This window comes from Pseudomonas sp. RIT-PI-AD (assembly GCF_025642785.1).
Lineage (GTDB): Bacteria > Pseudomonadota > Gammaproteobacteria > Pseudomonadales > Pseudomonadaceae > Pseudomonas_T.
Map to the genome: position 1 here is coordinate 1 of NZ_JANZKU010000020.1, position 55,279 is coordinate 55,279.

The following is a 55,279-nucleotide window of genomic DNA, read 5'->3' on the forward strand; positions in this document are numbered from 1 at the left end:
GCTGGGCGGTGGTGTTGGCGGCGCGGGAGCGTCGCGGTCGCATGCGCTGAGCAGTACGAACGCCAGCGCGACTCCCAGGAAACGGATGCTGGACATGACGGCTAGACCATTGGGCATGATTCGACATGCTCGCCAGACGTGTGCTTTTTGGCAATCCCAGTCATGAATACCGGCTGGCGGCGCGACGGCGAACAGGTCCTGAATCCGTGGCGCCGTGGAGGCTTCCCTGCTCCGAGCGGCGACGGCTCAGTCACTAGACCGGTTTCCCGGGCGAGCGTTCGGCTTTTATCGACCGCGGGAGCCGTCGGCCGGGCCACGGCGCGTTGCCGGCGGAGCGGCTCAAGGCTCCAGAACCGTCACGCTGGCGGTCATGCCCGCGCTCAGCGGAAGGTCGTCGGGCAGCCGGTCGAGCTTGATGCGCACCGGGATCCGCTGGGCCAGGCGCACCCAGTTGAAGGTTGGCTCGACGTTCGCCAGCAGTTGCGTATCCGGGCTGGCGTTGCGGTCGGTGATGCCGCGGCTGATGCTTTCCACATGGCCGTCGAGGGCTTCGCTGCCGCTCATCAGCCAGACCTTCACCGCCGCGCCGACCCGGATGCGCGGCAGCTTGGTTTCTTCGAAGTACGCCAGGACATAGAAGGACGAGTCGTCCACCAGCGCCATCACCGACTGGCCGGCGCTGACGTAGTTGCCCTGGGCCAGGCGCAGGTTGGTGACCTGGCCGGCGCGCGGCGCACGGACCTGGCTGCGGGCCAGGTTCAGCTCGGCCACCTTCAGCTCGGCGAGTGCCTCGCGGTACTCGCTGCGGGCGATATCCGCGGTGATCTGTGCGTTTTCCTTCATTTCGGCGCTGATCGCCTGCGGACCCAGGCTGGCGCGCCGCGAGGCCTCGTGCTCGCGCAGGCGCAATTGCTGCTGGCGCGTTTCCGCCACGGCCTTGGCCCGATCCAGGGCGGCCTGGTAGCGTTCGGGGTCGACGTCCATCAGCAGTTCGCCGGCCTTGACCCTCTGGTTGTCCCGCACCTTCAGGCCGATCACCCAGCCCGACACGTCCGGGGCGATGGTCACCACGTCGGCGCGAACCCGGGCGTCGCGGGTCCAGGGCGACAGCATGTAGTGCTGCCATAGCCAATAGCCGGCGAGCAGTGCCAGCAAGGCCAGGGCCAGGGTGATGGCCACCCGTATCGTCGTGCGCATCTGAAACTCTCCTTACCAGGTGCCGAACGCCGCGGTGACTCCCGCCAGCGCACAGACGTAGAGGGCGAAATCGAACAGCGCTTCATGCCAGATCCAGCGCCCCAGCCCGCTCTTGTGCAGCGCGACCCGCAGCAGGCCGGTCAGCAGCAACGCCAGCAGCGCGTACAGCAGCAGCGGGCTGACGAACACCCCGCCCAAGGCCCATTCACGCAAGCCCATGGCCGGCCTCCTCGGGCGTCGCCGGCGCGGGAGCCGCGGGCGCAGCTTGCTGGACGCACCAGTGGCGCCAGGCGTTGCGCAGGTTCAACAGCGCGGCCTGGGCCAGGCGTTTGTCCACGCTGGGGGTGGCCGCGCGCAGCGCCGGCAACAGCGCGTCGACCGGCGCATCCAGGGCGGCCTGGTGGGCCGGCGCGGGGCCGATCAGGACGGTTTGCCGCAGTTGCTGGAGAAAGCGCTGCTCGGCGACGCCCAGCGGCACGTCGGCCACCGCCAGGCACGCGCGCAGGTGCAGGAGTTCGTCGCCCAGGTCGAGCCCGGCGATGCCGTCGTCCCAGCGACTGCGGGTCTGGCTGGGCAGCGCCGGGTAATGTCGCGCCAGTTGCACCAGCCGGTCCGCCATGCGCCCGCCGAACCAGTTCTCGGCGCCGGCCAGCGGCCTCGACGTCAGCCGGGCCAGGTCGCGCAGGGTCGCCTGCAACAGGCGCCGCCCGTGCCACCCCGGGTTACGCAAGGCGATCAGGCGGAACACCAGCACCGCGAAACCGACGCCGATGGGAATCGCCAGCGCCTGGTTGAGGAAGGCGGCCACGTCGTAACGCATGGCGTTCTGCGGCGCGCAGAGCACGATCAGGTGCAGGCAGAAGGAGGTGGAAGTCGCGCCGATGGCCGGCTTGGCCATGCCCAGGGCGCCGAAGAACAGCGGCACGCCGAGGCACATCGCCAGCAGCGGGAAGCCGCTCACCTCAGGCAGGAGAATCTGCCCGACGACGAACGCCAGCGGTATGGCGTACAGGATGCCGCGCAGGAAGCCCAGGCCGATCTTCACCGCGGTCTCGCGGTTGGCGAACAGGCTGCACACCACCGCGGCCAGCAGCATGGCGCCGCTGGCCGCGGTCCAGGCGGTGGCCAGCCAGAAGGCACCGAGGGCGAGGAACGCCAGGGCGCTGCGCAGGCCGTAGGCAAGCCCGGTCTGGATGTCCCGGTGCCAGGACAACGCCGCCGGCGCCTGCATCGGCGCCTCGCCGCGCTCCACCGCCAGCAGCGCCCCGCTGGCCGCCGCGGCCTGACGCAGCACCAGTGCCAGGCGTTCCAGGCAATATTGCTGGGACGCCGAGTGATCGGGAGCTTGGGCCTCGCCACGCAGGCGCTCGAAGGCCGCGTGCAGCGGCGCCTGCTCGGCGCTTTCGAGCAGGGCGCGCACGTCCTCCCGCCAGGGCGTCAAGGCTTCCGCTTCGGCTGCGCTCAGTTGGCGCCATTGCCGCGCCACGCCGCGCGCCAGACGCAGCAACCCGAGCAGGTCGCGGCTGAGCACGCGCAGGGCCACCGCTCGCTGGCGGCCGCGGTTGCCCTCGAACCAGGCGTGCTCGCGCTGGGCATCCACCGCGACGATCCGCCCGAGGGTTTCCAGCAGGCCCTTGCGCCCGGCGATCTCTCCACCCAGCGCGGCGCGCGCGGTCTGCACCCCGGCGCTCCAGGCGGCGCGCGCCTGCTGCGCCAGTTGCCGCTCGACCCTCTGCGGCCACAGCAGCGCGCTGAAGAAGGTGGCGCAGAGAATGCCCAGGGAGATTTCCGTACAGCGCGCCACCGCCTGGTCGAATACCGTCAGCGGATGGGGAATCGCCGGCAGGCCGATGATCGCCACGGTGTAACCCGCCAGGACGAACGCGTAGGACCAGGCGCTGCGCAACAGCGTGGAGGCCGCCGTGCACAGGCCCAGCCACAGGGCCAGGGCGAGCAGGAACAGCCAGGGTGCCTGGGCGAACAGCCCCATGAACAGCACCGACATGCAGGTGCCGGCCAGGGTACCGACCAGGCGCGCCAGGCCTTTCTGGATCACCATCCCGGACAACGGCTGGGCGACGATGAACGCCGTCATCATCGCCCACTGGGGCTGTTCCAGGCCGAACCGCATGGCGCACCACAACGCCAACAGCCCGCCCAACAGCGTCTTGACCGCGAACTGCAACGCCTGGGGAGTGGGCATCAGGAATGCCTGCAACGAATCACGCACCGCAGCGACCTGTTTCGAAAGTGGAGTCAATCGGTACATCCCTCCGGCGCCCCGGGGCTGACCTGCCCGGAAAACCGCGGGATGGAATCGACATCGGGTCTCGGCGAGGCCGGCATGACCGAAGGTCGGACCGGCGCTCGACCGCCGTTTTTCATGGACAGCGGGCGCAGGCTTCGGTGCGACCGGATGCGCGGCGAACGCGGCTACGCCGCGCCTGGGGAAGGCTGGCGGAAAGAAGGGAGGGCGGGAGCGGAGGTGTGCGACGGCGGCTGGGCCCGCGGAAACGCGGACGAAAAAAAGGGCGACCGAAGTCGCCCGAGTTGCCTTGCGTGCTCGTTACGGAAGTCTCAGCTGGGGTTGCGCTTGTGTGAGTCCTTCCAGATGAAAACCCCTACGCCTGCGCAGAAGGCGACCATCAGGGCGACGGTGACGACACCGGCGATCACGACTTCATCGATAAACATGGGGAGCCTCCTGCTTGGGCGTGTACGTTTCGATGGGCCTAAGGTAGCCACGAAAGCAGGGGCGAAAATTGACCTGGATCAATAGCGGCGGAGGCTGAGGGACGGGGTCGGCGGCAGACTGACCTGGATCAATGGATCGGTCTGCCGGGCTGGCGGATCAGCGTTTCTTGGGCTTCTTCGCTTTCTGTTTGCGCTTGCCCAGCGGCAGGGCCTGCTCGAACGCCTGGCGCATGTCGTCCAGGCGCTTGTCGTTGAGGTCGTGGATGCGCTTGCCGCGTTCGGCGTTGAAGTCGATCAGGTTGTCGTTGCTCATCGTCAGGCTCCGGGGACCTTCAGCAGACGGAAAGTCAGGTTCACGCGCGGCGCGCAAGACGCTCGGGTCTTCGCCACCTGGTGTTGCCAATGATGCTGCGTCGGCCCGCTCATGACCAGCAGCGAACCGTGGCTCAGCGCCAGCGAATGCTGGATGCGCGAGTGTCCCCGGCGACGCAGGTCGAAACGCCGCGTGCCGCCGAGGTTCAGCGAGGCGATCACCGGGTTGCGGCCGAGTATCGGTTCGGCGTCGCTGTGCCAGCCCATGGAGTCGCCGCCGTCGCGGTAGTAATTGAGCAGCACGCCGTTGAAGGCCTGCCCCACCTCGGCCTCGACCCGTGCGCGGATCTCCGCCAGCAAGGCGGTCCAGGGCAGGGGTTGGTGACGCAGCCCGGAGTAACCGTACTGGGCGTCGGCATCGCCGTACCAGGCCACCCGCCGCGGCACCGGGTACTCGCGGCCGTGCAGGTTCACCCGCGGTTGCTCCCAGGGGGTTTCCGCGAGCAACCGCGCCAGCCAGGCATCGGCCAGCGCGGTGTCGAGCCAATGGGGCAGCCAGGTCAGCTCGGCATCGGGCAGTTGCAGGGGGGAATCGTCGAACAGGTCCACGGGGCACCGGCGAGTCGGAGGGTGAACGGAGAAGGGATGGTGCGAAGCGGGCTAGACCTCGATATCGACCCAGAGCCCCTGGCGTGGCAGCTCTTCGCTGCCCTCCACCAGCACTTCCTCGGCCTGCTCCTCGGGCGTGTGGCCGCGCCGCTGACGGCGCTTCTGTTCCTCGCGCAGGCGATCCGCCACCTCCTGCGGATGGCGCTTGTCGAAGGCGATCGCGCTTTCCTCGGCGCTCTGCTCGATCGGCGCCACCGGCTGGATGTCGGGGCGCGGCCTGACCACGTCCTGCTGGGCGCTGACCAGAACCAGATTGGAAGGAATCGGCGGAAGCATGGCGTTCTCTCCTCTTGACCGAGCTGTCGGCCGCTGGCCGGCGGACTTGAGCGCATTCGTCCGAAACGGCCAACAGCCCGCCAGAATACCCGGGGCGGGCCGGATTATCACCGATATAAGGCGCCAACGCGTCGTCGCCCTGCGCCCGGCGTTCCGTTAACATAGCGGCCTTTTTCGAAACGACGGAGTGGGGCATGGCGCAGCAGTATCAACCGGGACAACGCTGGATCAGTGACAGCGAAGCGGAGCTCGGGCTCGGCACCATTCTGGCATCGGATGGCCGCTTGCTCACTGTGCTCTACCCGGCCACTGGCGACACCCGCCAGTACGCGTTGCGCAACGCCCCCCTGACTCGAGTGCGTTTCGCCCCCGGCGACCTGATCACCCACTTCGACGGCTGGAAGCTGACCGTCCGCGAAGTCGAGGACATCGATGGGCTGCTGGTCTACCACGGCCTCAACGAGCAGAACGAAGCCCGCACCCTGCCGGAAACCCAGCTGTCCAACTTCATCCAGTTCCGCCTCGCCAGCGACCGCCTGTTCGCCGGGCAGATCGACCCGCTGAACTGGTTCGCCCTGCGCTACCACACTCTCGAACACCAGAGCCGCCTGCTGCAATCGCCGCTCTGGGGCCTCGGCGGCACCCGCGTCCAGCCCATCGCCCACCAATTGCACATCGCCCGCGAAGTGGCCGATCGCATCGCCCCGCGGGTGCTGCTGGCGGACGAGGTGGGCCTGGGCAAGACCATCGAGGCCGGCCTGGTGATCCATCGCCAGTTGCTCGCCGGGCGCGCCAACCGCGTGCTGATCCTGGTCCCGGAAAACCTGCAGCACCAATGGCTGGTGGAAATGCGCCGGCGCTTCAACCTGCAGGTCGCCCTGTTCGATGCCGAGCGTTTCGCCGAAAGCGATGCCAGCAACCCCTTCGAGGATTGCCAGTTGGCTCTGGTGGCGCTGGAGTGGCTGAAACACGCGGACAAGGCCCAAGACGCGCTGTTCGCCGCCGGCTGGGACCTGCTGGTGGTCGACGAGGCCCACCACCTGGTCTGGCACCCGGAAAAGGCCAGCGCCGAGTACGCGCTGGTGGAACAGCTCGCCGAAGTCATCCCCGGCGTGTTGCTGCTCACCGCCACCCCGGAACAGCTCGGCCAGGACAGCCACTTCGCGCGCCTGCGCCTGCTCGACCCGGACCGTTTCCACGACCTGGAAGCCTTCCGCGCGGAGAGCGAGCATTACCGCCCGGTGGCCGAGGCGGTGCAGGAGCTGCTCGACCAGGGCCGCCTGTCGCCCGAGGCGCACCGCACCATCCACGATTTCCTCGGCGCCGAGGGCGAGGCCCTGCTCGCCGCGGTCAACGATGGCGACAGCGAGGCCGCCGCCCGCTTGATCCGCGAGCTGCTCGACCGCCACGGCACCGGCCGCGTGCTGTTCCGCAACACCCGAGCCGCGGTGCGCGGCTTCCCCCAGCGGGAACTGCACGCCTATCCCCTGGCCAACCCCGATCTCTACATGGAACTGCCGCTGGGCGAGCACGCCGACCTCTACCCCGAGGTGAGTTTCCAGGCCGCCCAGGACAACCCCGAGGACGAGCGCTGGTGGCGCTTCGACCCGCGCGTCGATTGGCTGATCGATACGCTGAAGACCCTGAAGCGGGTCAAGGTGCTGGTGATCTGCGCCCACGCGGAGACCGCCATGGACCTGGAGGACGCCCTGCGGGTGCGCTCCGGCATCCCGGCCACGGTGTTCCATGAAGGCATGAGCATCCTCGAACGCGACCGCGCCGCCGCCTATTTCGCCGACGAAGAGTTCGGCGCCCAGGTGCTGATCTGCTCGGAAATCGGCAGCGAAGGGCGCAACTTCCAGTTCTCCCACAACCTGGTGCTGTTCGACCTGCCGGCGCACCCGGACCTGCTGGAACAGCGCATCGGCCGCCTGGATCGGATCGGCCAGAAGCACACCATCCAGTTACACGTGCCCTACCTGGAGAACAGCGCCCAGGCGCGCCTGTTCCAGTGGTACCACCAGGCCCTGAACGCGTTCCTCGCCACCTGCCCCACCGGCAACGCCTTGCAGCAGCAGTTCGGCCCACGCCTGCTGCCGTTGTTGGAAGAAGGCGACGACGACACCTGGCAGGCGCTGCTCGACGAGGCCAAGGCCGAGCGCGAGCGCCTCGAGGGCGAACTGCACAGCGGCCGCGATCGCCTGCTGGAACTGAACTCCGGCGGCGCCGGCGAAGGCGAGCGCCTGGTGGAGGACATCGCCGAGCAGGACGACCAGTACGCCCTGCCGATCTACATGGAGGAGCTGTTCGACGCCTTCGGCATCGACAGCGAGGACCATTCGGAAAACGCCCTGGTGCTCAAGCCGGGCGAGAAGATGCTCGACGCCGGCTTTCCCCTGGGCGACGACGAGGGCGTGACGGTCACCTACGACCGTGAGCAGGCACTGACCCGCGAGGACATGCAGTTCCTCACCTGGGAACACCCGATGGTCCAGGGCGGCATGGATCTGGTGCTTTCCGGCTCCATGGGCAACACCGCCGTGGCGCTGATCAAGAACAAGGCGCTCAAGCCGGGCACCGTGTTGCTGGAACTGCTGTACGTCAGCGAGGTGGTCGCGCCGCGCGCCTTGCAACTGGGTCGCTACCTGCCGCCGGCGGCGCTGCGCTGCTTGCTGGACGCCAACGGCAACGACCTGGCCGCCAAGGTCGGCTTCGAGACCCTCAACGACCAGTTGGAGAGCGTGCCGCGCGCCAGCGCCAACAAGTTCGTCCAGGCCCAGCGCGACGCCCTGAGCAAGCAGATCACCGCCGCCGAGGCGAAGATCGCGCCGCGCCATGCCGAACGGGTCGGCGAGGCGCAACGCCGCCTGGGCGCCGAGCTGGACGAGGAGCTGGCGCGCCTCACCGCCCTGCAGGCGGTCAACCCCAGCGTACGCGACAGCGAACTGGAGGCCCTGCGCAAACAGCGCGAGGACGGCCTGGGCTTCCTCGACAAGGCCGCCCTGCGCCTGGAAGCCATTCGCGTACTGGTCGCCGGCTGAGTCCCTTCGATCGCCTTCCGCGGCGCAAGGCCGCGGAAGCTCGACGAACCTGACGACGAGGCGCCCGCCTCGCCGTCACGCGCCCGAAAGACACCCTGCCCATACCGACGAACCTTGCGATCGAAAACCGCGTGGCGCATCGCATCCGCCGGGATGTCGGCCCAGCCGAGAACCCTCCTGCGCACGATGCCAGAGCCGCCCTCGGATGGGCCCGGCCCTATCCGGGATCAGAACGCCGGGACTACATCGCCCATATCGGCCTGCATCGCACGCGCATCGTGGCTGAAACGACGCGCGGCCTGGAACAGCGCCAGGGTGGTGAGGAACAGCGCCACCGGGATCAGGTACATGGCGTTATGCAGGCCCACCGCCTTGAAGCTCTCATTCATCTCCAGCGCCCCCGCCGCCAGCATCGCCGTGTGGGAGAAGTGATCGGACAACAGCCCCACCACCACCGGCCCCAAGCCGCCGCCGAGCAGGTAGAGCCCGGCGAAGAACAGCGCCATGGCGGTGGCGCGCAGGCGCGGCTCGACCACGTCCTGAATCGAGGTGTAGACGCAGGTATAGAAGTTGTAGGAGAACAGCCAGCCGGCGCTGAACACGCCGACGAACAGGCTCACTTCGATGCGCCCGGCGAGCAGGGCGTAACCGGTGGCGAGGCAGGCGATCAGCATGCTGACCGCCCCGAGCAGCAGGCGCCCGCGCTCGTAGCGTTGGTGCAGCTTGTCCGCCAGCCAGCCGCCCAGGGTCAGCCCGACCAGGCCGGTCACCCCGCAGATCACCCCGGTGGCGATGGCCGCCTGCTCCAGCGGCAGCAGGAAATACCGCTGCAGCATCGGCACCATGAAGGAGTTGCTCGCGTAGGTGGCGAAGTTGAAGCACAGGCCGGCCAGGGTCAGCCACCAGAAGGTACGGATCGCCAGGAGCTTGCTCAGGGGCTTGTCCACCCGGCCGACCTTGACCCGCACGCTTTCCGCCGCGCCGCGCTGGGGGTCGCGGATGAAGAACATGAACAGCGCCAGCAGCAACCCCGGCACCGCCGCGATGAAGAAGGGCGCGCGCCAACTGTCGAACGCCCGCACCATGGCGCCGGTGGTGAAGAACGCCAGCAACAGCCCGAGGGGCAGGCCGAGCATGAAGATACCCATCGCCCGGGCGCGCTTGTGCGCCGGGAACAGGTCGCCGATCAGCGAGTTGGCGGCGGGAGCGTAGCTGGCCTCGCCGATGCCGATGCCCATGCGGATCAACAGGAAGCTCCAGAAATTCCAGGCGAAGCCGTTGATCGCTGTCAGCGCGCTCCAGGCCGCCAGGCCCCACCCCATGATGCGGCTGCGCACCCCGGTATCCGCCATGCGCCCCAGCGGCAGGCCGGCCAGGGCGTAGACCAGGGTGAAGGCGGTGCCGATCAGCCCGAGCTGAAGATCGCTGAGGTGCCATTCCAGGCGGATGGGTTCGATGATGATCGCCGGGATGGTGCGGTCGAAGAAGTTGAACAGGTTGGCGAGGAACAGCAGGAACAGGATGCGCCAGGCATTCGCTGCTTGCGGGGGATGCTGCGACATGGGCTCGGTCTCATTGTTGTTATTCGCCGCGGCACACCCTCGACCGAGGCTTCTGCGCTCAATCTAGAGACTGCCCGCGGGGCTGTCTGCGACCATTCGCGAGCTTGATGGCAGGCGATGGCGCGGCGAGCGGGCGGACGCCCCTCGCAGTCAGCGACGCCAGTCGGCCAGCCAGCCCAGGGTGTCCTCGGTGCGCCGGCCGGGCAGGTATTCGGCGCCGAGCCAACCCTCATAGCCGCTGTCGCGCAGCGCATGCAACAGCGCCGGGAAATCCAGCTCGCCGGAACCCGGCGCGCCGCGCCCGGGACAATCGGCGAACTGCACATGACCGATCCGGCCAGCCAGGCGGCGGATCGCGTCCTGCGGATCGAGACCTTGCCGGGCCACGTGATAGAGGTCCAACTGCGCCAGGCAATTGGGGTGGTCCACCCGGTCCAGCACGGTGGCGAGCTGCTCGGCGGTGTTGACCAGGAAACCCGGCATGTCCACCGAATTGATCGCCTCGCAGAGCACGGGAATGCCCAGGGGCGCAAAGGTCCGCGCCGCTTCGCGCAGGTTTTCCGTCAGGCAGGCCAGCGCTTCCTGAGCATCGCCGCCCGGTTCCAGGCGCCCGGCCAACAGGTTGACGCAGAGCGGCCGGGTCATCGCCGCGTAGGTCGCCGCCTCGTCCAGGGCCGCGGCGAATGCGGCGCGCTGCCGCGGGTTGGCGGCCAGACCGGGCCCGCCCGTCATGAAGTCGCCGGCCGGCAGATTGATCAGCACCAGGGGCAGGCCCGCCGCCTCCAGGGCTTCTTTCAGGCGAAGCGCCGGAAGCTCGTAAGGGAACTGGATTTCCACGCCGTCGAAGCCCGCGGCGCGGGCCGCCACGACGCGCTGCAGCAAAGGGCGCTCGCCGAACAGCAGCGACAGGTTGGCGGAAAGCTTCATGGCGGTGTCTCCCGGTATAACTCGATCAGGGTCGAGAGGTCGTTCTGCAGGTTGCCCTGGGCGCCGTGCAGGCGCATCAATTGTGCGGCGAGCCCGCTCACAGGCGTAGCGCTCCCCTGCTCACGGGCCAGGCGCACCGCGGTATCGAGGTCCTTGAGCAAGGTGCGCACGTGCCAGCCGACCGGGTCGAACCGGCTCTCGGCCATGCGCGGCGCGAGTATCTGCAAAGGTTTGGAATCCGCGAAGCCGCCCGCCAGCGCGGTCGCCAGGCGTGCGCCGTCCACCCCTGCGCGTTCGGCCAGGGCCAGCGTCTCGGCGATCACCAGCGCATTGCAGGCGACGATCATCTGGTTGCACACCTTGGCCACCTGGCCGCTGCCGACCGCGCCCATGTGGGTGAGGCGCTGGCCCAGGTGCGCGAGGATCGGCCGGACCCGCTCGATATCCTCTTCGCGGCCACCGGCCATGATCGCCAGGGTACCGGCCAGAGCGCCCGCGGTGCCTCCGGAAACCGGTGCGTCGACCCAGCGCATGCCGCAGCGCGCTTCCAGCTCGGCGGCCATCTCGCGGGTCGCCGCCGGCTCCAGGCTGGAGAAGTCCACCAGCAGTTGTCCGGGGCGGGCACGCTCGGCGATACCCGCCTCGCCGAACACCAGGCTACGGACGGCCTCGGTGTCCGCCAGGCACAGCATGAGCACGTCGGCCCGTTCGCACAGCGCGGCGGGCGTCGGCGCTACCTGCGCGCCCGCCGCCGACAGCTCGAGGCATTTTTCCGCCGAGCGATTCCACAGGTGCAGCGGAAAGCCGGCCGCCAGCAATCGACCGGCCATGGGCCGGCCCATCAGGCCAAGCCCGGCGAAGGCGAGCGAAGGTAAGGAAGGGGGCACGACGAGCTCCAGCGATCGACAGGAGGTCATCTTAGCGGCAGGTCGGCCCGCCCTGGCAAGCGCGGCCTACCGGGGCAAGCCGGGGGCAGAACCGGGAAGGGGTGCCCGCGGGCTGGGCCAGCCGTCGGTGACAGCCTAAAGCCCATCTTTCTGTAGATGGTCCAGGTTCACCGGTTCGCCAGGCTGCACGTTCAATTTCGCGCGGATGTCTTCGAACATCGAATCGAAATCCTTGTGGTCCCGCAGGATCGGCCCGAGATCGGGATGCAGGCCGTGCTTGCTGGCCAGGCGGGTGACCACGCTGGCGAAGTTGAAGGCGGTGTCGCGGTGCAGTTCGAACTCCTCCACGAAGGATTTGCCGTCTATCTGCCCGACCATGCGGAAATGCAGCATGGTGCCTTCCTGGGCGTCGTTGCGGACCTCGTAATGCAGGTCCAGGGAGTACTCGGACTTTTCATGCAGTCCGGGCAAGTTGGTGCGATGGAGATGACCGGGTTCGAACATCTGACAGTCCTCGGTTGAAAAACGTTGGGAGCAGTCTAGCGCGATGCCGCCGGCGGAACTTGCGCTGCGTCATTCGTATCGACCGCCGACCGTTCCTGGATCAATACCCAGGGCGCCACCACCACCGCCCACAGGGTCGGATCGCGCTGGAACAGATCCTGCGCCTGGCGCTCGTCGACCTTGAGCAAGCTCCCCTCCTCCAGCCACCGCGCCACCTCCGCCCGGTCGTCGGCGGCGACGGCGGTGGCGATCGCCAGCAAATCCCGCTGGCTGTCCACCCACAGCAAGGCGCCCCGGGCGAAGAAAGGCTGCAACTCCTGCCAGCGGATCGGAGCGGTCTCCCCGAGCAATTTAGCGTACAACAGTTCGGCTTGATCCGACATCGAAAGGCCCCGAGTGAAAGGGCGACCATCATAGCGTCGGCGCCGGTCCGGGCAAGACGCGGCGAAAAGGCACGGCGGCTTTGCTCGCCGAAGAACCGATTTAGAGCAGGCATGGAAGCAAAATTTCACGACGCCAAAGCGGGTGCCGTTTTTATATAAGTTTCTGTCAATTAAGCGACAAAGCGCCGGAATGCCATCCGACCATGGCTTTTCAAGCCGCGAAGCGCCGCTCTACACTGCACCGGTACAGTTGCCCGGGCGAAACCGGGGAGTCCACCCGTTCTTACCGCTCTGGCAGCTAAAAAAACTACAACAACGAAGCACTCATGAGTGGAGCACTATGAATAAGGCAACTAAGCAGATTTCCAAACTGTTTGCCGCCATGGCGATGGCCGGCGTCGCCAGCTATTCGTTGGCCGCCGACACCATCAAGATCGGCATGGCCGGCCCGGTGACCGGTGCGGTCGCCCAGTACGGCGATATGCAATTCATCGGCGCCAAGATGGCCATCGAGCAGATCAACAAGGCCGGCGGGGTGAACGGCGCGCAACTCGAAGGCGTGGTCTATGACGACGCATGTGATCCGAAACAAGCCGTCGCCGTGGCCAACAAGATCGTCAACGATGACGTCAAGTTCGTGATCGGCCACCTCTGCTCCAGCTCCACTCAGCCCGCTTCCGACATCTACGAAGACGAAGGCGTCCTGATGATCACCCCGGCTTCCACCAGCCCGGAAATCACCAGCCGCGGCTACAAGCTGATCTTCCGCACCATCGGCCTGGACAGCCTGCAAGGGCCGACCGCCGGCAACTACATCGCCGATCACGTCAAGCCGAAGAACGTCGCGGTGATCCACGACAAGCAGCAGTACGGCGAAGGCATCGCCAGCGCGGTCAAGCAGACCCTGGAAAGCAAGGGTGTCAAGGTCGGCCTGTTCGAGGGCATCAACGCCGGCGACAAGGATTATTCCTCGCTGATCGCCAAGCTCAAGCAAGCCAACGTCGATTTCATCTACTACGGCGGCTACCACCCGGAGCTCGGCCTGCTGCTGCGCCAGGCTTCCGAAAAAGGTTTGAAGGTTCCCTTCATGGGCCCGGAAGGCGTGGGTAACAAAGAGCTCTCCGCCATCGCCGGCCCCGCCGCCGAAGGCCTGCTGGTCACCCTGCCGAAATCCTTCGATCAGGATCCGAAGAACCAGGCGCTGGTCGAGGCGTTCAAGGCGAAGAGCGAAGACCCGAGCGGTCCCTTCGTGTTCCCGGCCTACTCCGCGGTCCAGGTGATCGCCGAAAGCATCAAGAAAGCCGGCAGCACCGATACCGCCAAGGTAGCCGACGCCCTGCGCGCCAACACCTTCGACACCCCCGCCGGCTCCCTCTCCTTCGACGAAAAAGGCGACCTGAAGGACTTCAACTTCGTGGTCTACCAATGGCATCAGGACGGCAGCAAAACCGAGGCCAAGTAACCCTCGCGCCGACACCGAAGCCCACTGCTCGCGCAGTGGGCTTCGTCTATCCGATGAGGCCGCAGCTCGACCGAGACGCTCGATGACTCAGACTTGAACGCGAACGGCGCATGCCCTTACCCGGGCGGCACCCGCCGCAGCGTTCGAGCCCCTTGCAGGGATGAAGGGAATATTGCTGTGCGTCGTAGGACACGACGCCATCCGGCTGGACTTCTCGCCGCGCGTACGCCTCCATAGTTTTCCGGGTATCCGCTGCGCCACAAGCGCCGCTTTACGCGATCCCGAGGAGTTAGGTGATGCCTGAGCTCTATCACTACCTGCAACAGCTGATCAACGGCCTGACCGTTGGCAGTACCTATGCCCTGATCGCCATCGGCTACACCATGGTCTACGGCATCATCGGCATGATCAACTTCGCCCACGGCGAGGTTTACATGATCGGCTCGTACGTAGCCTTCATCGTGATCGCCGGACTCGCCATGTTCGGTATCCACAGCCTGCCCATCCTGATGATCGCCGCCTTCGCCGCCAGCATCATCGTCGCCAGCGCCTACGGCTACAGCATCGAACGGGTGGCCTATCGCCCGCTTCGCGGCAGTAACCGGCTGATCCCGCTGATTTCGGCGATCGGCATGTCGATCTTCCTGCAGAACGAGGTCCTGCTCTCCCAGGACTCCAAGGACAAGTCGATCCCCAACCTGATCCCCGGCAACTTCGTGTTCGGCGAGAACATCATGAACGGCGTGACCATCTCCTACATGCAGGTGGTGATCTTCGTCGTCACCTTCCTGGTCATGTGTGGCCTTTCCCTGTTCATCTCCCGCTCCCGCCTCGGCCGTGCCTGCCGCGCGTGCGCGGAAGACATCAGGATGGCCAACCTGCTGGGCATCAACACCGACAACATCATCGCCCTGACCTTCGTCATCGGCGCCACCCTGGCGGCGGTGGCCGCGGTACTGCTGGGCATGCAATACGGCGTGATCAACCCGCACCTGGGCTTCCTCGCGGGGATCAAGGCCTTCACCGCCGCGGTACTGGGCGGTATCGGCAGCATTCCGGGGGCCATGCTCGGCGGGCTGGTGCTGGGCATCGCCGAAGCCTTCGGCGCGGATGTCTTCGGTGACCAATACAAGGACGTGGTGGCGTTCAGCCTCCTGGTGCTGGTGCTGCTGTTCCGGCCGACCGGCATCCTGGGCCGCCCGGAGGTGGAGAAAGTATGAACATGCCAATCTCCCGCCGTCTCAAGACCGCGTTCTTCAGCGCATTGCTGGTACTGGCCGTCGCCTATCCGGTGATGGGCCTGAAACTGACCATCGTCGGCATCAACCTGGAGGTCCAGGGCGCCAGCGCGACCCGAGTGTGGACCATCCTGGCCTGCGCGCTGGTCATGTTCGTCTGGCAACTGTTCCGCCACCACCTGGCCGCCGGCTGGGCAGCCAGCCCGAGCCTGCCGAGCGTGCCGGCCGGCGCGGGCAGCTTCCTGACCCTGCCTTCGACCCAACGCTGGATCATCCTCGGCCTGATCGTCGTGGCGCTCGTCTGGCCGTTCTTCGGCTCGCGCGGCGCGGTGGACATCGCCACCCTGATCCTGATCTACGTGATGCTTGGCCTCGGCCTGAACATCGTGGTCGGCCTGGCGGGCCTGCTGGACCTGGGCTACGTCGGCTTCTACGCCGTCGGCGCCTACAGCTACGCCCTGCTCTCCCACTATTACGGGCTGGGTTTCTGGGTCTGCCTGCCGATCGCCGGCCTGATGGCCGCGCTCTTCGGTTTCATCCTCGGCTTCCCGGTGCTGCGCCTGCGCGGGGACTACCTGGCGATCGTCACCCTGGGGTTCGGCGAGATCATCCGCATCCTGCTGCGCAACCTGACCAGCCTGACCGGCGGCCCCAACGGGATCAGCAACATCGAGAAACCCAGCCTGTTCGGCCTGTCCTTCGAACGCAAGGCGGCCGAGGGGATGCAGACGTTCCACGAGTACTTCGGCATCGCCTACAACTCGGTAAACAAGGTGGTGTTCCTCTACCTGATCGCCCTGTTGCTGGTGCTGCTGACCCTGTTCGTGATCAATCGACTGCTGCGCATGCCGATCGGCCGCGCCTGGGAGGCCTTGCGCGAGGATGAGATCGCCTGTCGCGCGCTGGGCATGAACCCGACGGTGATCAAGCTTTCCGCCTTCACCCTGGGCGCTTGCTTCGCCGGGTTCGCCGGCAGCTTCTTCGCCGCGCGCCAGGGCCTGGTCACGCCCGAGTCGTTCACCTTCATCGAATCGGCGATCATCCTCGCCATCGTCGTGCTGGGCGGCATGGGCTCGCAGTTGGGGATCATCCTCGCGGCCGTGGTCATGATCCTGCTGCCGGAATTGGCCCGCGAATTCAACGAGTACCGCATGCTGATGTTCGGCGCGCTGATGGTGCTGATGATGATTTGGCGTCCACAGGGCTTGCTGCCCATGCAGCGCCCCCACCTGGAGTTGAAGCCATGAGCCGCCCGATCCTAGAAGTGAGCGGCCTGAGCATGCGTTTCGGCGGATTGCTCGCGGTCAACGGCGTCACCTTGTCGGTACAGGAAAAGCAGGTGGTGTCGATGATCGGCCCCAACGGGGCGGGCAAGACCACCGTGTTCAACTGCCTCACCGGCTTCTATCGCCCGACGTCCGGCAGCATTCTGCTGGACGGCCAGGCGATCCAGGGGCTGCCCGGACACCTGATCGCCCGCCAGGGCGTGGTGCGCACCTTCCAGAACGTGCGCCTGTTCAAGGACATGACCGCGGTGGAGAACCTGCTGGTGGCGCAACACCGGCACCTCAACACCAACTTCCTCGCCGGCCTGTTCAAGACGCCGAGCTTCCGCAAGAGCGAACGCGAGGCCATGGAGCATGCCGCGCACTGGCTGGAGCAGGTCAACCTGACCGAAGTCGCCAACCGTCCGGCGGGCACCCTCGCCTACGGCCAGCAACGCCGCCTGGAAATCGCCCGCTGCATGATGACGCGCCCCCGCATCCTCATGCTCGACGAGCCGGCCGCCGGCCTCAACCCGCGCGAGACCGAAGACCTGAAGGCGCTCATCGCGCTGCTGCGCAACCAGTACAACGTCACCGTGCTGCTGATCGAGCACGACATGAAGCTGGTGATGAGCATTTCCGACCATATCTACGTGATCAACCAGGGAACTCCCCTGGCCGACGGTACGCCCGAGCAGGTCCGCACCCATCCGGATGTGATCAAAGCCTACCTGGGGGAAGCCTGATGCTCTATTTCGAAGACGTATCGACCTTCTACGGCAAGATCCAGGCCCTGCATGGCGTCAGCGTGGAAGTGAAGAAAGGTGAAATCGTCACGTTGATCGGCGCCAACGGTGCCGGCAAGTCGACCCTGATGATGACCCTGTGCGGTTCGCCTCGCGCGGCCAGCGGCAGCATCCGCTACGAAGGCGAGGAACTGATCGGCCTTGAGCCCTCGCAGATCATGCGCAAGAGCATCGCGGTCGTGCCGGAAGGCCGTCGCGTGTTCGCCCGCCTGACGGTGGAGGAAAACCTCGCGATGGGGGGCTTCTTCACGCCCAAGGGCGACTATCAGGAGCAGATGGACAAGGTGCTGCACCTGTTTCCGCGCCTGAAAGAACGCTTCGAGCAGCGTGCCGGCACCATGTCCGGGGGCGAGCAGCAGATGCTCGCCATCGGCCGTGCGCTGATGAGCAAGCCCAAGCTGCTGTTGCTCGACGAACCTTCCCTGGGCCTGGCGCCGATCATCATCCAGCAGATCTTCGACATCATCGAGCAACTGCGCCGCGATGGCGTGACGGTGTTCCTCGTCGAGCAGAACGCCAACCAGGCGCTCAAGCTGGCGGATCGGGGCTACGTGCTGGAAAACGGCCGGATCGTCATGCAGGGCTCCGGCGAAGAGCTGCATAGCGACCCACGGGTGCGCGACGCCTACCTGGGCGGTTGATAGACCCCGGAACCGCCCTACGGGGCGGTTTTTTCATTCCCTCTTACGCCACTCCTGTAGACGCCCACGCCCTGAGCGGCGAAGGACATCGAAGCTTTCCTGGCGACGATGGGGCACCCGCCTTGTGCACGCTGCCGGCGATGGCTAAGGTGGCCGCTTTCCATCTGGAGAGTCACGATGCGCGCCCGTCTTCCCCTGCTAGCCGTCTTCCTGCCCGTGCTGGGTGGATGCCAGTTATTCGGCACGGCGCCCGAAGCCCCCACCCAAGGCCATACCGTGCGTCTCCAGGGTCTCTTGGTCCAGGAAGCGGGGCAATTGACATTCACGCCTTGCCAGGAACAACGCCGCTTCTCGGTCCAGGATGGCAGCGAGACTCAGCTCCGCCAGGACGTCGCCGCCCTGGGGAACGTCGATGCCCCACTGTTCGCCGACCTGCGCGGCACGCTGGGCTCCAGCAAGGCGGAAGGCCTGGATGGCCAATTCGCCCTCACCCAGGTCTACCGGGTTCAGGCCCGCAAGGCGGGCTGCGAAGACCCGAATTTCCAACGCCTCTTGCTGCGCGCAAACGGCACCGACCCCGAGTGGTCGGTGAACGTCGGCGCCAAGGGGCTGGTGTTGCAACGCCCCGACCAGCCTCCGCTGGCGCTGCCCTACATGGAAGAACAGCTGCCCGACGGCCGCTTCAACCTGACCAGCGAGGCCAATGGCGAGCGCCTGGAACTGTGGATCGCCCCGCAACGCTGCAGCGACGACCGCGGAAGCATCCAGCACCTCAGCGCCGAACTGCGCCTGAACGGCGGGAAACTGAAGGGGTGCGCCGCCTACGGCGGCGGCCGGGAAAACTGACCTTGGCGGATGAATGCAGGGCACTCCCGAGATCCCGGGGTCCCGCCGAGCCCGTAGCATTCGTGCCTCGGTCCTGTTCCGGTCAGGAAACACCCATGCTGGGCGCCGGTCGCGGCAGGCTTCAAACGCGCCAGTGACGCGCGCTATCGCCCGTGCGCCTCGGCGCAGATTCAAGCGCCCACAAAAAAGCCGGCCTGGTGGCCGGCTTTGGTGAAGAAGAGACACTCAATGAGTGACGCGACTGGTGCCGTTCAACGTATTGATCCGCACCCGCTCGCCCACTCGGAAGATCTGGTTGGGCTCCACTTCCTGCACATAGGCACGCAGCGAGCCATCGTCTTCACGCACGGTGATCTCCACGCCTTGAGTGCGGGTCAAGCCCTCTTCGGACATCGCGCCCAGCACGCCACCGGCAACCGCACCGATGACCGCCGCCACTATGCTGCCGCGCCCGCCGCCGACGGCACTGCCGCCCACGCCACCGATGACCGCACCGGCGCCGGCGCCGATGGGCGTCTTGGTCCCTTCGATTTTCACCGGCCGCAGCGATTCGATGGTACCCATGCGCACGGTCTGCACCGCACGCGCCTCATCGCGGCTATAGGAGTCGCCGGTGAGGTCGGAGGTGCAACCACCCAACGCCAGGGCCGCCGCAGTGAATGTGGCCATCAGCAGACCAGGTTTACGCATAACGTTTCCTCCAACAAAGACTGTTCCAATTAGACCGCACACATCGCTGGACTGTCATACCGCAGTGAGCATAAATATGCGCCCGTTCAGCCTTCATACAGCTTAGCCACAAAGCGAGGCTCGTTCAGTCTCGCTACGCGCGACCGCACAATCGCGCGCTTCTCAGGAAAACCACCCATGGATTATTTCATCGTCGTCGTCACCACCCTCGCCGGGCTGTATTTCCATGGCTGGCTGTACCTGCGCATCAGGCGCTGGATGGATCGCGACCTGGCGCTGTCGCTGGCCGAAGGCAATGAAGACAAACGCGCCTATATGCTGGAACGTCTGGAAGAGGCGCGGATACAGAAGATCAAGCGACGGGATCTCGGCACCTGGCTGGCCCAGCGCGCCCAGGACTATCCGGACGCTCGTCGAACCTGAACCCGGCTTGATCGGGTCATGCCGGAAGTCAGGCCTCAGGGCGCGAGGCGCTGACGGGACCAGTGCCCGTCGAGGCAACGGTAGTCGAGGCGATCGTGCAGGCGACTGGCTCGCCCTTGCCAGAACTCGATGCGCTCCGGCAGCAAGCGGTAGCCGCCCCAATGCGGCGGACAGGTCGGCGCCTGGTTGAGGAAACGTCGCTCGGTTTCCATCAGCAGACTTTCCAGTTCGGCACGGTCGGCGATGACACGGCTTTGCGGCGATGCCCAGGCGCCGATCCGGCTGCCCAATGGACGAACCTGGAAGTACGCGTTGGATTCGGCCTCGCTGACGCGCTCGACGCGACCCTCTATGCGCACCTGACGCTCGAGGCTGGGCCAGAAGAAGGTCATGGCGGCGAACGGGCGCGCCTGGAGTTGCTCGCCCTTGGCGCTTTGATAATTGCTGAAAAAGGTGAAACCGCGCTCGTCCAATCCTTTGAGCAACAGCACGCGGCAATGGGGACGCGAATCCGCATCCACCGTCGCCAGCGTCATGGCATTGGGTTCGACCGGCGGCTGCTCGGTGCGAACCGCATCGTCGAACCACTGACGGAACAAAGCGAAGGGCTCGTCCGGCGCCTGGGCCTCACTGAGGCCTTCCCGCGTATAGTCGCGGCGCATATCGGCGAGTGTCTGATTCATGGGCGACTCCATCGGATGAACGGGTCGACCCGCCTCGGCGAACCGAACGAGGCGCGTCGTTTCCCGCGGTTGAATCAGCTTATCCGAGCTCGTTTCACTTGATTTGACCTGCGGCAACCACCGCCGTGGTTTTCGACGGCTGGTTGTAGCCGGCCAGCAGGGCCACCAGGGTGTCCTGCGGCGTGACGAGAATCTCCACGCGACGATTCAGGGAGCGCCCTTCCTTGCTGTCGTTGGCGGCACGCGGCATATCCGAGCCCAACCCCTTGAGCATCAGTCGGTCGCGCTGCAGGCCGCTCAGCCGGAATATCGCGGCGACCGCCTGGGCGCGCTGCTGGCTCAGTTCACGATTCAACTGCGCCTGACCCGAGCTGTCGGCATGGCCGAGGATGAGCACACCGGTCTTGGGGTCCTTCTCGAGGAGCTTGGCCACCTTGCTGAACGGACCCAGGGTGACGGGCAGGAGCATCGAAGGGCGATCCGGGTTGAACGAAGCATCCACCGGCGCGGTGACGACCAGGAGGTTATCGCGGCGCTCCAATTCAAGACGGCTATCCTTGAGGGCTTCGCGCAAACGCGGTTCGTACTCGTCGAGCCAGGCCTGGGTGACCTTCGGGTCGGGCTGTACCACGACCTGTTGCTTTGGCGCGGTTTCACCGAACGGCCACCACCAATGCTTGGCACTTGCCGAGTCAGCCGGGGAATTGTGAGCGCAGCCGGCAAGGACCAAGGCCAGCGGCAGATAAAGCGATTTCTTGATTGACATTGAAAGGCCCGCCTAAAAATTGATCAGTTCGAAAAGCGCACTGTTTTATATACGACTTTTCGAGCGCTGACAAAGACAACGGACGGGAAGTTCAGAAACTTGATCAGGTTGTGGCGCTATCAGGTTGTTCGCGGATACGAAAAAGGGGTTAGGCAGGAAATCCGCCCATACAAAAACAGCGTGCCCGCCTGAGGGCGGGCACGCTGTTCGTTCAACGCGTGATCTACACCTTGCCGAGCAATACCAGAATCAACAGGATGACCAGAACGGTACCGATGATGCCCGATGGGCCATAGCCCCAGCTGCGGGAATGGGGGAAGACCGGCAAGCCGCCGATCAACAACAGGATCAATACGATGATCAGAATAGTGCCGAGGCTCATGGGAAACTCCTTTGGTTTTTTTGGGATGAACGTCCAAGCACCAGCCAGCTCGGCTCATCGGCGCAGATGAGATGCGATGCTTGTTGCATGTGACTGCCCGCACCGGCGAAAGATTCATTGAAGAAAAGGCGAAGGATGATCTTCGTTTCCATTGATGAGTGTTCGCTCGCCGAAAAGACCGCTCGGCAGGATCGCCTCGCCCGGAAATGAAAAGGGCAGCCACAGGCTGCCCTCTTTTCTACGCATGCGCGTTGTTCAATGTGCCGCCGCGCCACTCGCCCCCAGGCCGGTTTGCGAACGGACGAACTGCGGGAAGAACAAGGCCCGCTCGTTGGCACCGGAAGCCGACTTGTCGGTGATCGAGAAGAACCAGATGCCGGCGAAAGCGACGATCATCGAGAACAGCGCGGGATACTCGTAGGGGTAGATCGCTGTCTCGTGCCCGAGAATCTGCACCCAGATGGTCGGCCCGAGGATCATCAGGACCACCGCGGTGATCAGCCCGAGCCAACCACCGATCATGGCGCCACGGGTGGTCAGCTTCTTCCAGTACATCGAGAGCAGCAGCACCGGGAAGTTGCAGCTCGCAGCGATGGAGAAGGCCAAGCCGACCATGAACGCGATGTTCTGCTTCTCGAACAGGATGCCCAGGCCGATCGCCAGCACACCCAGGGCGACCGTGGTGATCTTCGATACGCGCATCTCATCCCTGTCGTTGACGCGGCCCTTGCGGATCACGCTGGCGTAGAGATCGTGGGATACCGCCGAGGCGCCCGCCAGGGTCAGCCCCGATACCACCGCGAGGATGGTGGCGAACGCCACCGCGGAGATGAAGCCGAGGAACACGCTGCCACCCACCGCGTTGGCCAGGTGCACCGCCGCCATGTTGTTGCCGCCCAGCAATGCGCCGCTGGCATCCTTAAAGGCCGGGTTGGTGCTGACCAGCAGGATCGCGCCGAAGCCGATGATGAAGGTCAGGATGTAGAAATAGCCGATGAACCCGGTGGCGTAGAACACCGACTTGCGCGCTTCCTTGGCGTCGCTGACGGTGAAGAACCGCATCAGGATGTGTGGCAGACCGGCGGTGCCGAACATCAACGCCAGGCCCAGCGAGAAGGCCGAGATCGGGTCCTTCACCAAGCCGCCCGGGCTCATGATCGCCTCACCCTTCGGATGGACCTTGATGGCTTCGCTGAACAGGGTGCTCACGTCGAAGTTGACGTGTTTCATGACCATGATGGCCATGAAGGTCGCGCCGGACAGCAGCAGAACGGCCTTGATGATCTGCACCCAGGTGGTCGCCAGCATGCCGCCGAAGAGCACGTAGAGCACCATGAGGATGCCGACCAGCACCACCGCGACATGGTAATTCAGACCGAATAGCAGCTCGATGAGCTTGCCGGCACCGACCATCTGGGCGATCAGGTAGAACGCCACCACCACCAGCGAACCGCAGGCGGACAGCGTGCGGATCTGGGTCTGGCCGAGACGATAGGAAGCGACGTCAGCGAAGGTGTACTTGCCCAGGTTGCGCAGGCGCTCGGCGATCAGGAACAGGATGATCGGCCAGCCCACCAGGAATCCGATCGAGTAGATCAGGCCATCGTAACCGGAGGCGAACACCAGGGCGGAAATCCCCAAGAAGGAAGCGGCCGACATGTAGTCGCCGGCAATCGCCAAACCGTTCTGGAAACCGGTGATGCTGCCGCCGGCGGTATAGAACGCGGAGGTGGAGGTATTGCGCTTGGAGGCCCACCAGGTGATCACCAGCGTCAGGCCGACGAAGCCGACGAACATGACGATGGCGGAGACGTTCAGCGGCTGGCGCTGTACGTCACCGGTCAGGGCGTCGGCCCAGAGCGAGGGAGCGAAACCGGCCAGCGCGAGGACGGAAAGCAGACGGGCGATCATTCTTCCACCTCGGCCAGAATGGCTTGGTTGAGGCGATCGAACTCGCCATTGGCGCGCTGCACGTAGATGCCGGTCAGGACGAAGGCCGAGACGATCAACCCGACGCCCATAGGTATGCCCCAGGTGACGCTGGATTCGGCGCTGATCCGCGTGCCCAGCAACTGGGGTTGGAAGGCGATCAATAGGATGAAGATCACATACAGGCCCAGCATGATCGCGGAAAGTATCCAGGCGAAACGTTCACGCTTGGCCACCAACTCTTGGAAGCGCGGATTCTGCTCGATCCGCAGGTAAATGCTGTCGTTCATTGTTGTTGTCCTCCACAGCACGGGTTGCTGGTGGTTCTCACTCTAAGGCGCTGCCGTGCGCACGACAGTCGACGTTAGTCGTAACCCCACCCCATTCGAGACCAAGGTCGTAGACCGGGACCTCGCACGTCGAGGACCGATTCCCCTCGGGTACGTCGTTTCAGCTTAGTCAAGCCTGCGGAAGTCGTGCGAATGCATGAATGCTCTTAAGCATTCATCTCGCGGGGATGAAAGTCGCTTCGCCTTGGTCCGCTTCCGCCTCAGTTCTGGACAAATCCGCTAGAATGCGCGGCTTTGCCACTGCGACCGCGTAGCCCCATGACCTCTTCCGCCCGCTTCCCGGTTTTCCCCTATTGCCTCGCCCTTCTCTTCGCCGTGCTGGCCCTGGCCGGTTTATGGTACGGCCTCGGCAAACCGGTGGTCCTTCCCGACGCCGCGACGCCCACGCACAAGCTGCAGTGCGCGTCCTACACGCCCTTCGATAAGGACCAATCGCCGTTCGACAAGCCGTTCACCTTGCGCCCCGAACGCATGGACGCGGACTTCGCCCTGCTGGCGACACGCTTCAGTTGCGTACGCACCTATTCCATGACTGGTCTGGAAGGCATCCCCGACCTGGCACGCAAGCATGGCCTGAAGCTGATGCTCGGAGCCTGGGTCAACGGCAACCCGGTCGATACCGGCAAGGAGATCACGGCCCTGGTCATGGCAGCCAATGCCTATCCGGATGTGGTGGAAGCGGTGATCGTCGGCAACGAAACCCTGCTGCGCAAGGAAGTGACCGGGGCCCAGCTCGCCAAGCTGATCGGTCAGGTCAAGGCCCAGGTCAAGCAACCAGTCACCTACGCCGATGTCTGGGAGTTCTGGCTCAAGCATCCGGAAGTGGCACCGGCGGTGGACTTCCTGACCATCCACCTGCTGCCTTACTGGGAAGACGAACCCACGGGTATCGACGCGGCCCTGGCCCATGTCGCCGATATCCGCCAAGTGTTCGGCACGCGCTTCGCACCGAAGGACATCCTCATCGGAGAAACGGGCTGGCCCAGCGAGGGTCGCCAGCGGGAAACCGCCCTCCCCAGCCGGGTCAACGAAGCCCGCTTCATCCGTGGCTTCGTGCACATGGCCGAAGAGAATGGCTGGCGCTACAACCTGATCGAAGCCTTCGATCAGCCCTGGAAGCGCGAGAGCGAAGGCGCGGTCGGCGGCTATTGGGGCCTGTTCGATGCGGATCGCCAAGACAAGGGCGTACTGGCCGGTCCAGTTTCCAACCTGCCGCACTGGACCCTCTGGCTGGGCGTGACCGGTCTCCTGTTCGGCGCGACCCTGCTTCTGGCGGGGCGGCCCGCCTCTTCACGGGCAGCCTGGCTGCTGCCGTTGGTGGCGGCCTTGGGGGCCGGCTGCATCGGCTTGTGGGGCGAGCTGGCGCGCATCACCAGTCGCTTCGTCGGCGAGTGGGCCTGGGCCGCGTTCCTGGTCGGCCTCAACCTGATCGTCCTGGCGCATACCGCCCTGGCATTGTCGGCTCGCCGGGGTGGGCGCGAACGCCTGTTCCTGTGGCTGGAAAGGCGTGGTGGCTGGTGGCTCGCCGCGGCCGGCTTCGCCGGTGCCGTACTGATGCTCGGCCTGGTTTTCGACGCCCGCTATCGCAGCTTCCCGAGCGCCGTCCTGCTGCTGCCGGCACTGGCCTACCTGTGCCGCCCGGTAAGCAATGCGCCGCGACGGGAAATCGCCCTGCTCGCAACCCTGATCGGGGCGGGCATCGTCCCGCAACTGGTCGAGGAAACCCTGAGCAACCTGCAGGCCATCGGCTGGGCAGCGGTCAGCCTGACACTGGGCGCAGCGCTGTGGCGCAGCCTGCGGTATTCCCGTCCGGTCTGATGACGAGTTCGCCGGATATCCGGCGTTCTTTCTGCACGGGTGGGCTACCCGGTTCGGGTGTTCCGAGGGAGTTGATACGATCGGAAAGGCAGGAAGGCAGCAGGCCAAAGCGAAAGTCGGCCTGGTCGAGCGCGCTGGCGTGGGGAACGTCAGCCGTAAGAGATTTCAGTCTTCTTCGTTGACCCGGTCACGCAGTTCCTTGCCTGGCTTGAAATGCGGCACGAACTTGCCGTCCAGGCAGACCGATTCCCCGGTCTTGGGATTCCGCCCGACTCGCGGTGCCCGGTAGTGCAGGGAAAAGCTGCCGAATCCACGGATTTCGATACGATCGCCGGTGGAAAGCGCCTGCGACATTTGCTCCAGCATGGTCTTGATGGCCAGCTCGACGTCTTTCGATGAAAGCTGGCCCTGGTGGGTGACGATACGTTCGATCAACTCCGACTTGGTCATCAGTTTTCCCTTCTTTTTCAAGCGGCTAGATCAGCACAACCGGTGTTGTAGCATGACCACTCCGCTTTGAACAGCCTATTAAACGACCAGAACGGAAGCCTGAAAAACAAAAAGGGCGACCGAAGTCGCCCTTTTCTTGACAGTGAAGTCAGGGATTAACCCTGGTTCTCCATCTGCGCACGGATCAGGTCACCAATGGTGGTCGGACCGGTGCTTTCAACTTCTTGCTTGCTGCGCAGTTCTTTCATCGCGTCTTTTTCGTCTTCGACGTCTTTGGACTTGATGGAAAGGCTGATTACGCGGCTCTTGCGATCGATGCTGATGATCTTGGCTTCGATCTCTTCACCTTCCTTCAGCACGTTGCGCGCGTCTTCGACACGGTCACGGCTGATTTCGGAGGCTTTCAGCGTAGCTTCGATATCGTTGCCGAGATCGATCACAGCGCCTTTGGCATCCACTTCCTTCACGGTTCCGCGCACGATGGTGCCTTTCTCGTTGAGGGAGGCGTAGTTGGAGAACGGATCGTCTTCCAGCTGCTTGATGCCCAGGGAGATGCGCTCGCGCTCCGGATCGACCGAGAGGATGACGGTATCCAGCTCGTCGCCTTTCTTGAAGCGGCGCACGGCTTCTTCGCCGGCTTCGTTCCAGGAAATGTCGGACAGGTGAACCAGGCCGTCGATGCCGCCTTCCAGACCGATGAAGATACCGAAATCGGTGATCGACTTGATGGTGCCGGAGATGCGGTCGCCTTTATTGAAGCGGCTGGAGAAATCTTCCCACGGGTTGGATTTGCACTGCTTGATACCCAGGGAGATACGGCGACGCTCTTCGTCGATATCCAGGACCTGAACTTCCACTTCGTCGCCGACTTGAACGACTTTCGACGGGTGAATGTTCTTGTTGGTCCAATCCATCTCGGAGACGTGCACCAGACCTTCCACACCCTCTTCCAGCTCGGCGAAGCAGCCGTAGTCGGTGAGGTTGGTGACGCGCGCCTGAACGCGGGTGCCTTCCGGGTAGCGCGCCTTGATGGCGACCCACGGATCTTCGCCCAGCTGTTTCAGACCCAGGGAAACGCGGTTGCGCTCGCGGTCGAATTTCAGGACTTTCACGTCGATCTCGTCGCCGACATTGACGATCTCGGACGGATGCTTGATACGCTTCCAGGCCATGTCGGTGATGTGCAGCAGGCCATCCACGCCGCCCAGGTCGACGAACGCGCCGTAGTCGGTGAGGTTCTTGACGATACCTTTGACTTGCTGGCCTTCCTGCAGGGATTCCAGCAGGGCTTCGCGCTCAGCGCTGTTCTCGGCTTCGAGGACGCTACGACGGGAAACGACAACGTTGTTGCGCTTCTGGTCCAGCTTGATGACCTTGAACTCGAGCTCTTTGCCTTCCAGGTGCGTGGTGTCGCGCACCGGGCGAACGTCGACCAGCGAACCCGGCAGGAACGCGCGGATGCCGTTGACGTCGACGGTGAAGCCGCCCTTGACCTTGCCGTTGATGACGCCCTTGACCACTTCTTCAGCTGCGAAAGCCGCTTCCAGAACAATCCAGCACTCGGCGCGCTTGGCTTTTTCGCGGGACAGCTTGGTTTCACCGAAACCATCTTCCACCGCGTCCAGCGCAACGTGAACTTCGTCACCCACGCTGATGGTCAGCTCGCCCTGCTCGTTGTAGAACTGCTCGACCGGGATGACGCCCTCGGATTTCAGGCCGGCATGGACGGTGACCCAGTCACCATCGATGTCGACGACGATGCCGGTGATGATCGCACCGGGCTGCATGTCGAGGGATTTCAGGCTTTCTTCAAAAAGTTCTGCAAAGCTTTCGCTCATGTTGATTCCTGTTGATCAAGGGCAGGGAATCTGCCCAAACCACACTCCAGACAATGTGGGTACGTTCATATAAAAAGAAGCCCGCGGGACGTGGACTGGTTTCCCGCACACTTCTTGTCACTCCACCAGGCCGCGAAGGACGGCCTCGCCGAGGATTCTCTCCAGGACCTGCTCGATGGACAGCTCCGTGGAGTCCAGCTGGATGGCGTCGCTCGCCGGCTTCAACGGCGCCACGGCCCGAAACGTATCGCGCTCGTCGCGCGCACGTATCTCATCCAGTAGACTCGCCAGACTAACACCTTCTATTTTGTTCTTCAACTGAAGATACCGACGGCGCGCGCGCTCCTCGGCACTGGCGGTCAGGAATATCTTCAGCGGCGCTTGCGGGAACACCACGGTGCCCATGTCGCGCCCATCGGCGACCAGCCCCGGCGCCTCCAGAAAAGCGCGCTGGCGCTGCAACAGGGCTTCGCGTACTGCCGGCAAGGCGGCGACCTGCGAAGCGCCGGCGCCGACCTGCTCGTTACGGATGCTGACACTGACGTCCTCGCCTTCCAGCACGATGCGCTGCTGGCCGCCTTCGAGGGTGATGAACTGCACGTCCAGATGGGCGGCGAGAACCTGCAGGGCCGCTTCGTTGCCCAGTTCCACCCGATGATTGGCGGCCGCGAAGGCCAGCAGGCGGTAGAGTGCGCCGGAGTCCAGCAATCGCCAGCCGAGGCGCTTGGCCAGCAGGCCGGCGACGGTGCCCTTGCCGGAACCGCTCGGCCCATCGATGGCGATTACCGGAACGCTCATCACGGTGCCTCTCCTTGAACCCGTAGACCGGCCTTGGCGGCCAGGCCGAGGAAGTCGGGGAAAGACGTGGCGACGTTGGCGCAGTCATGGATACGGATTGGCGCGCCGGCACGCAGGGCCGCGACGCTGAAAGCCATGGCGATGCGATGGTCGCCGTGGCTGTAGACTTCGCCGCCGCCATAGGCGCCGCCGTCGATGATGATACCGTCCGGCGTCGGCTCGGCCTTGACGCCCAAGGTGTGCAGCCCGTCCGCCATCACCTGGATACGGTCGGACTCCTTGACCCGCAGTTCCTCGGCGCCACGCAGCACGGTGCGCCCCTCGGCGCAGGCGGCGGCGACGAACAGCACCGGGAACTCGTCGATGGCCAGCGGCACCAGGTCCTCGGGGATATCGATGCCCTTCAGCCGCGCGGCGCGTACGCGGATGTCCGCCACGGGCTCGCCCCCTACTTCGCGGGGATTTTCCAGCGTGATATCGGCGCCCATCAGCTTGAGGATATCGATCACGCCAGTGCGGGTCGGGTTGATGCCGACGTGCTCGAGCACCAGTTCGGAGCCTTCGGCGATGCTCGCCGCCACCAGGAAGAACGCTGCCGAGGAAATGTCCGCGGGCACTTCGATCTGGGTCGCGACCAGGCGATGCCCCGACTCGATGCAGGCGATGTTGCCATCCACCGCCACCGGATAACCGAAGCCCTGCAGCATCCGCTCGGTATGGTCGCGGGTCGGCGCCGGCTCGGCCACGGAGGTCTCGCCGGCGGCATACAGCCCGGCCAGCAGCAGGCAGGATTTGACCTGGGCGCTGGCCATCGGCATTTCGTAGTGCATGCCGGTCAGCCGCTGTCCGCCGCGGATGGTCAGGGGCGGTCGCCCTTCGGCGGCCGTCTCGATCACCGCGCCCATTTCCCGCAGCGGCTTGGCCACGCGGTTCATCGGGCGCTTGGACAGCGAGGCGTCGCCGGTCAGCGTGGTATCGAAAGGCTGCCCGGCGAGCAAGCCGGCGAGCAGACGCATGGAGGTCCCGGAGTTGCCGAGGTAAAGCGGTCCCGGGGGGGCCTTCAGGCCCTGGATGCCGACGCCGTGGATGGTCACCCGCCCATGGTGCGGCCCCTCGATGACCACGCCCATGTCGCGGAACGCCTGCAAGGTCGCCAGCGCATCTTCGCCTTCGAGGAAACCCTGCACTTCGGTCGTGCCCTCGGCCAGCGAGCCGAGCATGATCGAGCGGTGGGAAATCGACTTGTCTCCCGGAACGCGGATGCGTCCGGACAGGCTGCCGCCGGGATTGGCCAGGTAAATCAGGTCGTTCGTGTGCATGGCGTCCACATAGGCCCGACGGGCCAGGATTTTGCTGAAGTGCTCACGGGCCATGCGGGCGCGGGTGAACACGCCCAGCAACTGATGCCCGTCCCCTGCATCGACCGCCGCGCGCAAGGCGTCGAGGTCGTCGCGAAACGCATCCAGGGTCTGCAGCACGGCCTCGCGATTGGCGAGGAAGATGTCGTGCCACATGACCGGATCGCTACCGGCGATCCGCGTGAAGTCGCGGAAGCCGCCGGCGGCATAACGGAAGATTTCCAGATTCTCGCTGCGTTTGGCCAGCGAGTCGACCAGGCCGAAGGCCAGCAGGTGCGGCAGGTGGCTGGTGGCGGCGAGCACCTGGTCGTGGTGCTCGACCTGCATGTGCTCGACATCGGCCTCCAGCGCACGCCACAGCCGGTCGACCAGGGCCAGCGGCTCGGCGTCGGTTTCCGCCAGCGGCGTGAGAATCACCTTGTGCCGCTTGAACAAGGCACCATTGGCCGCCTCCACCCCGCTTTGCTCGGAGCCGGCGATGGGATGCCCAGGGACGAAACGCGACAGCGTCGCCGGGAGAACCTGCCGGGCCACCCGAACCACGTTGCCCTTGGCGCTGCCGACATCGGTCAATACGGCTTCGCCCAGGTCGAGCGCGGCCAGTTCGCGCAGCAGCTTTTCCATCGCCAGGATCGGCACCGCCAACTGGATCACCGCGGCGCCCCGGCACGCGGCCGCGAGATCGCTTTCGCAGCGATCCACCACGCCCAGTTCCACCGCCAGTTGGCACGAACGAGCGTCGAGGTCGACCCCGACCACTTCGCGGAACAGGCCTTTTTCGCGCAGCCCCTTGGCGAAGGAGCCGCCGATCAGACCCAGGCCGATCACCACCAGCCGGCCCAGCGTAGGCGAAGCCTGTTGCACCGTCGTGACATCACCCACGCGTCAGCACCTTGGCCAAGGCCTCCAGGCAGCGGGCGTTTTCCTCCGGCAGGCCGATGGAAATGCGCAGATGGCGCGGCATGCCATAGCCGCCCACCGGGCGCACGATCACGCCTTCCCGCAGCAGGGCCTGGTAGACCGGCGCCGCCTCGCGACCGACGTCCACCGCGAGGAAATTGCCCCGCGACGGAATCCAGTCGAGGCCCAGCGCGCGCAGCCCGGCTTCCCACTGGAGCATGCCGGCATCGTTCATCCGCCGGCTGCGCGCCAGGTACTCGCTGTCGTCCAGCGCCGCGCAGGCGGCGGCCAGGGCCAGGCTGTTGACGTTGAACGGCTGCCGCACCCGGTTCAAGACCTCGGCGATGGTCGGCGAAGACAGCGCGTAGCCGACCCGCAGCCCGGCCAGGCCGAACGCCTTGGAGAAGGTCCGCGAGACCAGCAGGTTGGGATGCGCCGCCAGGTAATCCAGGCCATCGGGCAACTCGTCGCCCTCGGCGTATTCGATGTAGGCCTCGTCGAGCACCACCAGCACCCGCTCGGGTACTTGCGTGAGGAAATCCGCCAGGGCCTGGGGCCCGAACCAGGTCCCCGTGGGGTTGTTCGGGTTGGCGAGGAACACCACCCGGGTGGCGTCGTCGAGGGCGGCCAGCATGGCGTCGAGGTCGTGCCCCCAGTGCCGCGCCGGGACCGCGCGCCCCTCGGCGCCCGCGGCCTGGGTGGCGATCGGATAGACGGCGAACGCATGCTGGCTGAATACCGCATTGCTCCCCGGCGCCAGGTAGGCGCGGGCGACCAGATCGAGGATGTCGTTGGAGCCGTTGCCCAGGGTCACCTGCTCGGCCGTTACCCGGCAGCGTTCGGCGAGCCTGGCCTTGAGGTCGAAACCGTTACCGTCGGGATAGCGAGTGAGCGCATCGAGTTCGGCGCGGATCGCTTCCAACGCCTTCGGGCTCGGCCCGAGGGGGTTCTCATTGCTGGCCAGCTTGACGATGTGCGCGGGGTCCAGGTCCAGCTCGCGGGCCAGTTCGTCGACCGGCTTGCCGGGCACGTAGGGGGAAAGTTTCTGTACGCCCGGCAAGGCCAGGGCGAGGAAATCGCAACTCATGAACGAAGCCTCAGTAGCGGGCCGCGACGCCGGGCGGCCGATCGGTCGACAGCCCGCCCGCCGGCGGCCGGTCGCCGCGGTTAGAGCACCGCTTTCGGGTAGGAGCCGAGCACCTTGAGCGCTACGGCCTCGCCGTTGATTTTCTCCAGCACGTCCTTGATCAACGGATCCTTGTGGTGGCCGACGAAATCGATGAAGAACACGTAGGTCCACTTGCCGCTGCGCGAGGGACGGGTCTCGATCCGGGTCAGGTCGATGCCGTTGGTGTGGAAGGGCACCAGCAATTCGTGCAGCGCGCCCGGCTTGTTGCGCATGGAAATGATCACCGAGGTCTTGTCGTCGCCGGTGGGCGGCACTTCCTGGCTGCCGATGATCAGGAAGCGCGTGGAGTTATCCGGGCGATCCTCGATTTTCTCGGACAGCTTGGTCAGGCCATAGAGCTTGCCAGCCATGTCGCCGGCGATGGCCGCCGAATTCCACTCGCTCTTCACCCGCTTCGCCGCGTCGGCGTTGCTGGAAACCGCCACCCGCTCGACGTTGGGATAGTGGGCGTCCAGCCACTTGCGGCACTGCGCCAGGGACTGGGCGTGGGAATAGATACGGGTGATCCGGTCGGTCTTGGTGGTCTCGCCCACCAGCAGGTGATGGTGGATACGCAGCTCGACCTCACCGCAGATCACCATGTCGTGCTCGAGGAAGCTGTCGAGGGTGTGGTTGATCGCACCCTCGGTGGAGTTCTCCACCGGCACCACGCCGAAATTCACCGCACCCGAGGCCACTTCGCGGAAGACTTCGTCGATCGCCGCCATCGGCAGGCTGATCACCGCGTGGCCGAAGTGCTTCATGGTCGCGGCCTGGGAGAAGGTCCCTTCCGGGCCGAGGTAGGCCACCTTCAGCGGCTGCTCCAGCGCCAGGCAGGAGGACATGATCTCGCGGAACAGCCGCGCCATTTCCTCGTTGTCCAGCGGGCCGCGGTTGCGCTCCATGATGTGCTTGAGCACCCAGGCCTCGCGCTCGGGGCGGTAGAACACCGGCTGCTCGCCCTCGGGCAGCGAGAGCATCTTCACCCGCGCCACTTCCTTCGCGCAGGACGCACGCTCGCTGATCAGGTCGAGGATCTTCTCGTCGAGGCTGTCGATGCGCAGGCGCAGTGCCTTGAGTTCCTGCTCGTTCATCAGCCGCGCTCCTTCTCGAACTCGGCCATATAGGCCACCAGGGCCTCGACGGCATCCAGCCCGGTGGCGTTGTAGATCGAGGCGCGCATACCGCCGACCGAACGGTGCCCCTTGAGGTTGAGCAGGCCGCGGGCGTCGGCGCCGGCGAGGAAAGGCGTGTCCAGGCGCTTGTCCGGCAGGCGGAACGGCACGTTCATCCAGGAACGGTCGGGTACCGCGATCGGGTTGGCGTAGAAGCCACTGCCGTCGATGTACCCGTAGAGCAGGTCTTTCTTCGCGCGGTTGCGACGTTCCATCGCGGCCACCCCACCCTGCTCCTTGAGCCACTCGAAGACCAGGCCGGCGAGGTACCAGGAGAAGGTCGCCGGGGTGTTGTACATGGAGCCGTTGTCGGCGGCGATCTTGTAGTTGAGCATCGTCGGGCAATGGCTGCGGGCGCGGCCCAGCAAGTCCTCGCGGACGATCACCACCACCAGGCCGGAGGGGCCGATGTTCTTCTGGGCGCCGGCGTAGATCAGGCCGAAGCGCGAGACGTCGAGGGGGCGCGAGAGGATGTCCGAGGACATGTCCACCACCAGCGGCACATCGCCGGTCTGCGGAATCCAGTCGAACTGCAACCCGCCGATGGTCTCGTTGGAGGCGTAATGCAGATAGGCGGCATCCCGGGTGGTTCGCCACTCCTGCTGGGCGGGGATCGCCAGGTAATCGCTGTCCTTGGCGCTGGCAACCACCTGTACGTCGCCGTAGCGGCGCGCTTCTTCGATGCTTTTCTTCGACCAGATGCCCGTATCGACATAGTCGGCGCTGCCGCCTTCCGGCAGCAGGTTGAGGGGAATCTCGGCGAACTGCTGGCTGGCGCCGCCCTGCAGGAACAGCACCTTGTAGTGGGACGGAATGGCGAGCAGGTCACGCAGATCCTGTTCGGCCTTTTCGGCGATGGCCACGTAATCGTCGCTGCGATGGCTCATCTCCATCACCGACAAGCCCTTGCCCTGCCAGTCGAGGAGTTCCGCCTGGGCACGCTGCAGGACGGCATCGGGAAGCGCGGCGGGGCCGGCGCAGAAGTTATGGGCGCGTTTGCTCACTGCTGTTCTCTCTCGATTCGTTGCACAAGCGCTTGTCATGCGAGGAAGACCGGGAGCGAGCGGTCCGCCGGGCGTGAACGAGCAATCTGACCGACGCGCCCCGTCACGCGGGCGCCTTTACCTCACCTGCCGGCAGTGCATCGCGGGACGAGGCGCCTTGCGTTCGCCTCGACCCACCGGGGCCCGTCGCGTCGCGAGCGGGCCCGCGCCTGCCGTCATTCTTCGTCGACGTCGCCCGGAACCACGTCCGGCGGAACGTCGCCGCCACCGCCGAGCAATTCTTCCTCGTTCGGCTCGGCACTGACCACCGGCAATTCCTTGTCCAGCACCTCGTCGTCCAACGAGGCTTCGATTTCTTCCAGCTCTTCCTCGACCGAAGGCTCCTGGACGCGCTCCAGGCCGACCAGGGTCTCGTCCTTGGCCAGCTTGATCAGGGTGACGCCCTGGGTGTTACGGCCGGAACTGGAGACCTCGTGGACACGGGTGCGCACCAGGGTGCCCTGGTCGGAAATCAACATGATCTCCTCGCCTTCGTGCACCTGGATAGCACCGATCAGTTTGCCGTTGCGCTCCTTGGTGACCATGGCGATCACGCCCTGGCCGCCACGGCCGCGGCGCGGGAACTTGCTCAGGGCCGTGCGCTTGCCGAAACCCCGCTCGGAGGCGGTGAGGATCTGCGCCCCCGACTCGGGAATCAGCATGGAAATCAGTTGCTGGTCCTTGCCCAGACGCATGCCGCGGATGCCCCGCGCGCCGCGCCCCATTACCCGCACGACGCTCTCGGCGAAACGGATCACCTTGCCGGCGTTGGAGAACAGCATCACTTCCTTGGCGCCATCGGTGATGGCGGCCGCGATCAGGGTGTCGCCTTCCTTCAGTTTCAGGGCGATCAGGCCACTGGAGCGCGGGCGGCTGAACTGCGACAGCGGGGTTTTCTTGACCGTGCCCAGCGCCGTGGCCATGAAGATGTAGGCGCCGGTGGGTTCGGCCACCAGCTCCGCGGTTTCGCCGTCGACTTCCTCGACATCGGCGACTTCGATCGCCTCTTCCGCCTCGAGCACTTCGCCTTCGATCACGCCATCCTCGGCGTCGTCCAGCTCCTCGTCGGCGCCGGAGCTCTGCTGCAGGGCTTCCAGGTCGACCTGCAGCATGGCGGTGATGCGCTCGCCCTCATCCAGCGGCAGCAGGTTGACCAGCGGCCGACCCCGCGCGGTGCGCGAGGCTTCCGGGATTTCGTAGGTCTTCAGCCAGTAGACCTTGCCCTTGCTGGAGAACAGCAGCAGCGTGGCATGGCTGTTGGCGACCAGCAGGTGCTCGATGTAGTCCTCGTCCTTCACCCCGGTGGCCGACTTGCCGCGGCCGCCGCGACGCTGCGCCTGGTAGGTGCGCAGCGGCTGGGACTTGGCGTAGCCGCCGTGGGAAATGGTCACCACGCGGTCTTCTTCGGTGATCAAGTCGGCGATGGTCAGATCCACCTGGGACGCGACGATCTCGGTGCGGCGCTTGTCGCCGAATTCCGCCTTGATCTTCTCCAGTTCCTCGCGGATCACTTCCATCAGTCGCACGGGGTTGGTCAGGATGCGGATCAACTCGCCGATCTGGGCGAGGATTTCCTGGTACTCGGCGAGCAGCTTCTCGTGCTCCAGGCCGGTGAGGCGGTGCAGGCGCAGGTCGAGGATCGCCTGGGCCTGGTCGGGCGACAGGAAATACTTGCCGTCGCGCAGGCCGTACTGCGGATCGAGATCCTCCGGACGGCAGACGTCGGCTCCGGCGCGCTCGACCATGGCTTCCACCGCGCTGGATTCCCAGGGCGTGGAGATCAGGCGTTCCTTGGCCTCGGACGGGCTCGGCGAGGCCTTGATCAGCGCGATCACCGGGTCGATGTTGGACAACGCCACCGCCTGGCCTTCGAGCACGTGGCCGCGTTCGCGGGCCTTGCGCAGCTCGTAGACGGTCCGCCGGGTCACCACTTCGCGGCGGTGGCGGATGAAGGCTTCGAGCATGTCCTTGAGGTTGAGGATCCGCGGCTGGCCGTCGACCAGCGCCACCACGTTGATGCCGAACACGCTCTGCAACTGGGTCTGGGCGTAGAGGTTGTTGAGGATCACCTCCGGCACCTCGCCACGGCGCAGCTCGATGACCACGCGCATGCCGTCCTTGTCGGACTCGTCGCGCAGCTCGGTGATGCCCTCGATCTTCTTCTCTTTCACCAGCTCGGCGATCTTCTCGATCAGCCGCGCCTTGTTCAATTGATAGGGCAGCTCGCTGACCACCAGTTGCTGGCGCCCGCCGACCTTGTCGATGTCCTCGATCTCCACCCGCGCGCGGATGTAGATGCGACCGCGGCCAGTGCGGTAGGCCTCGATGATGCCCGCCCGGCCATTGATGATGCCGGCGGTAGGGAAGTCGGGACCGGGGATGTATTGCATCAGGTCGTCGACGGTCAGCTCGCCGTTGTCGATCAGCGCCAGGCAGCCATCGATGACTTCGCCGAGGTTGTGCGGCGGGATGTTGGTGGCCATGCCGACCGCGATGCCGCTGGAACCGTTGACCAGCAGGTTGGGCACCTTGGTGGGCAGGACCGCCGGGATCTGCAGGGAACCGTCGTAGTTCGGCACCCAGTCGACGGTTTCCTTGTCCAGGTCCGCCAGCAGCTCATGGGTCAGCTTGAACATGCGCACTTCGGTGTACCGCATGGCGGCGGCGTTGTCGCCGTCGACCGAACCGAAGTTGCCCTGGCCGTTCACCAGCATGTAGCGCAGCGAGAACGGCTGCGCCATGCGCACGATGGTGTCGTACACCGCGGTGTCGCCGTGGGGGTGGTACTTACCGATGACGTCGCCGACCACGCGGGCGGATTTCAGATAGGGCTTGTTCCAGTCGTTACCCAGCTCGCTCATTGCGTAGAGCACCCGGCGATGCACCGGCTTCAAGCCGTCGCGCGCGTCCGGCAAGGCCCGCCCGACGATCACGCTCATCGCGTAGTCGAGGTAGGACTGTTTCAGCTCGTCTTCGATATTGACCGGGAGGATTTCTTTGGCCAGTTCACCCATGAGAAGCCTGGTTCCTTGTTGTCAGCGAGGTCCTGCATTAAGCGCGGGATGGTAACACATGGAGCGGCCCGTCTGGAGGCTCGCGGCGGCGGGAAAACCACCGCCAGCCCGGGACCGGGACGCTCCGTCGTCGATCAATGCAGGCGCTTGCGGCACATCAGTTGCGCCATCTTGGCCGCGTCGGGACGTTCGACCACGCCCTTCTCGGTGACGATGGCATCGATCAGGTCCGCCGGGGTCACGTCGAACACCGGGTTGACCACCTCGACCTCGGCGGCGATGCGCCTGCCGCCCAGTTCCAGCAGCTCGCGGCCGTCGCGCTCCTCGATGGGGATGTCGTCGCCGCTTTCCAGGGCCATGTCGATGGTCGAGCTGGGCGCCACCACCATGAAGCGCACCCCATGGTGCATGGCGTTGACCGCCAGTTGGTAGGTGCCGATCTTGTTGGCCACGTCGCCGTTGGCGGTGATCCGGTCGGCGCCGACGATCACCCAGGTGATTCCGGCGGTCTTCATCAGGTGCGCGGCCGCGGCATCGGCGTTGAGGCTCACGGCCACGCCCTCGCCGGCCAATTCCCAGGCGGTCAGGCGCGCGCCTTGCAGCCAGGGCCGGGTCTCGTCGGCGTAGACCCGCTCCACCAGGCCGTCGAGCCAGGCCGCACGGATCACTCCGAGGGCGGTGCCGAAGCCGCCCGTCGCCAGGGCGCCGGTGTTGCAGTGGGTCAGCAGCGCCTGGGGATTGCCCTGGTGCTTGCGGATCAGTTCCATGCCCAGTTGCGCCATGGTCAGGTTGGCTTCGCGATCGCTCAGGTGGATCGCCACGGCCTCGGCCTCCAAGGCCACGAGGGGGTCTTCCCCCGGTTTCAGCCGATCCAGGCGTTCGCGCATGCGGTTCAACGCCCAGAACAGGTTGACCGCCGTGGGCCGCGAGTCCGCCAGGACGCGGAAGTCCGCCTCCAGGGCGGCCAGCCAGTCACCGCCGGCGGCCCGACGGGCGCGCGCCCCCAGCACCAGGCCATAGGCCGCGCTGATGCCGATGGCCGGCGCACCGCGCACCACCATCGACCGGATCGCCTCGGCCACCCCGGCGGCGCTGTCGTAGGCCAGCCAGGTTTCCTCGAACGGCAACACGCGCTGGTCGAGCAGGTGCAAGGCGCCATTGCGCCAATCGATGGCCTTCACCTTTTCCGCCGCCAGCAGTCGCTCGCGCATCGCACACCACCCTCGAAATCAAAAGGCGCCGATTATACGCACATGCGGCCGGCCCCGGTCGGCCGCGCGGCATCCCCGCAAGGCCCGCCGCGAGTCTCCGCCAGGGCGCGCCCGAACATTCCCGGCTTCTAGGGCGAAGCGTTCCTCTATAAACTCGGCGACTACCCCTTTCGTGGACCCTTTCGATGCCCGACGCGCCGCTCGACCTGTTACTGCTTCCCACCTGGCTGGTCCCGGTCGAGCCGGCGGGCGTGGTGCTGCGCGCTCATGCGCTGGGCATCCGCGACGGCCGCATCGCCCTGCTCGCGCCACGGGAGATCGCCCTCAAGCGGCCCGCCCTGGAGGTCCGCGAACTGCCCGGCATGCTCCTGGCCCCCGGCTTGGTCAACACCCACGGCCACGCGGCGATGACGCTGTTCCGCGGCCTGGCCGACGACCTGCCGCTGGGCGCCTGGCTGGAGCAGCACATCTGGCCGGCGGAGAAGAAATGGGTCGACGAGGCATTCGTCCGCGACGGTACCGAGCTGGCCATCGCCGAGCAGTTGCTCGGCGGCATCACCTGCTTCTCCGACATGTACTTCTACCCGGAGGTGGCCAGCGAAAGCGTGCACAAGAGCGGCATCCGCGCGCAGATCACCATCCCCGTGCTGGATTTCCCGATCCCCGGCGCCCGTGACGCCGACGAGGCGCTGCGCAAGGGCCTCGCCCTGTTCGACGACCTCAAGCAGCACCCGCGCATCAGCATCGCCTTCGGCCCCCACGCGCCCTACACGGTGGGCGACGAGCGGCTGGAGAATATCCGGGTGTTCGCCGACCAACTGGACGCGCGCATCCACATGCACGTCCACGAGACCGCCTTCGAGGTCCAGCAAGGCCTGGAGCTGCACGGCGAACGCCCGCTGGCCCGCCTGGCCCGTCTCGGCCTGCTCGGCCCACGCTTCCAGGCCGTGCACATGACCCAGGTGAACGACGAGGACCTGGAACTGCTGGTGGAAAGCAATACCAGCGTGATCCACTGCCCGGAATCCAACCTCAAGCTGGCCAGCGGCTTCTGCCCGGTGGAGCGCCTGTGGCAGGCCGGGGTCAACGTCGCCATCGGCACCGACGGGGCGGCCAGCAACAACGACCTCGACCTGCTCGGCGAAACCCGGACCGCCGCGCTGCTGGCGAAGGCAGTCGCCGGTTCGGCGACTGCGCTGGACGCCCATCGGGCGCTGCGCATGGCGACTCTCAACGGCGCCCGCGCGCTGGGCCTGGAGGAAGACATCGGCTCCCTGGAGACCGGCAAGTCCGCCGACCTGGTGGCCTTCGACCTGTCCGGCCTGGCGCAACAGCCGGTCTACGACCCCGTTTCGCAACTGATCTATGCCAGCGGGCGCGACTGCGTGAAGCATGTCTGGGTCGCCGGCAAACCGCTGCTGGAAGACCGCCGCCTGACCCGCCTCGACGAAGCGAGCATCGTCGCGCGCGCCCGCGAGTGGGGCGAGCGGATCGGCCGCGACTGATGGCGCCGGCCCCGCTGCGACAAACTGACCCGCGGCGGACGCCCCCGCGTCCGCCCGAAGCTGGCACCATGGGCGCTCCGTGCCTCCGGCACGCCCCTGGCGCCCCTTGCAAAGGAATCCCATGAGCAACGTCGACCACGCCGAAATCGCCAAATTCGAAGCCCTGGCCCATCGCTGGTGGGACCGCGAAAGCGAGTTCAAGCCGCTGCACGACATCAACCCGCTGCGGGTCAACTGGATCGACGAACGCGTCGGCCTGGCCGGCAAGCGCGTGCTCGACGTCGGTTGCGGCGGCGGCATCCTCAGCGAGGCGATGGCCCAGCGCGGCGCTCGGGTGACCGGCATCGACATGGGCGAGGCGCCGCTGGCGGTGGCCCGCCTGCATCAGCTGGAATCGGCGGTGCCGGTGGACTATCGCAAGATCACCGCGGAGGCCATGGCCGCTGAGAAACCCGGCGAGTACGACGTGGTGACTTGCCTGGAGATGCTCGAGCACGTGCCCGACCCGGCCTCGGTGATCCGCGCCTGCCGCGAACTGGTCAAGCCCGGCGGCCAGGTGTTCTTCTCCACCATCAACCGCAATCCCAAGGCCTATCTGTTCGCCATCCTCGGCGCCGAATACCTGCTGCGCCTGCTGCCGCGCGGCACCCATGACTTCAAGAAATTCATCCGCCCGTCCGAGCTGGGCGCCTGGAGCCGCGAAGCCGGGTTGCAGGTGCGCGACATCGTCGGGCTGACCTACAACCCGCTGACCCATGCCTACAAGCTGGAAGCGGACGTCGACGTCAACTACATGATCCAGACCCTGCGCGAGGAGTGAGCCATGCGCCTCAGAGCGGTTCTTTTCGACATGGACGGTACCTTGCTGGACAGTGCGCCGGACTTCGTCGCGGTGATCCAGGCGATGCGCGCCGCGCGCCGCCTGGCGCCGGTGGAGGAAGCCCGGGTGCGCGACGTGGTCTCCGGCGGTGCGCGGGCGATGGTGGTCAACGCCTTCGACGTCGACCCCCTGAGCACCGAGTTCGAGGCGCTGCGCCTGGAATTCCTCGAACGCTACCAGCAGCACTGCGCGGTCCTGACCCGACCGTTCGACGGCATCGAGGCCCTGCTCGAGGACATCGAGCGGGCCAAGCTGCTATGGGGCGTGGTGACCAACAAGCCGGTGCGCTATGCCGAGCCGATCATGCGTCAGCTTGGCCTCGCCGAACGCTCGGCGCTGCTGATCTGCCCGGACCATGTGACGCGCAGCAAACCGGACCCGGAACCCTTGCTGCTGGCCTGCGAGCGGCTAGGCCTGGAGCCGGCCAGCGTGCTGTTCGTCGGCGACGACTTGCGCGACATCGAGTCCGGCCGCGCGGCCGGTACCCGCACCGCCGCGGTGACCTACGGCTACATCCACCCCGAGGACAATCCCCGCAGTTGGGGGGCGGACATCGTGGTGGACCACCCGCTGGAATTGCGCGCCGCGCTCGACCAGGCGCTGTGTTCCTGCTGACGCCAACCGCGCCGCGCTAGCCGCCGGTCGCATCGCCAGGCGCCCTCGCCCGGGCGTCCAGGCTTCCTGGCGGTCGCCGAACGTTCGGCCGCCGCTCCCGTGCCGGCCGAGGCACCGTCCCGCGCGACATCTCCTAGGCTCTACCGAAACGATTTCAAGTATCTGGTTCGAGGAAACACCCCATGTTCGATTATTCCGCCCGCCCCGACCTGCTCAAAGGCCGGGTGATCCTGATCACCGGCGCCGGACGCGGCATCGGCGCCGCCACTGCCCAGAGCTACGCCGCCCATGGCGCCACCGTACTGCTGCTGGGCAAGACCGAGGCCAACCTGAACGCCGTCTACGATGCCATCGAGGCGGCCGGCCATCCGCAGCCGGCGGTGATTCCCTTCAACCTGGAGACCGCCCAGCCGCACCAGTACGACGAACTGGCGGCGAAGCTGGAGAGCGAGTTCGGGCATATCGACGGCCTGCTGCACAACGCCTCCATCGTCGGGCCACGTACGCCCCTGGAGCAGCTTTCCGGGGAAAACTTCATGCGGGTCATGCAGATCAACGTGAATGCCACCTTCATGCTCACCAGCACGCTGTTGCCGCTGCTGAAGCTGTCCAGCGATGCCTCGGTGGTGTTCACCTCCAGCAGCGTCGGGCGCAAGGGGCGGGCCTACTGGGGCGCCTATGCGGTATCCAAGTTCGCCACCGAGGGCCTGATGCAGGTGCTGGCCGACGAGGTGGACGGGGTCGCGCCGGTGCGCGCCAACAGCGTCAACCCGGGTGCCACCCGCACCAGCATGCGGGCCCAGGCCTACCCGGCGGAAAACCCCCTGGATAATCCGCCGCCGGAAGCGATCCTGCCGGTCTACCTGTACCTGATGGGCCCGGACAGTGCCGGGGTCAACGGCCAGGCCTTCGACGCCCAATAGCCGGCAATGGACTTGGCACCTGGCCGCCAGCTTTCCGGCGGCCACCCGGGCCGGCTCGGCAAGGCGCTGCCGGTTTTCGCCGGGTTCTCGGCGGCGGTCCTCGGAAACGCTCGCTGCAAAAACAGCAAGTACTTGACTTAAAAGGCTTTTGAAAAAAGTTAAAACGTCTGGCACGGAATTCGCTCTAGACCTTATGTCGTCGAGTTAAGCGTCAGAGGTCTGGCTCCATGGTCCCGCCCAGTCACAGCAACACCATCGATTTCGATGCCGCCAAGCTGCAGCGCCTCGGCTATGCCTCGACGCAGCGGGCAAATCCGTTGCATCCGATCAGCCTCGCCGACCTGCGCCGTCAACTCGGCATGCAGTTGCAGACCAGCCTGGAGGCCGAGCGCATCCTCGCCCTGTTTTTCCAAGAGGTCCAACGCCTGGTGCCGCTGGACGCCCTGGTCTATCAACACCCGAACAGCGACCTGCGGCTGGAGTTCGGCAAGCGCGCCAGCCACTCGGCCAGTTACCGGCTGAGCCACGAGGGCGAATACCTGGGCGAGTTGATCTTCCGCCGCCAACGCCGCTTCGACGACGCCGAGCTGGGCCAGCTCGAATCCCTGCTCGCCAGCCTGCTGTTCCCGCTGCGCAACGCCCTGCTCTACCGCGCGGCCCTGCGCAGCGCATTGCGCGATCCGCTGACCGACACCGGCAACCGCATCGCCATGGACCAGGCGCTGCAACGCGAAGTGGACATCGCCCGGCGCAACCTGCTGCCCCTGTCGGTGCTGATGCTCGACATCGATCATTTCAAGTCGATCAACGATCGCTTCGGCCATGGCGCCGGCGACGAGGTGCTCAAGACCATCGCCTCCGCCCTGAAGGCCAGCCTGCGCAACGTCGACATGGTGTTCCGCTATGGCGGCGAAGAATTCCTCGTGCTGCTCTCCAACACCACGCCCGAGGCGGCGGCCCTGGTCGGCGAACGGCTGCGCCTGGCGGTGGAGGAGCTGCAACATCTGGTGCAGGGCCATGCCATCGAGCTGTCCATCAGCCTGGGCTGCGCCACCCTGCTGCCGGCGGAAACCCTGGAAAGCCTGCTGCGCCGCGCCGACAACGCGCTCTACACCGCCAAGCGCGGCGGACGCAACCGCCTGGCCATGGCCGGCTGATGAAAAAGGGGCTCATCGAGCCCCTTTTTCTATCCAGCCAAGCCTCAGCGCTTGCGACCGAACCCCGGACGCTGGCCGTCGGCCGCCGGGGGACGCTTGCTCGGCACGGCGCGCGGCTTGCCCGGCGCAGGCGTGCGGGGCTTGCGCGCCGGCCGCTCGGCCAACTCCACCGGCGGGCGCTCCTGCGGCTTGCTCGGGCGCTTCTTGTTCACGTCGCGGGGCCGCTCGGCGAGGGGCGTGCCTTTTTGCTCGCCACGGGCCGCCGGTGCGCGCGCGGGCCGCTGGGCCTTGTCGTCGCGCGGAGCGCGGGACGCCGGACGCCCCGCCTCTTCGCGGCGCGGCGCCCGGGTCGGACGAGCACCTTCCTCGGCCTTGGGCGCGCGAGCCGGACGCGTATCGCCTTCCGTCCAGGAGGAACGCGCCGGACGGGCGCCTTCTTCGGCCCTGGGCGCGCGTGCCGGCCGTGGGTTGCCCTCGCCCGCCGGGCTACGGGTGCTGCGGGCCGGCCGCTCGCCACGGCCCACCGGCTTGGCGGACTTGCGCTGCAAGCGGTCCAGTTTTTCCCGCAGCTTGCCTTTCATGTCAGGCAACGCGACCGGCTTGAGACCGACCTCGGCGCTGAGGATATCCACTTCGCCCTGGCTCATTTCGCGCCAACGGCCCATGGTCAGATCGGAGGTGAGGAACACCGGGCCGAAGCGCACGCGCTTCAGGCGGCTCACCACCAGCCCTTGGGATTCCCACAGGCGGCGCACCTCGCGGTTGCGCCCTTCCATCACCACGCAGTGGTACCAGTGGTTGAAACCTTCGCCGCCCGGGGCCTCCTGAATATCGGTGAACTTGGCCGGGCCGTCCTCGAGCATCACCCCGTTCTTCAGGTTTTCGAGGATCTCTTCGGTGACTTCGCCGCGCACCCGCACGGCGTATTCGCGGTCCATTTCGTAGGAGGGGTGCATCAACCGGTTGGCCAATTCGCCGTCGGTGGTGAACAGCAGCAGCCCGGTGGTGTTGATGTCCAGGCGACCGATGTTGATCCAGCGGCCTTCCTTCGGCCGGGGCAGGCGATCGAACACCGTGGGGCGGCCTTCGGGGTCGTCGCGGGTGCAGATCTCGCCGTCCGGCTTGTTGTAGATGAGTACGCGGCGCACGGCCTCGGCGCTCTCTTCGCGCTTGAGCAAACGGCCGTCGACGCTGATGGCGTCATGGCTGTCGACGCGCTGGCCGAGGGCGGCGGCGGCGCCGTTGACCTTGACCCGCCCTTCGCCGATCCAGGCTTCGATGTCCCGGCGCGAAGCCAGGCCCATGCGCGCCAGGACCTTTTGCAGTTTTTCCCCAGCGGGGCTGTATTCGGTATCACTCATCAGGGCACCTCCCGGTGTGTCATCAAGGTGATGGGGGCGAGACGTTCGCCAGAGTCGATCGCATCGAGCGCCGCGCACGTGTTGCCCGGATAACAGGACAGGCACGGCGAACCTCGAGGAGGGCGCGCATCATACGCGCAACGCGCCCGCGAAGCACGGTTGAGGCTAGCCGAGCCGGCGCAGCCCGTCAGTATTTGCGGCGCCCGGTAGCCTCCAGGCTCAACAGGCGCAGTTCCGCCTCGGCGAGAAGAGCGCGCCTTTCGGCCTTGTCCAGGGACTTCCATGCCTTGATCTCGCGCTTGCTGCGGCCACACCCGACGCAGATGTCCTGGTCGAATTCGCAGACTTTGATGCAGGGGCTTTTCATGGGCGCCTCCGGGCCGTTCGCTGGAGCCCTGGTCTTTCTCTGAGCACGGCGCGAAGAATTGATTCGCGCCCTAGTGCAGGGTTTCTTCGCCGTCGCTGTCCTGCCCGGAGGCGTCCGCCAGGGCGGCGGAGTCCTCGACCGGCAGCGCGGCGAGGTCGTCGAAATCGGTCTTGAGCCCCTGCTCCATTCCGTCCAGTTCGGCCAACAGGCTGCGGAAACTGGTCTCTTCGCGGGGTTCGCCGGCGTCTTCCGCCGCACTGGCATCGGCGCGGGCCTGCAGGTCGGCCGGCACCGGCGCGTCCTCTTCCAGGCCGAGCACCGGCTCGGGCTCCAGTTCGCGCAGCGCGGCCAGCGGCGGCAAGCCCTCCAGGCTCTTGAGGTTGAAATGGTCGAGGAAAGCCTTGGTGGTGGCGAACATCGCCGGCTTGCCGGGAACGTCGCGATAACCCACCACGCGTATCCATTCGCGTTCCTGCAAGGTCTTGACGATCTGGCTGTTCACCGCGACGCCACGGATGTCCTCGATCTCGCCCCGGGTGATCGGCTGGCGATACGCGATCAGGGCGAGGGTTTCCAACAGCGCGCGGGAGTAGCGCTGCGGACGTTCCTCCCACAGCCGCCCGACCCAGGGCGAAAAGCGCTCGCGGATCTGCAGGCGATAACCGGACGCCACCTCCTTCAGTTCGAAGGCCCGCTTGTCGCAGGACTTGCGCAGCGCCTCCAGGCCGGCCTTGAGCTGGCTCGGCGAGGGCCGCTCGGCCTCCTCGAACAGCTCGCCCAGGCGCTCCAGGGAAAGCGGCCTGCCGGCGGCGAGCAGGTAGGCTTCGAGCAACAGGGCAAGGGCTTTCGGGTCGGAGAGATTCATTCAGTCTTCGGTTCTGGCACGGACATGGATCGGCGCGAAGGGCTCATTCTGCACCAGCTCGACCAAGGATTCCTTGACCAGCTCGAGCACCGCCATGAAGGTCACCACCACGCCCAAACGACCTTCCTCGGCGCTGAACAGCGCCGCGAAGGGCACGAAGGCGCCGCCGCGCAGGCGTTCCAGCACCTGGCTCATGCGCTCGCGGGTGGACAGCGCCTCGCGGGTGATCTGGTGGCTTTCGAACATGTCCGCGCGCCGCAGCACTTCGGCCATGGACAGCAACAGTTCCTCCAGGCTGACGTCCGGCAGGCGCTTACGCACCCGCGCCTCGGGCGCCGCCACCGTGGGCACCAGGACCTCGCGACCGACCCGCGGCAAGCGGTCGATTCCCTCGGCGGCGGCCTTGTAGCGCTCGTACTCCTGCAGGCGGCGGATCAGCTCCGCGCGCGGATCGTCCTCCTCCGCCTCGATCTCGCTGGAGCGCGGCAGGAGCATGCGCGACTTGATCTCGGCGAGCATCGCCGCCATCACCAGGTACTCCGCCGCCAGCTCCAGGCGCACGGTCTTCATCAGCTCGACATACCCCATGTATTGATGGGTGATCTCCGCGACCGGAATGTCGAGGATGTCGATGTTCTGCTTACGGATCAGGTACAGCAGCAGGTCGAGGGGCCCTTCGAAGGCCTCGAGGAAGACTTCCAGGGCATCCGGCGGGATGTACAGGTCGATCGGCAGCTCGGTGACCGCCTGGCCGTAGACCAGGGCGAACGGCAGCTCCTGCTGGAGGGGCCCGTCCTGCGGCGCTTCGCTCACGCGTCGGCCTGCCGGAACGGCGCCGGATCGCCGCAGCCCACGCGGATCACCTCGGGCTCGCCATCGGCCAGGTCGATCACCGTGGACGCCTCGAGGCCGCCGTAGCCGCCATCGATGATCAGGTCCACCTGGCGCTCCAGCACTTGGCGCATCTCGTAGGGATCGCTCATCGGCAGGCTTTCCCCGGGCAGGATCAGGGTCGCGCTGAGCAGGGGCTCGCCGAGTTCCGCGAGCAGCGCCTGGGTGATCGGGTGATCCGGCACCCGCAGGCCGATGGTGCGCCGCTTGGGGTGCATGAGCATGCGCGGCACCTCGCGGGTGGCACTGAGGATGAAGGTGTAGGGGCCAGGGGTATGCGCCTTGAGCAGGCGGAAGGCGCCGGTGTCCACCTTGGCGAACACCCCCAGTTGCGACAGGTCGCTGCACACCAGGGTGAGGTTGTGCTTGTCGTCCAGGCGGCGCAGGCGACGGATGCGCTCGACGGCATTCTTGTCGCCCAGGTGGCAACCCACGGCGTACGAGGAATCGGTGGGATAGACCACCAAGCCGCCGTTGCGAATGATCTCCACGGCCTGCTTGATCAAGCGGGCCTGTGGGTTCTCCGGATGAAGCTGGAAAAACTGGCTCATGGACTCTCGCTGTTCACAGAGGGGTGAAAATTGGACCGAAGCGGTCCCACAGGGGTGGCAGGTCTTCGGGCACCGGGCGGTACATGCCCAGCTCCGACCAATCGCCGGGCGCGTGGAAATCGCTGCCGGCGCTGACCAGTAGACCGAACTCGCGGGCCAGAATTGCGAGGCCGCCGACCTGCTCCGCGGGTTGCAGCCCGTTGACCACCTCCAGGGCGTGGCCGCCGCCGGCGATGAAATCGGCGATCAGCTTGCGCCGCTTGCTGCGGGTGAAGGCATATTGCCAGGGATGCGCCAGGCTGATCCAGGCGCCGGCGGCCACCAGGGTCGCCAGTGCCGACGCCAGGCTCGGCCAATGCTGCTTGACGTCGCCCAGCTTGCCCGAGCCCAGCCACCTGCGGAACGCCTCCGCCCTGTCGCCGACATGGCCGGCGCGCACCAGGAATTCGGCGAAGTGCGGACGCGCCGGTGCGTTGCCGCTGTCGCCGAGCGCCTGCTGGATCGCGCGGGCGCCCTCGAAGGCGCCCGGCATGCCCTTGGCCGCCAGGCGCGCGCCGATTTCCTCGGCCCGCGCCCAGCGGCCCCGGTGCAACTCGCCGATGGCCGCTTGCAAGGCCGGGGCGTCGCGATCGAAGGCATAGCCGAGCACGTGGATGGTGGCGCCGCCCCAGGTACAGGACAGCTCGATGCCCGGGATGAGGCGGATATCCAGGGCCTGGGCCGCGCGCTGCGCCTCGTCCAGGCCTTCCAGGGTGTCGTGGTCGGTCAGCGCCAGCACACGGACGCCGCGGTCATGGGCGCGGGCGACCAGCACCGAGGGCGCCAGCGCACCATCGGAAGCGGTGCTGTGACAGTGCAGGTCGATTTGCATAAGGCTCGGCTCACTCCAGTTCGATGCGCCAGCGTCTTCCGATCTGCCGCGGGTCGCCGCCGGTCGGTTGCCGGGGCGCTCCCTCATAATACCCTGTGGAAAACTCCAACCCGATCGGAGTTTCCCTGCATAGCGGGTTTGTTATTATGCCGGGACATCCCGCCCGTGGCCGCCGCAGTGAAACAACTCATCGATTTCATCCCGCTCATCCTGTTTTTCATCGTCTACAAACTCGAACCCCGCGTCGTCGAACTGGCCGGACACAGCGTCACGCTGGGCGGCATCTTCAGCGCCACGGCGGTGCTGATCATCGCGTCGGTGGTGGTCTACGGGGCGATCTTCATCGCCCATCGCCGGCTGGAAAAAGGCCAATGGCTGACCCTCGCCGCCTGCCTGGTCTTTGGCGGCATGACCCTGGCGTTTCACAGCGAGACCTTCCTCAAATGGAAGGCGCCGGTGGTCAACTGGCTGTTCGCCCTAGCCTTCGCCGCCAGCCACTTCATCGGCGACAAGCCGCTGATCCAGCGCATCATGGGCCATGCGATCACCCTGCCGGCGATCACCTGGATTCGCCTGAACCTGGCCTGGATCCTGTTCTTCCTGATCTGTGGTTCGGCGAACCTGTTCGTCGCCTTCACCTTTCCCGAATACTGGGTCGACTTCAAAGTCTTCGGCAGCCTGGGCTTGACCCTGCTGTTCCTGGCTGGCCAGGGCCTGTTCCTCGCGCGGCACCTGCACGACGCCGAACCCGAAAACCGTAACGAGTAAGGATCACCATGCTCTACGCGATCATCGCCACCGATGTACAGGATTCCCTGGAAAAGCGCCTGGCCGCCCGGCCCGACCATCTCGCCCGCCTCGAACGGTTGAAGACCGAAGGCCGCCTGGTGCTGGCCGGCCCGCACCCGGCCGTCGACAGCAACGACCCGGGAACCGCCGGCTTCAGCGGCAGCCTGGTGGTGGCCGATTTCGAATCCCTGGAAGCGGCCAAGGCCTGGGCGGAGGCCGACCCCTATCGCGACGCGGGCGTATACGCCTCGGTGCTGGTCAAGCCCTTCAAGCGCGTGCTGCCCTGAGGCCCGCCGGGCGCTCGCCGTGGGTCCAGCCCCGAAGGATGGACACGAGCGCCGGCCACGTTTCCGATCTGCGAATCCTTCGTTATCGTTCGGCCCGGTATGCCCTTCGCGGGCGATACGCGGAACATCCGGCTGCTGCGCCACCCGGCGCTCGAGGATAGTCATGAGCGAACTGCTGTTGATCGACGACGACCAGGAGCTGTGCGATCTGCTCGCCACCTGGCTGGTCCAGGAAGGCTTCATCGTGCGGGCCTGCCACGACGGCCAGGCCGCGCGCCAGGCCCTGGCCGAACAGGCGCCGGCCGCCGTGGTGCTGGACGTCATGCTGCCCGACGGCAGCGGACTGGAATTGCTCAAGCAACTGCGCAGCGATCACCCGGACCTGCCGGTGGTCATGCTGTCCGCCCGCGGCGAGCCCCTGGACCGCATCCTCGGCCTGGAACTGGGCGCCGACGACTACCTGGCCAAGCCTTGCGACCCCCGCGAATTGACCGCCCGCCTGCGCGCCGTGCTGCGACGTACCCAACCGGTGGCGCAAACCAGCCAGCTGGAGCTGGGCGACCTGAACTACAGCCCGTTGCGTGGGGTGGCCAGCGTCGGTGGCCAGGAAATCGCCTTGACCGTGTCCGAGGGGCGCTTGCTGGAAGCCCTGCTCACCCAGCCCGGCGAACCCCTCGACAAGCAGGAACTGGCGCAACTGGCCCTGGGGCGCAAACTGACGCTCTACGACCGCAGCCTGGACATGCACGTCAGTAACCTGCGCAAGAAGCTCGGCACCCACGCCGACGGCCGTCCACGCATCGTCGCGTTGCGCAGCCGCGGCTATTACTACGCGCCCTGATCCGGCCGGCGCGACAGGCCTTCTCGCCGCGGCCGGCGGCCTTTACCTTGCCTTTACCCTCGCCTGACCACGCTTGACCTGGCGCGCCCTAGACTGGGCTCATCCGGCAACCGGCCGGTGATCGACGAGGAAAGATCATGCACAAGACACTCACTGCCCTGCTGTTCGCCATCGCGCTTCCCGGCCTGGCCATGGCCGACTCCGCCCGTGCCCCCATGGGCGGCCCGCCGGGGGGTGATTTCGGCGGCCTGCATATGTTCAAGGCGCTCGACTTGAACCGCGATCAACGCCGCGACGTGGGCATCCTGATGGCCGAACAGATGAAGAGCCGCCGGGATATCACCGAGCGCTATCTGGACAAGCTGCCGGCAGCCGACAAGCAGGCCATGGAGAACGAAATCAAGGCCGCCAAGGACAAAACCGATGCGGCGATCCAGGCGCAGCTGACGCCGGACCAGCAAAAGCGTTTCGCCGAGCTGAAACAGGAACAGACCAAGCGCCGCGCCGAACGGGAAGAATTCGAAGCCTGGAAGGCCCAGCGGGTCAGCAAGACCGAGTGAGAAAAGCCCAAGCCAACCCCATCGCCCTCGGGTAGCCTGCTGCCCGGGGGTTTTCACGTTTTCGAGGAGGCGCCGTGCGCTCATTGTTCTGGCGGGTGTTCGCCAGTTTCTGGCTGGCCATCGCCCTGGTCGCCGGCCTCTCGCTGTTGCTGGGCCATGCCGCCAACCAGGACACCTGGATCATCGCGCGCCATCCGGCCATCGCCAACTTCGCCGGCAACTGGGTGAAGGCCTTCGAGGCGGGCGACACGCAGCGCGCGTACAGCTTGCTGGAGCGCCGCAAGAGCCGTTACCACATGGACGTGCAGATCCTCGACGTGAACTACATCCCGCTGATGCGGGTAACCCAGCTCCCCGCCCCGCCGCTATTCGGGCCACGCAACGATCGACGCCTGCCCTGGCGACGCCTGACCGAGGAATACACCAGCGAAAAGGGCAACACCTACCTGTTCATCTACCGCCTGCCGTATCCCGAACTGGACGACTGGCGGCGCAGCAGCCTGCTCTGGCCGTTGAGCGCCCTGGGCATCGCGCTGGTGGTGCTGACCCTGTTCAGCCTGCTGCTCACGCTGTCCATCACCCGACCGCTGGACCGCCTGCGCCGCGCCGTGCATGACCTCGGCCACACCGTCTACCAACAGGAAAGCCTCTCCCGCCTGGCTCGACGCCACGACGAATTGGGGGTGCTGGCGCGCGACTTCAACCGGATGGGCCAGCGCCTCCAAGGGCTGATCGGCAGCCAGCGACAACTGTTGCGCGACGTATCCCACGAGCTGCGCTCGCCCCTCGCGCGGTTGCGCATCGCCCTGGCGCTGGCCGAACGGGCGGGCGCCGAGGAACGCGAACGCCTATGGCCGCGCCTGACCCAGGAGTGCGATCGCCTGGAAGCGCTGATCAGCGAAATCCTCGCCCTCGCCCGGCTCGATGCCGAGCCGGGCGCGTCCCACCGCATCGAGTTGCTGCCGCTGGCGCGCAAGCTGCGCGAAGACGCCAAGCTGAGCCACCCGAACCAACGCATCGACCTGCACATAGAACCGGACCTGACCCTGCTCGGCTGGCCGGACATGCTGGAGCGCGCGCTGGACAACCTGTTGCGCAACGCCCTGCGCTTCAACCCGCCCTCGGCGCCCATCGAGATCGTCGCGCGACGGCGGGGCGAACGTCTGCTGCTGAGCGTGCGCGACCAGGGTCCCGGCGTCGCCGAAGAACATCTCGAGCGGCTCGGCGAGCCGTTCTTCCGCGAACCCGGGCAGAGCGCCAGCGGCCACGGGCTCGGGCTGGCCATCGCCCGGCGCGCGGTCGAGCGGCACGCCGGCAACCTGATCCTGGGAAACCATCCGCAGGGCGGCTTCATCGCCACCCTCGACCTGCCCCTGGATCGCGGCGCGACCTGAGCCTGGCGGCCAGCCGGTGCTACCGGCGGGTCAGCCCCAGGCCGATACGAAGTCTTCGGGAGACAAGACCGGCGGGGTGCGGAAGCCGTTTTCCGCCTGCCCCAGGTAGATGAACCCGAGGATACGTTCCGACTCGCTCAGACCCAGCCCCTGGGCGACGTGACGGTCGTGGGACAGCTCGCCGGTGCGCCATATCGCGCCGAGTCCCTGGGCATAGGCCGCCTGGACGATACCGTAGGCCGCGCATCCGGCCGCCAGGACCTGCTCGCCATGGGGCACTTTCGGGTGATCCTGCAGGCGGGCGATCGCCACCACCAGCAGGGGCGCGCGCAACGGCATGGCCCGGGCCTTGTCGAGCGCCTCGGGACGCGGGTCGGCGGTATTCCTGCGCACCGCCTCGACGAAGAGCTCGCCCAGCTTCTCCCGCGCCGCGCCTTCAAGGGTCAGGAAGCGCCAGGGCCGCAATTGACCGTGGTCAGGGGCGCGCAAGGCGGCGCGGAACAGCAGGTCGCGTTGCGCGGCGGTCGGCGCCGGACCCGTCAGGCGCGCCACGGACACGCGGTTGAGCAAGGCATCGAGAGCATCCATAGACCATCTCCTAGATCGAATGAGCCGGCATTCTAGCCTGATCGCGCCCGCGCACGTCCCCGGCGACCGCCGCCGGTTTACAGCGCTAGCGCCATGGGTAGAATGGCGCCCTTCGTCCGCGTGACCGAGTTCTCCCATGGCTTTGCCGACCCTGCGCATCATCGGTTTCATCATCGGCATCTTCCTCATCACCCTGGCCATCAGCATGACGATCCCCATGCTGACGCTGCTGGCCTACGACCGTGGCGACGACCTCAACTCCTTCCTCTGGGCCAGCCTGATCACCTTCGCCACCGGGCTCGCCCTGGTGCTGCCGGGCCGTCCGCAATCGATCAACCTGCGCCCGCGGGACATGTACTTCCTGACCACCGCGAGCTGGATGGCGGTATGCGGCTTCGCCGCGCTGCCGCTGCTGATGATCCAGCACATCAGCTACACCGACGCGTTCTTCGAAAGCATGTCCGGGGTGACAGCCACCGGCGCCACCATTCTCAGCGGCCTCGACGGCATGTCGCCGGGCATCCTGATCTGGCGCTCGCTGCTGCACTGGCTGGGCGGCATCGGCTTCATCGGCATGGCGGTGGCGATCCTGCCCTTGCTGCGGGTCGGCGGCATGCGCCTGTTCCAGACCGAATCCTCGGACTGGTCGGAAAAGGTGATGCCGCGCTCGCACATGGTGGCCAAGTACATCCTGGCGGTGTATGTCGGCATCACCCTGCTCGGCAGCCTCGGTTTCTGGGCCGCCGGGATGAGCGCGTTCGACGCGGTGAACCACGCCATGTCGGCGATCTCCACCGGCGGCTTCTCCACCTCGGACCTGTCCCTGGCCAAATGGCGACAGCCGGCGGTGCACTGGGTCGCGGTGGTGGTGATGATCCTCGGCAGCCTGCCCTTCACCCTCTACGTGGCGACCCTGCGCGGCCACCGCCTGGCGCTGTGGAAGGACCAGCAGGTACGCGGGCTGCTCGGCCTGCTGCTGGTGACCTGGTTCGGCTTCAGCCTGTGGTACTGGCTGCATTCGGACATGCCCTGGCTGGACGCCTTCCGCATCGTCGCGGTGAACGTCACCTCGGTGGTCACCACCACCGGCTTCGCCCTTGGCGACTACACCCTGTGGGGCAGCTTCTCGATCATGCTGTTCTTCTATCTGGGGTTCATCGGCGGCTGCTCCGGCTCCACCGCCGGTGGGCTGAAGATCTTCCGCTTCCAGGTGGCCTGGGTGCTGCTGCGCGCCAACCTGCAGCAACTGGTGCACCCGCGCGCGGTGATCAAGCAGCAGTACAACGGCCACAACCTCGACGACGAGATCGTACGTTCGATCATCACCTTCTCGTTCTTCTTCACCATCACCATCGCGGTGATCGCCCTGGGCCTGACCCTCACCGGGCTCGACTGGATCACCGCCTTGTCCGGCGCGGCCAGCACCGTGTGCGGCGTCGGCCCGGGCATGGGCCACATCATCGGGCCGGCGGGGAATTTCTCCAGCCTGCCGGACGCGGCGAAATGGATGCTGTCGGTGGGAATGCTGCTCGGGCGCCTGGAAATCATCACCGTGCTGGTGCTGCTGACGCCGACCTTCTGGCGTCACTGAGGCCCGCCTCACAGCCGCGCGCGGTACTCGCCGGGCGTGATGCCGAACCAGCGACGGAAGGCACGGAAGAAGTTGCTCGGGTCGGCGAACCCCAGCAGGTAGGCGATTTCCAGCAGGGTCAGCTTGGGCTGCGCGAGGTACTGTTCGGCCAAGTCGCGGCGGGTGACGTCGAGCAGTTCCTGGAAGCTGCTGCCCTCCTCCTGCAAGCGCCGCTGCAAGGTACGCTGCGACAGGTGCAAGGCCGCGGCGACGCTCTCCCGCTTGGGCTCGCCCTGGGGCAGCAGGCGGCACAGCACCTGGCGCGCCTGATGGGTGACCCGGCTTTCGGAGAACCGCGCCAGGTACTCCCCGGCGAAACGATCGTGCAACTGCGCCAGCGCCTCGTTGGCGGTGGGCAGCGGGCTCTCCATGTCGGCGCGCTCGAAGATCAGCCCGTAATGGTCGGCATTGAACACCAGTGGCGCCTGGAAGACTTGGCGGTAGGGTTCCGGATTCGCCGGCGCGGGGCCCTGCAGGCGCACCTCGCGCGGCGTGATC

At 66.1% G+C, this 55,279-nt stretch carries 56 protein-coding genes (1 of these 56 cut by a window edge); 20 read left to right on the plus strand and 36 right to left on the minus strand.

Annotated elements, in window-relative coordinates; translation table 11 throughout:
- Positions 1 to 339: 339 nt before the first annotated feature.
- The 7 genes from OGL92_RS16430 to OGL92_RS16455 all read right to left on the minus strand — a co-directional run bounded on the left by OGL92_RS16430 (position 340) and on the right by OGL92_RS16455 (position 5,148).
- Positions 340 to 1,197 carry an HlyD family secretion protein gene (locus OGL92_RS16430; RefSeq protein WP_263145467.1) on the minus strand — a complete coding sequence of 286 codons (858 nt, stop codon included), beginning with the start codon at positions 1,195 to 1,197 and terminating at the stop codon, positions 340 to 342.
- 12 nt (positions 1,198 to 1,209) lie between these two features.
- On the minus strand, positions 1,210 to 1,416 hold the full coding sequence (locus OGL92_RS16435; protein ID WP_263145468.1) for a DUF1656 domain-containing protein: 207 nt from the start codon (positions 1,414 to 1,416) through the stop codon (positions 1,210 to 1,212).
- Positions 1,403 to 3,400: an FUSC family protein gene (locus OGL92_RS16440; RefSeq protein ID WP_263145469.1), complete on the minus strand. Its 1,998-nt coding sequence runs from the start codon at positions 3,398 to 3,400 to the stop codon at positions 1,403 to 1,405. Before OGL92_RS16440 ends, OGL92_RS16435 begins: the two co-directional genes overlap by 14 nt.
- 374 nt (positions 3,401 to 3,774) lie before the next feature.
- On the minus strand, positions 3,775 to 3,891 hold the full coding sequence (gene ccoM / locus OGL92_RS22160; protein ID WP_276584012.1) for a cytochrome c oxidase subunit CcoM: 117 nt from the start codon (positions 3,889 to 3,891) through the stop codon (positions 3,775 to 3,777).
- Between the two features lie 157 nt (positions 3,892 to 4,048).
- Positions 4,049 to 4,204, minus strand: a complete 156-nt coding sequence (locus OGL92_RS16445; RefSeq protein WP_263145470.1) for a hypothetical protein — start codon at positions 4,202 to 4,204, stop codon at positions 4,049 to 4,051.
- A gap of 2 nt (positions 4,205 to 4,206) precedes the next feature.
- Positions 4,207 to 4,812: an alpha-ketoglutarate-dependent dioxygenase AlkB gene (locus tag OGL92_RS16450; protein ID WP_263145473.1), complete on the minus strand. Its 606-nt coding sequence runs from the start codon at positions 4,810 to 4,812 to the stop codon at positions 4,207 to 4,209.
- A gap of 51 nt (positions 4,813 to 4,863) precedes the next feature.
- Positions 4,864 to 5,148 carry an aspartate-semialdehyde dehydrogenase gene (locus OGL92_RS16455; RefSeq protein WP_263145475.1) on the minus strand — a complete coding sequence of 95 codons (285 nt, stop codon included), beginning with the start codon at positions 5,146 to 5,148 and terminating at the stop codon, positions 4,864 to 4,866.
- A gap of 194 nt (positions 5,149 to 5,342) precedes the next feature.
- Between OGL92_RS16455 and rapA the strand changes: the two genes are divergently transcribed.
- Positions 5,343 to 8,189, plus strand: a complete 2,847-nt coding sequence (gene rapA, locus OGL92_RS16460) for an RNA polymerase-associated protein RapA (protein ID WP_263145478.1) — start codon at positions 5,343 to 5,345, stop codon at positions 8,187 to 8,189.
- A 227-nt stretch (positions 8,190 to 8,416) separates the two neighbouring features.
- On the opposite strand, the gene OGL92_RS16465 is transcribed toward rapA, so the two are convergent.
- From OGL92_RS16465 to OGL92_RS16485, 5 genes are all read right to left on the minus strand, one after another.
- Positions 8,417 to 9,751 (minus strand): MFS transporter, encoded by a 1,335-nt coding sequence (locus OGL92_RS16465; protein WP_263145480.1) that lies wholly within the window; start codon positions 9,749 to 9,751, stop codon positions 8,417 to 8,419.
- A 150-nt stretch (positions 9,752 to 9,901) separates the two neighbouring features.
- Positions 9,902 to 10,678 (minus strand): TIM barrel protein, encoded by a 777-nt coding sequence (locus OGL92_RS16470; RefSeq protein WP_263145482.1) that lies wholly within the window; start codon positions 10,676 to 10,678, stop codon positions 9,902 to 9,904.
- A complete protein-coding gene (locus OGL92_RS16475) occupies positions 10,675 to 11,565 on the minus strand; it encodes an NAD(P)-dependent oxidoreductase (RefSeq protein WP_263145485.1) in 891 nt (296 codons plus the stop codon). Before OGL92_RS16475 ends, OGL92_RS16470 begins: the two co-directional genes overlap by 4 nt.
- Positions 11,566 to 11,700: 135 nt before the next feature.
- Positions 11,701 to 12,069, minus strand: a complete 369-nt coding sequence (locus tag OGL92_RS16480; RefSeq protein ID WP_263145486.1) for a DUF5064 family protein — start codon at positions 12,067 to 12,069, stop codon at positions 11,701 to 11,703.
- Positions 12,070 to 12,104: 35 nt separating this feature from the next.
- Complete coding sequence (locus tag OGL92_RS16485) at positions 12,105 to 12,452, minus strand: DUF2288 domain-containing protein (RefSeq protein WP_263145489.1); 348 nt, start codon at positions 12,450 to 12,452, stop codon at positions 12,105 to 12,107.
- Positions 12,453 to 12,792: 340 nt separating this feature from the next.
- Here OGL92_RS16485 and OGL92_RS16490 point away from each other — a divergent pair, with 340 nt between their 5' ends.
- The 6 genes from OGL92_RS16490 to OGL92_RS16515 all read left to right on the plus strand — a co-directional run bounded on the left by OGL92_RS16490 (position 12,793) and on the right by OGL92_RS16515 (position 18,710).
- Positions 12,793 to 13,914 carry a branched-chain amino acid ABC transporter substrate-binding protein gene (locus OGL92_RS16490; protein ID WP_263145491.1) on the plus strand — a complete coding sequence of 374 codons (1,122 nt, stop codon included), beginning with the start codon at positions 12,793 to 12,795 and terminating at the stop codon, positions 13,912 to 13,914.
- A gap of 296 nt (positions 13,915 to 14,210) precedes the next feature.
- Positions 14,211 to 15,134 carry a high-affinity branched-chain amino acid ABC transporter permease LivH gene (livH, locus tag OGL92_RS16495; protein ID WP_263145494.1) on the plus strand — a complete coding sequence of 308 codons (924 nt, stop codon included), beginning with the start codon at positions 14,211 to 14,213 and terminating at the stop codon, positions 15,132 to 15,134.
- A gap of 8 nt (positions 15,135 to 15,142) precedes the next feature.
- Positions 15,143 to 16,399, plus strand: coding sequence for a high-affinity branched-chain amino acid ABC transporter permease LivM (locus OGL92_RS16500; protein WP_263145662.1), 1,257 nt, complete (start codon positions 15,143 to 15,145; stop codon positions 16,397 to 16,399).
- On the plus strand, positions 16,396 to 17,163 hold the full coding sequence (livG, locus tag OGL92_RS16505; protein ID WP_263145497.1) for a high-affinity branched-chain amino acid ABC transporter ATP-binding protein LivG: 768 nt from the start codon (positions 16,396 to 16,398) through the stop codon (positions 17,161 to 17,163). Before OGL92_RS16500 ends, livG begins: the two co-directional genes overlap by 4 nt.
- Positions 17,163 to 17,864: an ABC transporter ATP-binding protein gene (locus OGL92_RS16510; RefSeq protein ID WP_263145500.1), complete on the plus strand. Its 702-nt coding sequence runs from the start codon at positions 17,163 to 17,165 to the stop codon at positions 17,862 to 17,864. Before livG ends, OGL92_RS16510 begins: the two co-directional genes overlap by 1 nt.
- Before the next feature lie 177 nt (positions 17,865 to 18,041).
- Positions 18,042 to 18,710 (plus strand): hypothetical protein, encoded by a 669-nt coding sequence (locus OGL92_RS16515; protein ID WP_263145503.1) that lies wholly within the window; start codon positions 18,042 to 18,044, stop codon positions 18,708 to 18,710.
- Positions 18,711 to 18,935: 225 nt separating this feature from the next.
- Here the strand turns inward: OGL92_RS16515 and OGL92_RS16520 are convergent, their stop codons facing one another.
- Positions 18,936 to 19,400, minus strand: coding sequence for a glycine zipper 2TM domain-containing protein (locus OGL92_RS16520; protein WP_263145504.1), 465 nt, complete (start codon positions 19,398 to 19,400; stop codon positions 18,936 to 18,938).
- A gap of 177 nt (positions 19,401 to 19,577) precedes the next feature.
- Here OGL92_RS16520 and OGL92_RS16525 point away from each other — a divergent pair, with 177 nt between their 5' ends.
- A complete protein-coding gene (locus tag OGL92_RS16525; RefSeq protein ID WP_263145507.1) occupies positions 19,578 to 19,823 on the plus strand; it encodes a hypothetical protein in 246 nt (81 codons plus the stop codon).
- A gap of 35 nt (positions 19,824 to 19,858) precedes the next feature.
- On the opposite strand, the gene pdxH is transcribed toward OGL92_RS16525, so the two are convergent.
- The 6 genes from pdxH to OGL92_RS16555 all read right to left on the minus strand — a co-directional run bounded on the left by pdxH (position 19,859) and on the right by OGL92_RS16555 (position 23,873).
- Positions 19,859 to 20,506: a pyridoxamine 5'-phosphate oxidase gene (gene pdxH, locus OGL92_RS16530; protein WP_263145509.1), complete on the minus strand. Its 648-nt coding sequence runs from the start codon at positions 20,504 to 20,506 to the stop codon at positions 19,859 to 19,861.
- 94 nt (positions 20,507 to 20,600) lie between these two features.
- The gene (locus OGL92_RS16535; RefSeq protein ID WP_263145511.1) at positions 20,601 to 21,272 is read right to left on the minus strand and encodes an OmpA family protein; all 672 of its coding nucleotides are present in this window, start codon (positions 21,270 to 21,272) and stop codon (positions 20,601 to 20,603) included.
- Between the two features lie 223 nt (positions 21,273 to 21,495).
- Complete coding sequence (locus OGL92_RS16540) at positions 21,496 to 21,654, minus strand: DUF3309 family protein (protein WP_143487210.1); 159 nt, start codon at positions 21,652 to 21,654, stop codon at positions 21,496 to 21,498.
- A gap of 114 nt (positions 21,655 to 21,768) precedes the next feature.
- Complete coding sequence (locus OGL92_RS16545) at positions 21,769 to 21,900, minus strand: hypothetical protein (protein ID WP_263145516.1); 132 nt, start codon at positions 21,898 to 21,900, stop codon at positions 21,769 to 21,771.
- Between the two features lie 9 nt (positions 21,901 to 21,909).
- Positions 21,910 to 23,565: a cation acetate symporter gene (locus OGL92_RS16550; RefSeq protein WP_263145518.1), complete on the minus strand. Its 1,656-nt coding sequence runs from the start codon at positions 23,563 to 23,565 to the stop codon at positions 21,910 to 21,912.
- Positions 23,562 to 23,873 carry a DUF485 domain-containing protein gene (locus tag OGL92_RS16555; protein ID WP_263145519.1) on the minus strand — a complete coding sequence of 104 codons (312 nt, stop codon included), beginning with the start codon at positions 23,871 to 23,873 and terminating at the stop codon, positions 23,562 to 23,564. The genes OGL92_RS16550 and OGL92_RS16555 overlap by 4 nt, the downstream gene beginning before the upstream one ends.
- 318 nt (positions 23,874 to 24,191) lie before the next feature.
- Between OGL92_RS16555 and OGL92_RS16560 the strand changes: the two genes are divergently transcribed.
- Entirely contained in the window at positions 24,192 to 25,751 is a 1,560-nt protein-coding gene (locus OGL92_RS16560; RefSeq protein WP_263145521.1) for a beta (1-6) glucans synthase, read from the plus strand.
- A gap of 165 nt (positions 25,752 to 25,916) precedes the next feature.
- Here the strand turns inward: OGL92_RS16560 and ihfB are convergent, their stop codons facing one another.
- The 9 genes from ihfB to mtnA form a co-directional block, all read right to left on the minus strand.
- On the minus strand, positions 25,917 to 26,201 hold the full coding sequence (gene ihfB / locus OGL92_RS16565; RefSeq protein WP_263145523.1) for an integration host factor subunit beta: 285 nt from the start codon (positions 26,199 to 26,201) through the stop codon (positions 25,917 to 25,919).
- Between the two features lie 155 nt (positions 26,202 to 26,356).
- Positions 26,357 to 28,039, minus strand: a complete 1,683-nt coding sequence (rpsA, locus tag OGL92_RS16570; RefSeq protein WP_263145526.1) for a 30S ribosomal protein S1 — start codon at positions 28,037 to 28,039, stop codon at positions 26,357 to 26,359.
- Between the two features lie 117 nt (positions 28,040 to 28,156).
- Positions 28,157 to 28,837: a (d)CMP kinase gene (gene cmk, locus OGL92_RS16575; RefSeq protein ID WP_263145528.1), complete on the minus strand. Its 681-nt coding sequence runs from the start codon at positions 28,835 to 28,837 to the stop codon at positions 28,157 to 28,159.
- Positions 28,837 to 31,077, minus strand: coding sequence for a bifunctional prephenate dehydrogenase/3-phosphoshikimate 1-carboxyvinyltransferase (locus OGL92_RS16580; protein WP_263145530.1), 2,241 nt, complete (start codon positions 31,075 to 31,077; stop codon positions 28,837 to 28,839). The genes cmk and OGL92_RS16580 overlap by 1 nt, the downstream gene beginning before the upstream one ends.
- Positions 31,070 to 32,182, minus strand: coding sequence for a histidinol-phosphate transaminase (hisC, locus tag OGL92_RS16585; RefSeq protein ID WP_263145533.1), 1,113 nt, complete (start codon positions 32,180 to 32,182; stop codon positions 31,070 to 31,072). Before hisC ends, OGL92_RS16580 begins: the two co-directional genes overlap by 8 nt.
- 80 nt (positions 32,183 to 32,262) lie before the next feature.
- Positions 32,263 to 33,360 (minus strand): prephenate dehydratase, encoded by a 1,098-nt coding sequence (pheA, locus tag OGL92_RS16590; RefSeq protein WP_263145664.1) that lies wholly within the window; start codon positions 33,358 to 33,360, stop codon positions 32,263 to 32,265.
- On the minus strand, positions 33,357 to 34,442 hold the full coding sequence (serC, locus tag OGL92_RS16595) for a 3-phosphoserine/phosphohydroxythreonine transaminase (protein WP_263145537.1): 1,086 nt from the start codon (positions 34,440 to 34,442) through the stop codon (positions 33,357 to 33,359). Before serC ends, pheA begins: the two co-directional genes overlap by 4 nt.
- Positions 34,443 to 34,657: 215 nt before the next feature.
- Positions 34,658 to 37,495, minus strand: coding sequence for a DNA gyrase subunit A (gene gyrA / locus OGL92_RS16600; protein ID WP_263145538.1), 2,838 nt, complete (start codon positions 37,493 to 37,495; stop codon positions 34,658 to 34,660).
- Positions 37,496 to 37,629: 134 nt separating this feature from the next.
- On the minus strand, positions 37,630 to 38,706 hold the full coding sequence (mtnA, locus tag OGL92_RS16605; protein ID WP_263145541.1) for an S-methyl-5-thioribose-1-phosphate isomerase: 1,077 nt from the start codon (positions 38,704 to 38,706) through the stop codon (positions 37,630 to 37,632).
- Between the two features lie 185 nt (positions 38,707 to 38,891).
- On the opposite strand from mtnA, the gene OGL92_RS16610 reads away from it, so the two are divergent.
- From OGL92_RS16610 to OGL92_RS16630, 5 genes are all read left to right on the plus strand, one after another.
- A complete protein-coding gene (locus OGL92_RS16610) occupies positions 38,892 to 40,211 on the plus strand; it encodes a TRZ/ATZ family hydrolase (RefSeq protein WP_263145543.1) in 1,320 nt (439 codons plus the stop codon).
- A gap of 121 nt (positions 40,212 to 40,332) precedes the next feature.
- On the plus strand, positions 40,333 to 41,031 hold the full coding sequence (gene ubiG, locus OGL92_RS16615; protein ID WP_263145546.1) for a bifunctional 2-polyprenyl-6-hydroxyphenol methylase/3-demethylubiquinol 3-O-methyltransferase UbiG: 699 nt from the start codon (positions 40,333 to 40,335) through the stop codon (positions 41,029 to 41,031).
- A gap of 3 nt (positions 41,032 to 41,034) precedes the next feature.
- Positions 41,035 to 41,706 carry an N-acetylmuramic acid 6-phosphate phosphatase MupP gene (gene mupP, locus OGL92_RS16620; RefSeq protein ID WP_263145548.1) on the plus strand — a complete coding sequence of 224 codons (672 nt, stop codon included), beginning with the start codon at positions 41,035 to 41,037 and terminating at the stop codon, positions 41,704 to 41,706.
- Between the two features lie 182 nt (positions 41,707 to 41,888).
- Positions 41,889 to 42,629 carry a YciK family oxidoreductase gene (locus OGL92_RS16625; protein ID WP_263145551.1) on the plus strand — a complete coding sequence of 247 codons (741 nt, stop codon included), beginning with the start codon at positions 41,889 to 41,891 and terminating at the stop codon, positions 42,627 to 42,629.
- A 227-nt stretch (positions 42,630 to 42,856) separates the two neighbouring features.
- A complete protein-coding gene (locus tag OGL92_RS16630) occupies positions 42,857 to 43,786 on the plus strand; it encodes a GGDEF domain-containing protein (RefSeq protein ID WP_263145553.1) in 930 nt (309 codons plus the stop codon).
- 44 nt (positions 43,787 to 43,830) lie between these two features.
- Here OGL92_RS16630 and rluB read toward each other — a convergent pair whose 3' ends face one another.
- The 6 genes from rluB to OGL92_RS16660 form a co-directional block, all read right to left on the minus strand.
- On the minus strand, positions 43,831 to 45,147 hold the full coding sequence (gene rluB, locus OGL92_RS16635; protein ID WP_263145556.1) for a 23S rRNA pseudouridine(2605) synthase RluB: 1,317 nt from the start codon (positions 45,145 to 45,147) through the stop codon (positions 43,831 to 43,833).
- A 187-nt stretch (positions 45,148 to 45,334) separates the two neighbouring features.
- Complete coding sequence (locus OGL92_RS16640; RefSeq protein WP_263145558.1) at positions 45,335 to 45,514, minus strand: DUF1289 domain-containing protein; 180 nt, start codon at positions 45,512 to 45,514, stop codon at positions 45,335 to 45,337.
- A 70-nt stretch (positions 45,515 to 45,584) separates the two neighbouring features.
- Positions 45,585 to 46,379 carry an SMC-Scp complex subunit ScpB gene (gene scpB, locus OGL92_RS16645; protein ID WP_263145561.1) on the minus strand — a complete coding sequence of 265 codons (795 nt, stop codon included), beginning with the start codon at positions 46,377 to 46,379 and terminating at the stop codon, positions 45,585 to 45,587.
- Entirely contained in the window at positions 46,380 to 47,081 is a 702-nt protein-coding gene (locus tag OGL92_RS16650) for a ScpA family protein (protein ID WP_263145666.1), read from the minus strand.
- Between the two features lie 107 nt (positions 47,082 to 47,188).
- On the minus strand, positions 47,189 to 47,821 hold the full coding sequence (locus tag OGL92_RS16655) for an L-threonylcarbamoyladenylate synthase (RefSeq protein WP_263145565.1): 633 nt from the start codon (positions 47,819 to 47,821) through the stop codon (positions 47,189 to 47,191).
- Positions 47,822 to 47,834: 13 nt separating this feature from the next.
- Positions 47,835 to 48,692: a PHP domain-containing protein gene (locus tag OGL92_RS16660; protein WP_263145568.1), complete on the minus strand. Its 858-nt coding sequence runs from the start codon at positions 48,690 to 48,692 to the stop codon at positions 47,835 to 47,837.
- 177 nt (positions 48,693 to 48,869) lie between these two features.
- On the opposite strand from OGL92_RS16660, the gene OGL92_RS16665 reads away from it, so the two are divergent.
- From OGL92_RS16665 to OGL92_RS16685, 5 genes are all read left to right on the plus strand, one after another.
- Positions 48,870 to 49,460: a septation protein A gene (locus tag OGL92_RS16665; RefSeq protein ID WP_263145570.1), complete on the plus strand. Its 591-nt coding sequence runs from the start codon at positions 48,870 to 48,872 to the stop codon at positions 49,458 to 49,460.
- A gap of 8 nt (positions 49,461 to 49,468) precedes the next feature.
- On the plus strand, positions 49,469 to 49,768 hold the full coding sequence (locus tag OGL92_RS16670; RefSeq protein ID WP_263145571.1) for a YciI family protein: 300 nt from the start codon (positions 49,469 to 49,471) through the stop codon (positions 49,766 to 49,768).
- Positions 49,769 to 49,931: 163 nt separating this feature from the next.
- Positions 49,932 to 50,609 carry a response regulator transcription factor gene (locus OGL92_RS16675; protein WP_263145574.1) on the plus strand — a complete coding sequence of 226 codons (678 nt, stop codon included), beginning with the start codon at positions 49,932 to 49,934 and terminating at the stop codon, positions 50,607 to 50,609.
- 137 nt (positions 50,610 to 50,746) lie between these two features.
- Positions 50,747 to 51,169, plus strand: coding sequence for an LTXXQ domain protein (locus OGL92_RS16680; protein ID WP_263145576.1), 423 nt, complete (start codon positions 50,747 to 50,749; stop codon positions 51,167 to 51,169).
- A gap of 74 nt (positions 51,170 to 51,243) precedes the next feature.
- Entirely contained in the window at positions 51,244 to 52,563 is a 1,320-nt protein-coding gene (locus OGL92_RS16685; RefSeq protein WP_263145577.1) for a HAMP domain-containing sensor histidine kinase, read from the plus strand.
- A 30-nt stretch (positions 52,564 to 52,593) separates the two neighbouring features.
- Here OGL92_RS16685 and OGL92_RS16690 read toward each other — a convergent pair whose 3' ends face one another.
- Entirely contained in the window at positions 52,594 to 53,151 is a 558-nt protein-coding gene (locus tag OGL92_RS16690) for a nitroreductase family protein (protein ID WP_263145579.1), read from the minus strand.
- A 136-nt stretch (positions 53,152 to 53,287) separates the two neighbouring features.
- Between OGL92_RS16690 and OGL92_RS16695 the strand changes: the two genes are divergently transcribed.
- On the plus strand, positions 53,288 to 54,742 hold the full coding sequence (locus OGL92_RS16695; protein WP_263145581.1) for a TrkH family potassium uptake protein: 1,455 nt from the start codon (positions 53,288 to 53,290) through the stop codon (positions 54,740 to 54,742).
- Positions 54,743 to 54,750: 8 nt separating this feature from the next.
- Here OGL92_RS16695 and OGL92_RS16700 read toward each other — a convergent pair whose 3' ends face one another.
- A protein-coding gene (locus tag OGL92_RS16700) for an AraC family transcriptional regulator (protein ID WP_263145584.1) crosses the window boundary here: on the minus strand, positions 54,751 to 55,279 show its 3' portion. The gene runs 473 nt beyond the window's last position; the window shows 529 of its 1,002 coding nt (coding positions 474-1,002); its start codon lies off the right edge, out of view; its stop codon occupies positions 54,751 to 54,753.

Excerpts from the sequence above, each read along its gene's own strand:
- OGL92_RS16430 (WP_263145467.1), bottom strand. The coding sequence starts at position 1,197 with ATGCGCACGACGATACGGGTGGCCATCACCCTGGCCCTGGCCTTGCTG.
- OGL92_RS16435 (WP_263145468.1), bottom strand. The coding sequence starts at position 1,416 with ATGGGCTTGCGTGAATGGGCCTTGGGCGGGGTGTTCGTCAGCCCGCTG.
- OGL92_RS16440 (WP_263145469.1), bottom strand. The coding sequence starts at position 3,400 with ATGCCCACTCCCCAGGCGTTGCAGTTCGCGGTCAAGACGCTGTTGGGC.
- ccoM (WP_276584012.1), bottom strand. The coding sequence starts at position 3,891 with ATGTTTATCGATGAAGTCGTGATCGCCGGTGTCGTCACCGTCGCCCTG.
- OGL92_RS16445 (WP_263145470.1), bottom strand. The coding sequence starts at position 4,204 with ATGAGCAACGACAACCTGATCGACTTCAACGCCGAACGCGGCAAGCGC.
- OGL92_RS16455 (WP_263145475.1), bottom strand. The coding sequence starts at position 5,148 with ATGCTTCCGCCGATTCCTTCCAATCTGGTTCTGGTCAGCGCCCAGCAG.
- rapA (WP_263145478.1), top strand. The coding sequence starts at position 5,343 with ATGGCGCAGCAGTATCAACCGGGACAACGCTGGATCAGTGACAGCGAA.
- OGL92_RS16465 (WP_263145480.1), bottom strand. The coding sequence starts at position 9,751 with ATGTCGCAGCATCCCCCGCAAGCAGCGAATGCCTGGCGCATCCTGTTC.
- OGL92_RS16470 (WP_263145482.1), bottom strand. The coding sequence starts at position 10,678 with ATGAAGCTTTCCGCCAACCTGTCGCTGCTGTTCGGCGAGCGCCCTTTG.
- OGL92_RS16480 (WP_263145486.1), bottom strand. The coding sequence starts at position 12,069 with ATGTTCGAACCCGGTCATCTCCATCGCACCAACTTGCCCGGACTGCAT.
- OGL92_RS16485 (WP_263145489.1), bottom strand. The coding sequence starts at position 12,452 with ATGTCGGATCAAGCCGAACTGTTGTACGCTAAATTGCTCGGGGAGACC.
- OGL92_RS16490 (WP_263145491.1), top strand. The coding sequence starts at position 12,793 with ATGAATAAGGCAACTAAGCAGATTTCCAAACTGTTTGCCGCCATGGCG.
- livH (WP_263145494.1), top strand. The coding sequence starts at position 14,211 with ATGCCTGAGCTCTATCACTACCTGCAACAGCTGATCAACGGCCTGACC.
- livG (WP_263145497.1), top strand. The coding sequence starts at position 16,396 with ATGAGCCGCCCGATCCTAGAAGTGAGCGGCCTGAGCATGCGTTTCGGC.
- OGL92_RS16510 (WP_263145500.1), top strand. The coding sequence starts at position 17,163 with ATGCTCTATTTCGAAGACGTATCGACCTTCTACGGCAAGATCCAGGCC.
- OGL92_RS16515 (WP_263145503.1), top strand. The coding sequence starts at position 18,042 with ATGCGCGCCCGTCTTCCCCTGCTAGCCGTCTTCCTGCCCGTGCTGGGT.
- OGL92_RS16520 (WP_263145504.1), bottom strand. The coding sequence starts at position 19,400 with ATGCGTAAACCTGGTCTGCTGATGGCCACATTCACTGCGGCGGCCCTG.
- OGL92_RS16525 (WP_263145507.1), top strand. The coding sequence starts at position 19,578 with ATGGATTATTTCATCGTCGTCGTCACCACCCTCGCCGGGCTGTATTTC.
- pdxH (WP_263145509.1), bottom strand. The coding sequence starts at position 20,506 with ATGAATCAGACACTCGCCGATATGCGCCGCGACTATACGCGGGAAGGC.
- OGL92_RS16535 (WP_263145511.1), bottom strand. The coding sequence starts at position 21,272 with ATGTCAATCAAGAAATCGCTTTATCTGCCGCTGGCCTTGGTCCTTGCC.
- OGL92_RS16540 (WP_143487210.1), bottom strand. The coding sequence starts at position 21,654 with ATGAGCCTCGGCACTATTCTGATCATCGTATTGATCCTGTTGTTGATC.
- OGL92_RS16545 (WP_263145516.1), bottom strand. The coding sequence starts at position 21,900 with ATGCGTAGAAAAGAGGGCAGCCTGTGGCTGCCCTTTTCATTTCCGGGC.
- OGL92_RS16550 (WP_263145518.1), bottom strand. The coding sequence starts at position 23,565 with ATGATCGCCCGTCTGCTTTCCGTCCTCGCGCTGGCCGGTTTCGCTCCC.
- OGL92_RS16555 (WP_263145519.1), bottom strand. The coding sequence starts at position 23,873 with ATGAACGACAGCATTTACCTGCGGATCGAGCAGAATCCGCGCTTCCAA.
- OGL92_RS16560 (WP_263145521.1), top strand. The coding sequence starts at position 24,192 with ATGACCTCTTCCGCCCGCTTCCCGGTTTTCCCCTATTGCCTCGCCCTT.
- ihfB (WP_263145523.1), bottom strand. The coding sequence starts at position 26,201 with ATGACCAAGTCGGAGTTGATCGAACGTATCGTCACCCACCAGGGCCAG.
- rpsA (WP_263145526.1), bottom strand. The coding sequence starts at position 28,039 with ATGAGCGAAAGCTTTGCAGAACTTTTTGAAGAAAGCCTGAAATCCCTC.
- cmk (WP_263145528.1), bottom strand. The coding sequence starts at position 28,837 with ATGAGCGTTCCGGTAATCGCCATCGATGGGCCGAGCGGTTCCGGCAAG.
- hisC (WP_263145533.1), bottom strand. The coding sequence starts at position 32,182 with ATGAGTTGCGATTTCCTCGCCCTGGCCTTGCCGGGCGTACAGAAACTT.
- gyrA (WP_263145538.1), bottom strand. The coding sequence starts at position 37,495 with ATGGGTGAACTGGCCAAAGAAATCCTCCCGGTCAATATCGAAGACGAG.
- mtnA (WP_263145541.1), bottom strand. The coding sequence starts at position 38,706 with ATGCGCGAGCGACTGCTGGCGGCGGAAAAGGTGAAGGCCATCGATTGG.
- OGL92_RS16610 (WP_263145543.1), top strand. The coding sequence starts at position 38,892 with ATGCCCGACGCGCCGCTCGACCTGTTACTGCTTCCCACCTGGCTGGTC.
- ubiG (WP_263145546.1), top strand. The coding sequence starts at position 40,333 with ATGAGCAACGTCGACCACGCCGAAATCGCCAAATTCGAAGCCCTGGCC.
- mupP (WP_263145548.1), top strand. The coding sequence starts at position 41,035 with ATGCGCCTCAGAGCGGTTCTTTTCGACATGGACGGTACCTTGCTGGAC.
- OGL92_RS16625 (WP_263145551.1), top strand. The coding sequence starts at position 41,889 with ATGTTCGATTATTCCGCCCGCCCCGACCTGCTCAAAGGCCGGGTGATC.
- OGL92_RS16630 (WP_263145553.1), top strand. The coding sequence starts at position 42,857 with ATGGTCCCGCCCAGTCACAGCAACACCATCGATTTCGATGCCGCCAAG.
- rluB (WP_263145556.1), bottom strand. The coding sequence starts at position 45,147 with ATGAGTGATACCGAATACAGCCCCGCTGGGGAAAAACTGCAAAAGGTC.
- OGL92_RS16640 (WP_263145558.1), bottom strand. The coding sequence starts at position 45,514 with ATGAAAAGCCCCTGCATCAAAGTCTGCGAATTCGACCAGGACATCTGC.
- scpB (WP_263145561.1), bottom strand. The coding sequence starts at position 46,379 with ATGAATCTCTCCGACCCGAAAGCCCTTGCCCTGTTGCTCGAAGCCTAC.
- OGL92_RS16655 (WP_263145565.1), bottom strand. The coding sequence starts at position 47,821 with ATGAGCCAGTTTTTCCAGCTTCATCCGGAGAACCCACAGGCCCGCTTG.
- OGL92_RS16660 (WP_263145568.1), bottom strand. The coding sequence starts at position 48,692 with ATGCAAATCGACCTGCACTGTCACAGCACCGCTTCCGATGGTGCGCTG.
- OGL92_RS16670 (WP_263145571.1), top strand. The coding sequence starts at position 49,469 with ATGCTCTACGCGATCATCGCCACCGATGTACAGGATTCCCTGGAAAAG.
- OGL92_RS16675 (WP_263145574.1), top strand. The coding sequence starts at position 49,932 with ATGAGCGAACTGCTGTTGATCGACGACGACCAGGAGCTGTGCGATCTG.
- OGL92_RS16680 (WP_263145576.1), top strand. The coding sequence starts at position 50,747 with ATGCACAAGACACTCACTGCCCTGCTGTTCGCCATCGCGCTTCCCGGC.
- OGL92_RS16690 (WP_263145579.1), bottom strand. The coding sequence starts at position 53,151 with ATGGATGCTCTCGATGCCTTGCTCAACCGCGTGTCCGTGGCGCGCCTG.
- OGL92_RS16695 (WP_263145581.1), top strand. The coding sequence starts at position 53,288 with ATGGCTTTGCCGACCCTGCGCATCATCGGTTTCATCATCGGCATCTTC.